Source organism: Comamonas piscis, assembly GCF_014109725.1.
Classification (GTDB): Bacteria; Pseudomonadota; Gammaproteobacteria; order Burkholderiales; family Burkholderiaceae_C; genus Comamonas; species Comamonas piscis.
Map to the genome: position 1 here is coordinate 790,576 of NZ_CP058554.1, position 56,951 is coordinate 847,526.

Annotated in this window: 50 protein-coding genes and 1 pseudogene (2 of these 51 only partly in view); 26 read left to right on the top strand and 25 right to left on the bottom strand. The window is 60.1% G+C overall.

Translation table 11 applies throughout. From position 1 onward, the window contains the following. The 3 genes from yddG to HS961_RS03650 all read right to left on the bottom strand — a co-directional run. Positions 1-844, bottom strand: partial view of an aromatic amino acid DMT transporter YddG gene (gene yddG / locus HS961_RS03640; RefSeq protein WP_182326422.1) — the 5' portion only. It extends 95 nt beyond the left edge of the window; the window shows 844 of its 939 coding nt (coding positions 1-844); it begins with the start codon at positions 842-844; its stop codon lies beyond the left edge, outside the window. Between the two features lie 167 nt (positions 845-1,011). Beyond that, positions 1,012-1,968, bottom strand: coding sequence for a 2-hydroxyacid dehydrogenase (locus HS961_RS03645; protein ID WP_182326423.1), 957 nt, complete (start codon positions 1,966-1,968; stop codon positions 1,012-1,014). Between the two features lie 50 nt (positions 1,969-2,018). Further along, a complete protein-coding gene (locus tag HS961_RS03650) occupies positions 2,019-2,864 on the bottom strand; it encodes an IclR family transcriptional regulator (RefSeq protein WP_182326424.1) in 846 nt (281 codons plus the stop codon). Positions 2,865-3,064: 200 nt separating this feature from the next. Between HS961_RS03650 and HS961_RS03655 the strand changes: the two genes are divergently transcribed. From HS961_RS03655 to HS961_RS03685, 7 genes are read left to right on the top strand one after another with little or no spacing between them, the layout of a single operon-like run. After that, positions 3,065-4,138, top strand: a complete 1,074-nt coding sequence (locus HS961_RS03655) for an ABC transporter ATP-binding protein (protein WP_182326425.1) — start codon at positions 3,065-3,067, stop codon at positions 4,136-4,138. Beyond that, positions 4,135-4,992, top strand: a complete 858-nt coding sequence (locus HS961_RS03660; protein WP_182326426.1) for an ABC transporter permease — start codon at positions 4,135-4,137, stop codon at positions 4,990-4,992. Before HS961_RS03655 ends, HS961_RS03660 begins: the two co-directional genes overlap by 4 nt. Positions 4,993-5,009: 17 nt before the next feature. After that, on the top strand, positions 5,010-5,804 hold the full coding sequence (locus tag HS961_RS03665) for an ABC transporter permease (protein ID WP_116926056.1): 795 nt from the start codon (positions 5,010-5,012) through the stop codon (positions 5,802-5,804). Between the two features lies 1 nt (position 5,805). Next, positions 5,806-6,168 (top strand): (2Fe-2S)-binding protein, encoded by a 363-nt coding sequence (locus tag HS961_RS03670; RefSeq protein ID WP_182326427.1) that lies wholly within the window; start codon positions 5,806-5,808, stop codon positions 6,166-6,168. Continuing rightward, positions 6,165-7,598, top strand: a complete 1,434-nt coding sequence (locus HS961_RS03675; RefSeq protein ID WP_182326428.1) for an NAD(P)/FAD-dependent oxidoreductase — start codon at positions 6,165-6,167, stop codon at positions 7,596-7,598. Before HS961_RS03670 ends, HS961_RS03675 begins: the two co-directional genes overlap by 4 nt. Continuing rightward, positions 7,591-8,715, top strand: a complete 1,125-nt coding sequence (locus HS961_RS03680) for an NAD(P)/FAD-dependent oxidoreductase (RefSeq protein WP_182326429.1) — start codon at positions 7,591-7,593, stop codon at positions 8,713-8,715. The genes HS961_RS03675 and HS961_RS03680 overlap by 8 nt, the downstream gene beginning before the upstream one ends. An 11-nt stretch (positions 8,716-8,726) precedes the next feature. Beyond that, the gene (locus HS961_RS03685) at positions 8,727-9,788 is read left to right on the top strand and encodes an ABC transporter substrate-binding protein (protein WP_182326430.1); all 1,062 of its coding nucleotides are present in this window, start codon (positions 8,727-8,729) and stop codon (positions 9,786-9,788) included. Between the two features lie 104 nt (positions 9,789-9,892). Here HS961_RS03685 and argC read toward each other — a convergent pair whose 3' ends face one another. After that, entirely contained in the window at positions 9,893-10,825 is a 933-nt protein-coding gene (argC, locus tag HS961_RS03690; protein WP_182326431.1) for an N-acetyl-gamma-glutamyl-phosphate reductase, read from the bottom strand. 565 nt (positions 10,826-11,390) lie between these two features. On the opposite strand from argC, the gene sucC reads away from it, so the two are divergent. From sucC to HS961_RS03730, 8 genes are all read left to right on the top strand, one after another. Then, positions 11,391-12,551 (top strand): ADP-forming succinate--CoA ligase subunit beta, encoded by a 1,161-nt coding sequence (gene sucC / locus HS961_RS03695; protein ID WP_182326432.1) that lies wholly within the window; start codon positions 11,391-11,393, stop codon positions 12,549-12,551. A gap of 16 nt (positions 12,552-12,567) precedes the next feature. Further along, a complete protein-coding gene (gene sucD / locus HS961_RS03700; protein ID WP_182326433.1) occupies positions 12,568-13,464 on the top strand; it encodes a succinate--CoA ligase subunit alpha in 897 nt (298 codons plus the stop codon). A 112-nt stretch (positions 13,465-13,576) separates the two neighbouring features. Beyond that, positions 13,577-14,260 (top strand): TerC family protein, encoded by a 684-nt coding sequence (locus HS961_RS03705; protein ID WP_182326434.1) that lies wholly within the window; start codon positions 13,577-13,579, stop codon positions 14,258-14,260. 265 nt (positions 14,261-14,525) lie between these two features. After that, entirely contained in the window at positions 14,526-15,209 is a 684-nt protein-coding gene (locus HS961_RS03710) for an FHA domain-containing protein (protein WP_182326435.1), read from the top strand. Positions 15,210-15,517: 308 nt separating this feature from the next. Beyond that, entirely contained in the window at positions 15,518-15,955 is a 438-nt protein-coding gene (locus HS961_RS03715) for a pilin (RefSeq protein ID WP_182326436.1), read from the top strand. A gap of 64 nt (positions 15,956-16,019) precedes the next feature. Then, positions 16,020-17,984 (top strand): tetratricopeptide repeat protein, encoded by a 1,965-nt coding sequence (locus HS961_RS03720; protein WP_182326437.1) that lies wholly within the window; start codon positions 16,020-16,022, stop codon positions 17,982-17,984. 16 nt (positions 17,985-18,000) lie between these two features. Beyond that, positions 18,001-18,852, top strand: a complete 852-nt coding sequence (locus tag HS961_RS03725; RefSeq protein ID WP_182326438.1) for a glycosyltransferase family 2 protein — start codon at positions 18,001-18,003, stop codon at positions 18,850-18,852. A 5-nt stretch (positions 18,853-18,857) separates the two neighbouring features. Then, complete coding sequence (locus HS961_RS03730) at positions 18,858-20,096, top strand: glycosyltransferase family 4 protein (protein ID WP_182326439.1); 1,239 nt, start codon at positions 18,858-18,860, stop codon at positions 20,094-20,096. Positions 20,097-20,112: 16 nt separating this feature from the next. On the opposite strand, the gene HS961_RS03735 is transcribed toward HS961_RS03730, so the two are convergent. The 13 genes and pseudogenes from HS961_RS03735 to moaC form a co-directional block, all read right to left on the bottom strand. After that, positions 20,113-21,264: a glycosyltransferase family 4 protein gene (locus HS961_RS03735; RefSeq protein ID WP_182326440.1), complete on the bottom strand. Its 1,152-nt coding sequence runs from the start codon at positions 21,262-21,264 to the stop codon at positions 20,113-20,115. A 9-nt stretch (positions 21,265-21,273) separates the two neighbouring features. Beyond that, positions 21,274-22,386: a UDP-galactopyranose mutase gene (glf, locus tag HS961_RS03740; RefSeq protein WP_182326441.1), complete on the bottom strand. Its 1,113-nt coding sequence runs from the start codon at positions 22,384-22,386 to the stop codon at positions 21,274-21,276. Between the two features lie 11 nt (positions 22,387-22,397). After that, positions 22,398-23,315, bottom strand: coding sequence for a glycosyltransferase (locus HS961_RS03745; RefSeq protein ID WP_182326442.1), 918 nt, complete (start codon positions 23,313-23,315; stop codon positions 22,398-22,400). Positions 23,316-23,331: 16 nt separating this feature from the next. Further along, the gene (locus HS961_RS03750) at positions 23,332-24,345 is read right to left on the bottom strand and encodes a glycosyltransferase family 2 protein (protein ID WP_182326443.1); all 1,014 of its coding nucleotides are present in this window, start codon (positions 24,343-24,345) and stop codon (positions 23,332-23,334) included. Further along, positions 24,339-25,376, bottom strand: coding sequence for a glycosyltransferase family 2 protein (locus tag HS961_RS03755; protein WP_182326444.1), 1,038 nt, complete (start codon positions 25,374-25,376; stop codon positions 24,339-24,341). Before HS961_RS03755 ends, HS961_RS03750 begins: the two co-directional genes overlap by 7 nt. After that, positions 25,339-26,781, bottom strand: a complete 1,443-nt coding sequence (locus HS961_RS03760; RefSeq protein WP_182326445.1) for a lipopolysaccharide biosynthesis protein — start codon at positions 26,779-26,781, stop codon at positions 25,339-25,341. The genes HS961_RS03755 and HS961_RS03760 overlap by 38 nt, the downstream gene beginning before the upstream one ends. Positions 26,782-26,802: 21 nt before the next feature. Then, positions 26,803-27,747 (bottom strand): phosphoribosyltransferase family protein, encoded by a 945-nt coding sequence (locus HS961_RS03765; protein ID WP_182326446.1) that lies wholly within the window; start codon positions 27,745-27,747, stop codon positions 26,803-26,805. Further along, positions 27,744-28,427: a class I SAM-dependent methyltransferase gene (locus HS961_RS03770; RefSeq protein WP_182326447.1), complete on the bottom strand. Its 684-nt coding sequence runs from the start codon at positions 28,425-28,427 to the stop codon at positions 27,744-27,746. The genes HS961_RS03765 and HS961_RS03770 overlap by 4 nt, the downstream gene beginning before the upstream one ends. 107 nt (positions 28,428-28,534) lie before the next feature. After that, positions 28,535-29,586: pseudogene (gene galE, locus HS961_RS03775) on the bottom strand (UDP-glucose 4-epimerase GalE). Positions 29,587-29,606: 20 nt separating this feature from the next. Next, entirely contained in the window at positions 29,607-30,935 is a 1,329-nt protein-coding gene (locus tag HS961_RS03780; RefSeq protein WP_182326448.1) for a nucleotide sugar dehydrogenase, read from the bottom strand. A 33-nt stretch (positions 30,936-30,968) separates the two neighbouring features. Next, the gene (gene galE, locus HS961_RS03785; RefSeq protein WP_182326449.1) at positions 30,969-32,000 is read right to left on the bottom strand and encodes a UDP-glucose 4-epimerase GalE; all 1,032 of its coding nucleotides are present in this window, start codon (positions 31,998-32,000) and stop codon (positions 30,969-30,971) included. Between the two features lie 172 nt (positions 32,001-32,172). Next, entirely contained in the window at positions 32,173-33,567 is a 1,395-nt protein-coding gene (locus tag HS961_RS03790) for a glycosyltransferase family 39 protein (RefSeq protein WP_182326450.1), read from the bottom strand. A 54-nt stretch (positions 33,568-33,621) separates the two neighbouring features. Continuing rightward, positions 33,622-34,095, bottom strand: a complete 474-nt coding sequence (gene moaC / locus HS961_RS03795; protein WP_182326451.1) for a cyclic pyranopterin monophosphate synthase MoaC — start codon at positions 34,093-34,095, stop codon at positions 33,622-33,624. Between the two features lie 150 nt (positions 34,096-34,245). On the opposite strand from moaC, the gene HS961_RS03800 reads away from it, so the two are divergent. Next, positions 34,246-35,979 carry a M48 family metalloprotease gene (locus tag HS961_RS03800; protein WP_182326452.1) on the top strand — a complete coding sequence of 578 codons (1,734 nt, stop codon included), beginning with the start codon at positions 34,246-34,248 and terminating at the stop codon, positions 35,977-35,979. Here the strand turns inward: HS961_RS03800 and HS961_RS03805 are convergent. After that, complete coding sequence (locus tag HS961_RS03805) at positions 35,947-36,303, bottom strand: phage holin family protein (RefSeq protein ID WP_182326453.1); 357 nt, start codon at positions 36,301-36,303, stop codon at positions 35,947-35,949. The two genes, HS961_RS03800 and HS961_RS03805, sit on opposite strands and share 33 nt — an antisense overlap. Before the next feature lie 79 nt (positions 36,304-36,382). Here HS961_RS03805 and HS961_RS03810 point away from each other — a divergent pair, with 79 nt between their 5' ends. Next, positions 36,383-37,141, top strand: a complete 759-nt coding sequence (locus HS961_RS03810) for a pilus assembly protein (RefSeq protein ID WP_182326454.1) — start codon at positions 36,383-36,385, stop codon at positions 37,139-37,141. A 66-nt stretch (positions 37,142-37,207) separates the two neighbouring features. Here HS961_RS03810 and HS961_RS03815 read toward each other — a convergent pair whose 3' ends face one another. Beyond that, positions 37,208-37,642 carry a hypothetical protein gene (locus HS961_RS03815; protein WP_182326455.1) on the bottom strand — a complete coding sequence of 145 codons (435 nt, stop codon included), beginning with the start codon at positions 37,640-37,642 and terminating at the stop codon, positions 37,208-37,210. Between the two features lie 67 nt (positions 37,643-37,709). Further along, complete coding sequence (locus HS961_RS03820; protein WP_182326456.1) at positions 37,710-38,453, bottom strand: TerC family protein; 744 nt, start codon at positions 38,451-38,453, stop codon at positions 37,710-37,712. Positions 38,454-38,922: 469 nt separating this feature from the next. Between HS961_RS03820 and HS961_RS03825 the strand changes: the two genes are divergently transcribed. Beyond that, on the top strand, positions 38,923-39,351 hold the full coding sequence (locus HS961_RS03825; protein WP_182326457.1) for a DUF3717 domain-containing protein: 429 nt from the start codon (positions 38,923-38,925) through the stop codon (positions 39,349-39,351). Here the strand turns inward: HS961_RS03825 and HS961_RS03830 are convergent. Both HS961_RS03830 and purB read right to left on the bottom strand, forming a co-directional pair. After that, entirely contained in the window at positions 39,335-39,895 is a 561-nt protein-coding gene (locus tag HS961_RS03830; RefSeq protein WP_182326458.1) for a YaeQ family protein, read from the bottom strand. The two genes, HS961_RS03825 and HS961_RS03830, sit on opposite strands and share 17 nt — an antisense overlap. Before the next feature lie 136 nt (positions 39,896-40,031). Next, positions 40,032-41,411 (bottom strand): adenylosuccinate lyase, encoded by a 1,380-nt coding sequence (gene purB / locus HS961_RS03835; protein WP_182326459.1) that lies wholly within the window; start codon positions 41,409-41,411, stop codon positions 40,032-40,034. 158 nt (positions 41,412-41,569) lie between these two features. On the opposite strand from purB, the gene HS961_RS03840 reads away from it, so the two are divergent. Then, a complete protein-coding gene (locus tag HS961_RS03840; RefSeq protein WP_182326460.1) occupies positions 41,570-42,193 on the top strand; it encodes a glutathione S-transferase family protein in 624 nt (207 codons plus the stop codon). Positions 42,194-42,613: 420 nt separating this feature from the next. Here the strand turns inward: HS961_RS03840 and glnE are convergent, their stop codons facing one another. Then, positions 42,614-45,349: a bifunctional [glutamate--ammonia ligase]-adenylyl-L-tyrosine phosphorylase/[glutamate--ammonia-ligase] adenylyltransferase gene (gene glnE / locus HS961_RS03845; RefSeq protein ID WP_182326461.1), complete on the bottom strand. Its 2,736-nt coding sequence runs from the start codon at positions 45,347-45,349 to the stop codon at positions 42,614-42,616. 121 nt (positions 45,350-45,470) lie between these two features. Between glnE and HS961_RS03850 the strand changes: the two genes are divergently transcribed. From HS961_RS03850 to HS961_RS03865, 4 genes are all read left to right on the top strand, one after another. Beyond that, entirely contained in the window at positions 45,471-49,619 is a 4,149-nt protein-coding gene (locus tag HS961_RS03850; protein WP_182326462.1) for a YhdP family protein, read from the top strand. A gap of 102 nt (positions 49,620-49,721) precedes the next feature. After that, complete coding sequence (locus tag HS961_RS03855) at positions 49,722-50,537, top strand: carbon-nitrogen hydrolase family protein (RefSeq protein ID WP_182326463.1); 816 nt, start codon at positions 49,722-49,724, stop codon at positions 50,535-50,537. Continuing rightward, positions 50,531-52,567 (top strand): two-component system sensor histidine kinase NtrB, encoded by a 2,037-nt coding sequence (locus HS961_RS03860; RefSeq protein ID WP_412101626.1) that lies wholly within the window; start codon positions 50,531-50,533, stop codon positions 52,565-52,567. The genes HS961_RS03855 and HS961_RS03860 overlap by 7 nt, the downstream gene beginning before the upstream one ends. A 10-nt stretch (positions 52,568-52,577) precedes the next feature. Next, positions 52,578-53,207 carry a response regulator transcription factor gene (locus HS961_RS03865; protein WP_182326464.1) on the top strand — a complete coding sequence of 210 codons (630 nt, stop codon included), beginning with the start codon at positions 52,578-52,580 and terminating at the stop codon, positions 53,205-53,207. 89 nt (positions 53,208-53,296) lie between these two features. Here HS961_RS03865 and HS961_RS03870 read toward each other — a convergent pair whose 3' ends face one another. Then, positions 53,297-53,947, bottom strand: a complete 651-nt coding sequence (locus tag HS961_RS03870) for an OmpA family protein (protein ID WP_182326465.1) — start codon at positions 53,945-53,947, stop codon at positions 53,297-53,299. Between the two features lie 213 nt (positions 53,948-54,160). Between HS961_RS03870 and HS961_RS03875 the strand changes: the two genes are divergently transcribed. After that, on the top strand, positions 54,161-55,402 hold the full coding sequence (locus HS961_RS03875; protein ID WP_412101651.1) for a murein transglycosylase A: 1,242 nt from the start codon (positions 54,161-54,163) through the stop codon (positions 55,400-55,402). 78 nt (positions 55,403-55,480) lie between these two features. Here HS961_RS03875 and HS961_RS03880 read toward each other — a convergent pair whose 3' ends face one another. Further along, positions 55,481-55,978 (bottom strand): Lrp/AsnC family transcriptional regulator, encoded by a 498-nt coding sequence (locus tag HS961_RS03880; protein ID WP_182326467.1) that lies wholly within the window; start codon positions 55,976-55,978, stop codon positions 55,481-55,483. Between the two features lie 214 nt (positions 55,979-56,192). Here HS961_RS03880 and HS961_RS03885 point away from each other — a divergent pair, with 214 nt between their 5' ends. Then, entirely contained in the window at positions 56,193-56,348 is a 156-nt protein-coding gene (locus HS961_RS03885) for a hypothetical protein (RefSeq protein ID WP_182326468.1), read from the top strand. Beyond that, positions 56,348-56,951 carry the 5' end (the start) of an indolepyruvate ferredoxin oxidoreductase family protein gene (locus HS961_RS03890; protein ID WP_182326469.1) on the top strand. It continues 2,999 nt past the right edge of the window, so the window shows 604 of its 3,603 coding nt (coding positions 1-604); its start codon is at positions 56,348-56,350; its stop codon lies beyond the right edge, outside the window. Before HS961_RS03885 ends, HS961_RS03890 begins: the two co-directional genes overlap by 1 nt.

A 56,951-nucleotide genomic window follows, 5' to 3' on the forward strand; every position in this document is an offset into this window, starting at 1 on the left:
AAAAGCTCCAGGACGGCTGCACCTGCAGCCAGAGCGTGCCCACCAGCGCGGACAGCACGGGGGTGAAGTAGGAGCCCACTGCCATCACCGTGAGGTTGCCGGCGCGCAGGCCATGGTCCCAGCAGCTGTAACCCAGGGCGGTCAAGCCGCTGAGCAAGCCCAGCTGCAGCAAGGCGGGCAGGGTAAAGCGCAGCGGTGGTTCAGAACTGAGCGCGTATTTGATCCACAGCACGGCGGCCACGGCCCACAAAAAAGCAGGCAGCGCATTCGCCCCCTGGGTGTAGCGCTTGGACACCACCGAGTAACAGGGCCAAAGGCAGGCCGCGCACAGCGCCAGCGCATAGGCCAGCGGGTTGCTTTGCACATTGGTCCAGAGGCTGGCCAGGGACAGCGCATTGTCGCCCTTGACCACCAGCACAATGCCCGCTATCGACAGCAACACCCCCGGCACCAGACCAGCGCGAAAACGCTGCAGGCCCAGCACCGTGGCCATCACCAGGGTCAGGCTGGGCCAGAGGTAGTTGATCATGCCCAGCTCCAGGGTCTGGCCCCGGTGGCTGGCCCAGCCCATCGACAGCGAAAAAGCGATCTCGTTGAGCACAAACAGCAGCCCGCAGCCCAGCAGATAGGCGGGGTGCATGGCCTTGAGCTGCGCCGCGCGTGGCAGGCCAAAGCGCCAGGTCACCAGGAAGGCGCTGAGCGAGAACACGCAGGCGGCCCCGCCTATCGCCCCCAGGTGCTCCGCAACACTGCGGAACAGGCTCACCAATGCGGACCAGCAGAGCACGGCAGAAAGCCCAATCAGCGTGGCACGCTGGCTGGGCACAAGAGGAGGGGTGGACATGGGAGGACGGGGGATGCAGACGAGGGCGGCTCGCATCCTAGCGGCTATTGGTCAGCCTTGATGGGCCTAAGGGCTTGGCAGGGCAAAACACTCGGATATGGCGCCAATTACAGCCTTGCTGCGGCCCGGCTTTCAACGGCCTGGCCGGCCCTATTTACCCGGGTTGATCAGTAGCCGCGCACCCGGTCAAAGCAGTTGTCCAGCGCCTGCCCGGCCTGCCACTGCGCCATCGACAAGGCCACCTGGCGCGCCTTGGCGCGTCGGCTGGCGCTGGCGGCGATGTGGGGGGTGAGGATGACGCGCGGATGGGTCCACAGCGGCGAATCGGCCGGCAGGGGCTCGGGCTCGGTGACATCCAGCAGCGCGCCGCCCACCTGGCCGCTGTCCAGCGCGGTGACCAGGTCAGCGCTGTTCAGCTGGGTGCCCCGGCCGGCATTGACCAGCTGGGCGCCCGCAGGCAGCTGGGCAAACAGTTCGGCATTCAGAATGCCGCGCGTCGATGGCGTATCGGGCAGCAGGCAGATGAGCACCTGGCTGCTGCGCAAAAACTCTGACAGCTCAGCCTGGCCGCAGTAGCTGGTGACGTCTTCGATCTGCTTGCGCGTTTGGGACCAGCCTTGCACCGGGTAGCCCACTGCGCGCAGCATGTGCGCCGCAGCGGCCCCCAGGGTGCCCAGGCCCAAAATGCCCACACGCAGCTCGCTGGCCACATAGGGCGGGTTGAACTCGATCCACTGCTGCTGGCGGTGCTGGGCCAGTGCGCGCGGCATGTTCTTCTGCAGCATCAAGGTGGCCATCAGGCAGAACTCGGCCATGCGTTGCTGGGTTTCGCCGGTGACCATGCGCACGATGGGCAGGTCTGGCGGCAGCTGGCTGTCGGCCAGGATATGGTCCACGCCAGCGGCGGAGCTGAAGATGGCCTTGAGCTGCGCAAAGCGCGCCAGCCCGCCGGTATCGGGTTCCCAGACCATCGCAAAGTCCACCAGGCTGCTATCTGCCGGCGGCGTGTTCCAGTCATGCACGACGACATGGGGCGCAAATTCGGCAAACAGTGCCGTCCATTCCGGGATCGCAGCGCTGCCGCCGCTTTTGATGATGAGGTGCAAGGGGGTGCTGGAGGCCATGGCGTGGGAGGCGTTGAAGTGCAAAAAGGCGGAAGAGAGCCGGACCGGGCTTACATCGAGCGGCTGCGGTCGCCAGTGGATATCGCATGCATCGGGTGGCGCAAGGTCGGGTCAAAGGGGTTGATCTGCGCGCTCAGCGCCTTGGCCTCGCGCAGCAGCATGTCGCGCACGATGGGCAGGCGCTCGTCGCTCAGGCGCGCCGTGTGCGTGCCGATCGACAGCGCGGCTACCACCTGGCCGCCCCGGTCAAACACCGGCACGGCCAGGCCAGCCATGCCTTCGAGCAAGCCGGAGTTCTTGGCGGTATAGCCCTGGCGGTGGGCCTTGTCGATCTCGGTGCGCATGTACACCTCGTCATAGACGTTGTAGTGCTGCATGCGCGGCAGGTTAAAGCGCAGCACCTCCTCGCGCTCGGCCTCGGGCAGGTTGGCCAGAATCACCAGCGAGCCCTGGCCCACGCCCAGCGCAATGCGCCCGCCGATATCGCCGGTAAAGGTGCGGATCGGGAACTGGCCCTCAATGCGGTCCAGGCAGACCGCATCAAAGCCGGAGCGCACCATCAGGATCACCGTGTCATTGAGGCTGGCGCTCAGCCGTAGCAGCACCGGGCGCGCGAGGCTGCGCAAGTCGCTCACCGCGCCGGCCTGGGCGGCCAGCGAGAACAGATCCAGGCTCAGCCGGTAGAGCTTGTGTGCCTGGTCCTGCTCAACCATGCCTTCCTGGATGAGGCCCTGTAGCAAGCGGTGCGTGGTCGCCTGGGTCAGGCCAATCTCCTTGGCCAGGTGGGTCACCCGCACGCCCTCGGTCTGGTGCGCTGCCAGCGCCCGCATCACCAAAAAGCTGCGGTGCAGGGTGCCGCGCTGGTGGCTGTTGTCCTCAGAGGTGTCGGTGCTCATGGTTTTCCGGAATAAACATTCGATGATTTTGATTTTTATTCCATTTAACGGAATAAATCAAATTTATCTTCCATTATCAGTGTTTACACCGTGTATGGATTCAAACCACATTCCGAAAATAGGCAAATAGTTGCAAATGTCGTTCATCCGTTCGATAGGGCTGACGGGCCCGGCAACCCTGTGCTATCGAGGTGATTTCCATGAGTTTTCTGCGTCTCCACAACGTCTCCAAACAGTACGGCCCTAACCGGGTGGTCAGCCAGTTCAACCTGGAAGTGCAAAAGGGCGAGTTCGTCTCGCTGCTGGGCCCCTCGGGCTGCGGCAAGACCACGAGCCTGCAGATGATTGCTGGCTTTGTGGATGTGACCGAAGGCCGCATCGAGCTGGACGGCAAGGACATCACCCATGCCAAGGCCAATGCGCGTGGCCTGGGCATCGTGTTCCAGACCTATGCGCTGTTCCCGCACATGACGGTGCGCGAGAACGTGGAGTTCGGCCTGGAGATGCGCAAGGTGGCGCAGCCAGAACGCAGCGAACGCGCCAGCGAGGCATTGGCCCTGGTGCACCTGGGCCCCTATGCCGACCGCTACCCGCGTGAACTGTCGGGCGGCCAGCGCCAGCGCGTGGCCCTGGCCCGGGCGCTGGTCATCAAGCCGCCGGTACTGCTGCTCGATGAGCCGCTGTCCAACCTGGATGCCAAGCTGCGCGAAGAGATGCAGTTCGAGCTGCGCGAGATCCAGCGCAAGGTGGGCACGACCACCATCATGGTGACCCATGACCAGAGCGAAGCCATGTCGATCAGCGACCGGGTGGTGGTGATGGAGGCCGGCCGTATCACCCAGGTGGACACGCCGCACACGGTGTACGAGCACCCGCACAACGCCTTTATCTCCACCTTTGTCGGCAAGGCCAACCTGCTGCAGGCCACCGTGCATGCCCAGGGCGACCAGTGGCTGGCGCATGTGGGCGATGTGCAGATGGCGGTACAGGATGTGCCGGCCGCAGCGGCCAGCCACGGCACCCGTTTGCTGCTGGGCCTGCGCCCCGAGAAAATCCAGCTGTCGGCCACATCGGCCGGCCGCACCCAGGGCACCGTGCGCGAGCGCTTCTTCCTGGGCAACCTCTGGCTCTACACGGTGGAATGCCCGCTGGGCAGCATCACCGTGACGGCGGCCAACGACGGCGATGCGCCCCACCAGGTGGGCAGCCAGGTGGGTATCGACTGGTCCGACCGCAATGTGCGCCTGATCGCCGGTGACGGGGTGGCCGCATGAGCGAACGCCGCACCTGGGCCCCCTGGGCCATGAGCGCCCCGTCGCTGCTGCTGTTTGCGGTAATGCTGGCGGTGCCGCTGCTGCTGACGACCATCCTGTCCTTCAACGTCTACAACGTGGACAGCGGCCCGGTCGCTGGCAGCTTCACCTTGGAGCACTACGTACACATCGTCACCGACAGCTATTACTACGAGATCTTCTGGCGCACCTTGTGGATCTCGGGCCTGGTCACCCTGATCTGCATCGCCATCGGCGCGCCCGAGGCCTATATTTTGAGCAAGATGCGCGCGCCCTGGCGCTCGATCTTCTTGCTGATCATCCTGGCGCCGCTGCTGATTTCGGTGGTGGTGCGGGCCTTTGGCTGGAGCATGCTGCTGGGCCCCGAAGGCCTGATCAACGACATCTTCCGCCTGGTAGGCATTGGCCCGGTCAAGCTGCTCTATAACGAGACGGCCATCGTCATTGCGCTGGTGCATGTGATGCTGCCCTTTATGGTGATCCCCGTCTGGACCTCGCTGCAAAAGCTCGATCCTTCGGTCGAGAGCGCCTCGCTGTCGCTGGGTGCCTCGCACTTCACCACCTTGCGCCGCGTGGTGTTTCCCCAAGTGCTGCCCGGCATTCTCTCGGGCAGCCTGATCGTCTTTGGCCTGGCCGCCAGCTCGTTTGCGATTCCCGGCCTGCTGGGCGGGCGCCGGGTCAAGATGGTCGCCACCCTGATCTATGACGAGTACCTGCACGAGCTGAACTGGCCGCTGGGCGCTGCCATCGCCTTTGTGCTGCTGGCCGCCAATCTGGTGATCATGCTGGGCTGGAACCGCATGGTTGAAGGCCGCTACAAGAAGACCCTGGGCTGAGAGGCGAGGTAACTGACATGCAAAAAAACGGACCCATTGCCCTGATCTTCAACGCGCTGGTCATCATCTTCATGCTGGCGCCGTTGGTCATCGTCTGCCTGGTGGCCTTCACCCCCGCCGAGACCTTGACCTTGCCGACCACCAGCTTCTCGCTGCGCTGGTTTGAGCAGGTGCTGCACCATGCCGACTTTGTCCAGTCGTTCTGGAACAGCCTGGGCCTGGCGGTGGCGGCGGCCTCCATCTCGACTGCGCTGGCCGTGCCCGCTGCCATTGCGCTGGTGCGCTATGAGATCCCCGGCCGTGGCGCGCTGCAGGCACTGTTCCTGTCGCCGCTGATCATTCCCCACCTGGTGCTGGGTGTGGCCATGCTGCGCATGTTCTCGCTGGTGGGCGGCCAGGGCAGCTTTGGCTGGCTGATCTTTGCCCATGCGCTGGTGGTGATGCCCTACACCATGCGCCTAGTGATGGCCGCGCTGATCGGCTTTGACCGCAGCGCCGAGCAGGCCGCCTACTCGCTGGGCGCCAGCAATGCCAAGGTGTTCCAACGCATCACCTTGCCGATGATCCTGCCCGGTATCACCGGCGGCTGGCTGCTGGCCTTTATCAACAGCTTTGACGAGCTGACCATGTCGATCTTTGTGGTCTCGCCCAGCACGGTGACCTTGCCGGTGCGCATGTACATGTATGCCACCGAGTCGCTGGACCCGATGATGGCGGCGGTATCGGCGCTGATCGTGTTCATCACCCTGGGGCTGATGCTTTTGCTCGACAAGGTCTATGGCCTGGACCGCATCCTCATCGGCAAGCACTGACATGGCACACGCAAGCCCCCTTTTGCCGGCCGGCCAGTTGCAGCGCCTCAAGGAGCAGGGCCGCCCGCCGCTGCAGTTTGTGCTCAACGGCGAGCCGGCCCAGGCGCTGCAGGGCGACACGGTGCTGACCGCTGTGCTGACCCAATCGGCCCAGCTGCGCAGCCATGAGTTTGCCCATAGCCCCCGCGCCGGCTTTTGCATGATGGGCGCCTGCCAGGACTGCTGGGTCACCCTGGGCGGCGAGCAGGCCGGCCGCAAGCTGCGCGCCTGCTCCACCTTGCTGCAGGCGGGCATGCAGATCTGCACCACGGCAGAGGCGGTGGCTGCTGTCAACGCCAAGAATGCCACCCAGGTGCAACCATGATTGGCAGCGATTTCTACCTGGACGACCCCCGGCCGGCAGACGGACCGCCCGTCATCGTGGGTGCCGGGCCTGCCGGCATCCGTGCCGCGCAAACCCTGTTGGCCCATGGCCTGCGCCCGGTCGTCATTGACGAGGCGCCCAAGGCAGGTGGCCAGATCTACCGCCGCCAGCCCGACGGCTTTGGCCGCACGCCCAAAGACCTGTATGGCTTTGAGGCCGGCCGCGCCAGCGACCTGCACCAGACCTTTGACCGTCTGCGCCCGCAGCTGGACTACCGGCCCGACACCCTCGTCTGGAACGCCCAGGGCCACAGCCTGGATCTGCTGCACACGGCGCAGCGCACGGCAGACAGCCTGCGCTGGCGCGATCTGATCGTCGCCACCGGTGCCACCGACCGGGTGCTGCCTGTGCCGGGCTGGACCCTGCCAGGCGTCTACACCCTGGGCGGCGCCCAGGTGGCCCTCAAGTACCAGGGCTGTGCGATAGGCGACGCCGTGGTGTTTGCCGGCACCGGCCCCTTGCTCTACCTGGTGGCCTACCAATATGCCAAGGCCGGCGGCCGGGTGCTGGCGGTGCTGGACACGGCACCGGCCGTACAGCGCTACAAGGCCGCGCCAGCGATGCTGGCCCAGCCGACCGTGGCCGCCAAGGGTGTGTATTTTTTGAGCTGGCTGATGTTCCACGATGTGCCGGTACACCACGGCGTGCAGCTGCTGCGTGCTGAAGGTGCCGACCGGGTGCAGGCTATGGTGTGGAAGGATGCGCAGGGCGCCGAGCAACGCACCAACTGCAGCGCCATCGGCCTGGGTTATGCGCTGCGGCCCGAGACGCAGCTGGCCGACCTGCTGGGTTGCGAGTTTGCTTTTGCCCCCTTGCACCGCTGCTATGTGCCGCAGATCGATGCCGACCGGCGCAGCAGCGTGCCCGGCGTCTATTTGGCGGGCGATGGCGCCGGCATCATGGGGGCCGATGCGGCCGAGATATCGGGCGAGCTGGCGGCGCTGGCTTTGCTGCAGGACCGGGGCATCAAGACCGATGCAGCGCGCCAGGCTAAGCTGCGCCAGCAGCTGGACAAGACGCAGCAGTTCCGCCAGGCGCTGGAGGTGGCGTTTCCCTTTCCTGACGATTGGGCGGCGCGTGCCCCGGATGAGTTGGTGGTCTGCCGCTGCGAAAACATCACGGCCGGCGAGCTGCGCAGCACTGCTGCAAGCCAGCCGCAGGGCGATATCAACCGCATTAAGGCGCTGTGCCGGGTCGGCATGGGCCGCTGCCAGGGCCGCATGTGTGGTGTGGCGGCGACTGAGATCCTGGCCGATACCTTGCAGGTGCCAGTGGCGCAGATAGGCCGCATCCGGGGCCAGGCGCCGATCAAGCCCCTGCCGCTGGACATGACGGTGGTCAGCGCGGACCAGGAGGCCTCCCATGGTTAAGCAACTGGGCACCGAGGTGGTGGTGATTGGCGGCGGCATCATGGGTGCCAGCACGGCGCTGTTTTTGCGCCAACGCGGCATCCAGGTGGTGGTGCTGGAGCGCGATCTCTGCGGCTCCCGCTCCAGCGGCGTCAACTTTGGCGGTGTTCGCCGCCAGGGCCGCTCCTTGGCGATGCTGCCGCTGTCGCAGCGCGCCCACCAGCACTGGGGGCGGCTGACCGCGCTGATCGGTACCGAGGCCGAGTACGAGCGCTCAGGTCACTTCAAGATTGCCCGCTCTGAGGCGGACATGGACTCCCTTGTGCGCTATGCCGAGAAGACACGCGACTGCGGGCTGGATCTGCAGCTGCTCGATGGCGCAGCGCTGCACAAGCGCTTTCCGATAGGCGGTGCCCAGGTGGTGGGCGGCTCCTTCTGCCCGGATGATGGCCAGGCCAACCCGCGTCTGCTGTCGCCGGCCTTTGCCACGGCGGCTGCGCGGGCCGGTGCCCAGGTGTTTGAGCACACGCCGGTGCTGGAAGTGGCACACAATGGCCAGCGCTTTGTGGTGCGCACCCCTGATATGGAGATCCGCGCGAATGTGGTGGTCAACGCCGCAGGCGCCTGGGCCGGCCAGTTTGCCGAGCAGTGCGGCGAGCCGGTGCCCATGCGCATACGGCCGCCGGCCATGGGTGTGACGGAGCCCTTGCCCTTCTTTTTGCACTGGAGCCTGGGCGTGGAGGGTGGCAGCATCTACTGCCGCCAGGTGCGCCGGGGCAATGTGGTGTTTGGCGGCGGGCCTGGCCTGGTGCTGGACGACACCCGCGCCCGCAACCGCCACACCACTGTCTGGGCGCAGCTGCCGCAGCTGGTGGAGCTGCTGCCCCAATTGAAGAACGCCCAGCTGATCCGCACCTGGAGCGGCAACGAAGGCGCTTTGCCCGACCACGAACCCATCATCAGCGAAAGCAGCCGCCAGGCTGGCCTCTACCATGCCTTTGGTTTTGCCGGCGGGGGCTTTCAGCTGGGGCCCGGCGTGGGCGATGTGATGGCCGAGCTGATTGCGCAGGGCCGCAGCAGCACGCCGATTGATGCTTTCCGTATAGACCGATTTAGCGACCCCGCATGTTCAACCTGAAAGGAATCCACATGTCTTCTTGGACGACGACCCTCAAAACCCCTGTGCGCGCCATCGCCTTGATGGCCTCTGTGGTGGCTGCGGCCAGCGCGGTGCAGGCACAGACCAAAACCATCTACATCGGCATGAATGGCGGCAACATGGAGCGCACGTACTCGCAGTTCGTGTTCCCCGCGTTCGAGAAGGCCAACAACGTCAAGGTGGTCGTGGTGCCTGGCACCTCGACCGACATCCTGGCCAAGGCCCAGGCCTCCAAGGACAAGGCCCAGATGCAGGTCATGACTCTGGATGACGGCGTCATGTACCGCGCCATCAGCATGGGCCTGTGCGAAAAGCTCAAGCCCGCTGCCGGCTACAGCGAGATCCCGGACATCGCCAAGATCAAGGACAGCGCGATTGGCTTGTCGATGGGCCTGACCGGCCTGGCCTACAACACCAAGATGTTTGCCGACAAGGGCTGGGCAGCGCCCACCTCTTGGAACGACCTGGCCGACCCCAAGCTCAAGGGCAAAGTGGTCGTGCAATCGATGCCGGCATCGTCCTTTGGCCTGCATGCCTTCCTGATGTTCAACCGCTTGAAGGGCGGCAACGAGAAGAATGTGGACCCGGCCTTCAAGGCCTGGCCGACCACGATTGGCCCGAATGTGATCGAGTACATCCCCAACTCGTCCAAGGTGGTGGAGATGATGCAGGCCGGTGATGCCGCCATCTTCCCCTACACCCTGACGCAGGCCGAGCTGATGAAGTCCAAGGGCATCCCGATGGAATATGTGGCGCCCAAGGAAGGCGCCGTGGTGCTGATGACCGCCATGTGCGTGCTCAACAACAACGCGGAATCCGAGCTGGCGCAAAAGCTGGTCGAGTACCTGGTGAGCCCGGAAGCCCAGGCCTTGGCGATGGAAAACGGCAGCTACAACCCCGTCAACCCCAAGACCAAGCTGCAAGGCAAGCCGGCTGAAGAGCAGAACAAGATGAACGCCATCTTGAAGAATGCGGTGGCCGTGGACTGGGATGTGGTCAATGCCGACCGCCCCGAGTGGAACAAGCGCTGGAACCGCACGGTAGAGCGCTGATCGGCGGCAGGTGCTTGGCAGCATAGCGCCCAGCACTTGGTCATCGCCCAGACAGAGAAAAGCCGCCCCATGGGGCGGCTTTGTCGTGCTGGCGCAGTGGTGGTTTACAGACCCAGCATCAGCTTGAGGTTCTGCACCGCAGCGCCGCTGGCGCCCTTGCCCAGGTTGTCCAGGCGGGCGATGACGACGGCCTGGCGCAGCTGCTCGTTGCCGAACACGCGGATTTCCAGCTTGTTGGTGCCGGTCAGGGTGTCGGCGGCCAGCTTGTTGTCGTCGGTGGGGGGCAGCACCTGCACCCACTGCTCGTCCTGGTTGGTCTTGGCATAGTGGGCGGCAAGGACGTTGTGCAGGTCGCTGAGCAGCGGCTTGCCGGGGAGGTCATCCAGGTGCAGCGGCAGTTGCACCAGCATGCCCTGGGCAAAATTGCCGACCGCAGGGATGAACACCGGGCGACGTGTGAGGCCGGTGTACTTCAGGATTTCGGGGATGTGCTTGTGCGTCAGGCCCAGTGCATAGGCCTCATAAGGCGCGGCACCGCCGGCCTCGTAGGCTTCCATCATCTGGCGGCCGCCACCGGAGTAGCCGGATACCGAAGGCAGTGCCAGCGCGGCATCGGCAGGGACCAAGCCGGCATCGATCAGCGGGCGCAGAATGGCAATGGCACCGGTGGCATAGCAGCCGGGGTTGGAGACGCGCTTGGCCGCTTGCACGGCGCTTTTCTGGCCGGCGCTCAGCTCGGGGAAGCCATAGACCCATTGGTCGTTGACACGGTGGGCGGTGGAGGCATCGATGATCTTGATGCTGCGGCCGGTTTCCTGCTCAATGGCATCGACCATGGCCGTGGTGTCCTTGGCGGCATCGTCGTGCAGGCAGAGGATGACCAGGTCCACCTCGGCGATCAGCGCGCGCTTGGCAGCAGGGTCCTTGCGCAGCTCAGGCGCAATGCTTACCAACTCCACGCCGGGCATATCCACCAGGCGTTCGCGGATCTGCAAACCGGTGGTGCCTGCTTCGCCGTCGATAAACACTTTTGCCATTGCCATCACTCCTGCTGTGCGGTGGCCCCTGCGTGGGCAGTGGGCGCTTGGGTTCGGGAAAGTGCTTATTGTTATACAAAGATGAGCTTGCTGTGCAGGCGAGCGGAAAATTTGCCCCAGGGCGCCGGATGGGGGCCGGCCGGATGCGATGGAGCTGCCACTTTGAGGGCCGGCATGGCGCGGCGCAGTGCCCAAGCGCAGTGCTCACTAGCGCAAAAATGTGTCAGAACCGGGGCGGCTGTGCCAAAAATCCTGCACTGCTCAGGTATTTATCGACATCTTTTGCGCGGGCGTCCGACAGCCCCAAAACACCTTGGCTGACAGGGATGGCGGATGGAGATCGCTGTCTGACTTGACTAGTTAGCTATACAAATAATAGCTATATGCATTCCGAAGTCCCGCAAACCCCGGACGCCGGTTGGGCCTCCTGCAGGCGCAGCCTCCCATGGCGCAGTGCAGCATGGTAAATTCGCGGACTGCCAGGCCTTCTGCCTTGTTTGCGAATTCTTTGTTCTGCGCGCTCGGCCGCCGGGTTTTTTCCCATTTTGTTTTACTGAGAGACATCATGAAAATTCATGAATACCAAGGCAAGGAAATCTTGCGTCAGTTCGGCGTGCCCGTTCCGCGCGGTATCCCCGCTTTCACTGTGCAAGAAGCAGTGGAAGCAGCACAGAAGCTGGGCGGCCCCGTGTGGGTGGTGAAGGCACAGATTCACGCAGGCGGCCGCGGCAAGGGCGGTGGCGTGAAGGTTGCCAAGACCATCGACGATGTGAAGGCCCTGTCCGAGCAAATCCTGGGCATGCAGCTGATCACCCACCAAACCGGCCCAGAAGGCCAGAAGGTGCGTCGCCTGTACATCGAAGACGGTGCTGACATCCAGCAGGAGTACTACCTGTCTGCCGTGACCGACCGTGGCACGCAGAAGGTGGCCTTCATCGCTTCGAGCGAAGGCGGCATGGACATCGAGGAAGTGGCACACAGCACCCCCGAGAAGATCATCACCGTTCTGGTCGACCCGATTGTTGGCTTCACGCAAGCCAATGGCGACGAGCTGGCCAAGGGCATCGGCATGCCTGCTGATTCGGTGGCACAGTTCATCGACATCTGCCAAAAGCTGTACAAGTGCTACATGGACACGGATGCATCGCTGGTTGAAATCAACCCGCTCAACCGTGACTCCAAGGGCAACGTGATTGCACTGGACGCCAAGTTCAACTTCGACCCCAACGCGCTGTTCCGTCACCCAGAACTGGTGGCCTTCCGCGATCTGGACGAAGAAGATCCAGCCGAAGTGGAAGCTTCCAAGTTCGACCTGGCCTACATCAGCCTGGACGGCAACATCGGCTGCCTGGTGAACGGCGCTGGCCTGGCCATGGCCACCATGGACACCATCAAGCTGTTTGGCGGCGAGCCAGCCAACTTCCTGGACGTGGGCGGCGGTGCTACCCCTGAGAAGGTCACCGAAGCCTTCAAGATCATGCTCAAGAACCCCAAGGTCAAGGGCATTCTGGTCAACATCTTCGGCGGCATCATGAAGTGCGACACCATCGCTACCGGCGTGATCACCGCTTGCAAGGCGGTGAACCTGAGCGTGCCACTGGTGGTCCGCATGAAGGGCACCAACGAAGAGCTGGGCAAAAAGATGCTGGCCGAATCGGGCCTGCCCATCATCTCGGCCGACACCATGGCCGAAGCCGCCACCAAGATCGTTGCCGCAGTGAAGTAAGCCCTGGAGAACACACATGTCTATCTATATCAATAAAGACACCAAAGTCATTACCCAAGGCATCACGGGCAAGACCGGCCAGTTCCACACTGAAAAGTGCCAGGAATACGCGAACGGCAAGAACTGCTTCGTCGCGGGCGTGAACCCCAAGAAGGCTGGCGAAAAGATTTTCGACATCCCAATCTACGGTTCGGTCAAGGACGCTGCCAAGGACACCGGTGCCACCGTGTCCGTGATCTATGTGCCACCCGCAGGCGCTGCTGCAGCCATCTGGGAAGCAGTGGAAGCCGATCTGGACCTGGCCATCTGCATCACCGAAGGCATCCCAGTGCGCGACATGCTGGAAGTGCGCAACAAGATGAAGGCCAAGGAAGCGGCTGGCGGCAAGAAGACCTTGCTGCTGGGCCCTAACTGCCCAGGTCTGATCACCCCCGGCGAAATCAAGATCGGCATCATGCCCGGTCACATCCACAAGCCAGGCCGCATTGGTGTGGTGAGCCGTTCCGGCACCCTGACCTATGAAGCCGTGGCACAGCTGACCGAACTGGGCATTGGCCAGTCGTCGGCCGTCGGTATCGGTGGTGACCCCATCAACGGTCTGAAGCACATCGATGTGATGCGCGCCTTCAACGACGATCCTGACACCGATGCCGTGATCATGATCGGCGAAATCGGCGGCCCGGACGAAGCGGAAGCCGCTCTCTGGTGCAAGGCCAACATGAAGAAGCCTGTCGTGGGCTTCATCGCTGGTGTGACGGCTCCTCCCGGCAAGCGCATGGGCCACGCCGGTGCGCTGATCTCCGGCGGCGCCGACACGGCAGATGCCAAGCTGGCCATCATGGAAGAGTGCGGTTTCACCATCACCCGCAACCCATCCGAAATGGGCCGCCTGCTGCAAGCGCTGCTGAAGTAAGCAAAATTACGCATGCCAGGGGCGGCATGCCCCGCTAAACTGCGTACTCCACTAAAAAGAAGACGCCAGATCGTACAGGTCTGGCGTCTTTATTCATAACTACGGAGCAACTATGGATTACGTCAATCATCCCGACTTTTGGATCGGGCTGGTGAAGATCATCTGGATCAACATCATTCTCTCGGGCGACAACGCCGTTGTCATTGCGCTCGCAGCGCGCTCCCTGCCCCCTGAACAACAAAGAAAAGCCATCATGTTCGGCTCCGGCGCCGCCGTGGTACTGCGCATCTTGCTGACCGTGGTGGCTGCCAAGCTGCTGGAGCTGTCCTTCCTGCAAATCGTGGGCGGCTGCCTGCTGCTGTGGATTGGCCTGCAGTTGCTGACCAGCCATGACGAAGAAGAAGGCGCGGGCAAGGGCACTGGGACGATGATGGCCGCCATCCGCACCATCCTGATCGCCGACCTGGTGATGAGCCTGGATAACGTGATCGCCGTGGCCGCTGCCGCTGGCGGCAATATGCTGCTGCTGATTCTGGGCCTGGCCATCTCGATCCCGCTGGTGGTCTTTGGCTCCACCTTGATGATCAAGCTGATGGAACGCTTTCCGGTCATCATCATCCTGGGTGCCGGCCTGATCGGCTGGGTAGGTGGCGAGACCATCATGAACGACAGGCTGCTGCACGGCTTGGTGGAAGCCAACCCTGCGCTGCACTACCTGGCGGCTGCCGCGGGCGCAGCGCTGGTCGTAGGCCTGGGCCTGTGGTTGCAAAAACGCAATACAGCGTCGGCACATTGATAGAGATTGGCTTTATCGCCGCAGCAAAAGCGCCTTCGGGCGCTTTTTGCATTTTTCGGATCATGAGTGGAGCATCGCTGACCCAGGCACATGCTTGCAGCAAGCTGTTGTTTTAGCTCAAAAATACTATGTATATGGAAAAACAAGGGTTAACCCCTAACCAAAGTCCGGGAGCACACCACACATCGTGATCGTTTGTTAACAGCGTATCAAAACTACCATTTATGTAGTCTATTTGCCTATAATCCAGGCGAGGTTTATCAATATGCCAAGACTCATAGTTTCGTTAGATGGTGTGGTGGTGCAGGACTACGTGCTGACAGAGTCCCGGGCCACCCTTGGGCGCCGTTCCACCAACGACATCGTGCTGACCGACATGGCGGTCAGCGGCGAGCATGTCGCGTTCACCTATGAGAAGAAGATTGGCATTGTCGTCGTTGAAGACCTGGGCAGCACCAACGGCACCCGCGTCAACGGCCTGAAAGTGCGCCGCCAGGTGCTGCAAAGCGGCGACCTGCTGGATATCGGCAAGTGCCGCATCCGCTTTCTGATGAACTCCCTCGTGCCTGAGAGCCACTATATGCATGCCAGCGAAGCCGGCAGCCTCACCGCCAAGGCATCCCACATTCTGTACGGTGAGGAAGATACCCCCACCGTCCCCGCAGACTTCCCCCTCGTTGAAGAGCAGCCCTACACCCCCAGCGCCTATCTGCGCGCCGTCAGCGGCGCCAACGAAGACATCCTGCTGTCCAAAGTTGTCACCACCGTCGGCCGCCCTGGCATCGCCGTCGCTGCGCTGACCAAGCGCGGCAAGGGCTACATCGCCACCAAGGTGGATGGGTCTGCGGATGTGGTGCTGAACGGCCAAGCGCTGAATGGGGTGGGGCTGTCGATGCACAAGGGAGATCGGATTGAGCTCGCGGGGATGGCTTATGAGTTTTGGGGGTAGAGGTTAGGGCAGCGCTTGACCTCAGCGATGCAGAGACGGCGGCACCTTGGGGTGCCGTTTCCTCTTGTGCATGCTGTTTGTCGGCTCACAATGTTCGATACGGATGGGGTGACAAAAATGGCAGAAATCTCGGCAGAGTGACATTTATGAACGTCTTCCACAATAAGTTAACAAAACGCCGCAATTTTGTCAGCGCAGGCCGCGTCCTGCAGGCGCTCAGAAGTTGGCACAGCACTTGCTGTCTACACCACACGCCAAGTCAGTTCGACAAGGCTACCTAATCACTGGTTACATAGAGAGGATTCAACATGCTGCGTACTATGCAAAAGGGTTTCACCCTGATCGAACTGATGATCGTTGTGGCGATTATCGGTATTCTGGCTGCTATCGCTCTGCCTGCTTACCAAGACTACACGGCTCGTTCGCAGATGTCGGAAGCCATGACCCTGGCCAGCGGTGCAAAGGGAGCGGTCACGGAAACCTTCTCCAACAACGGCGTTTGGCCATCGAGCAACGTCTCTGCTGGCTTGGCTGCTGCTGCTGATATCAAAGGTAAGTATGTTGACAACGTGAATGCTGCTGGTGGTCATATCATTGCAACGATGAAGTCTAGCGGCGTTGCTGCTGGTATCTCCGGCGCTACTCTGACTCTGAGCCCTATCACTCACTCTGGCTCGATCGAGTGGAAGTGCAAGAAGGACGGCTCCAAGGATGCCAAGTTCTATCCAGCTTCTTGCCGTGGCTAATAGCTAATTTAGCTAGCATCAACTACCCGCTTTATGCGGGTAGTTTCATTTTGGGAAGGTGTTAATGTATAAGCTGATTTGCTGGAAGCCTGCTCTCGTCTTGGCTGTGTTGTTTGTAGTGTGCCTAGGCGTGTATTGGCCGGGACTGGCAGGTGGATTTATTTTTGATGACTTTCCTAACTTGTCTCCCTTGGGAGCTTTTGGTGGGGTGAAGGATTTTGAAACCTTCAAGAGTTTTGTGTTGGATGGTTTTGCCGGTCCACTGGGTAGACCTATTTCTCTCGCGAGCTTCGTACTGGATGGAACCAATTGGCCGACGGATCCGTATCCATTCAAGCGAACCAATCTTCTGATCCATCTATTTTCGGGGTTCGCCCTTTTTTGCGCCAGTCTCAATCTGTTGAAATTCTATGGCGCAAAATCTAAAGCTGCGATTTGGGTTGCAGTCTTGAATACCGCCTTCTGGCTACTGCACCCTTATATGGTTTCGTCCACGCTGTATGTAGTGCAGCGCATGGCTCAACTGGCTGCATTGTTTGTTTTTGCTGGTTTGGCGGGGTATTTGCAGGGGCGGTTGCTTCTTGGTCGCAAACCGCTGGCAGCTTATATGTGGATGTCAGGCTCGGTGGGACTAGGTACTTTGTTGGCAGCATTTAGCAAGGAAAATGGCATTCTATTGCCTCTTTTTGTCCTAGTCATTGAGTTCTGTCGACCGAAGCAAGCATTGGTTGATGGGCAGGCGCCAGTGTCTTCTGTGAAGCCAGATTGGCGCTGGCGTGCTATTTTTGTTTGGCTGCCTATTGCTGCCATCTTTTGGCAATTGGCTAAAGAGGTTAACTTTTCTCCAAATGTTTGGCCTACGCGTCCATTCAGTCAGGTACAACGTTTGTTGACCGAGCCCCGAATTATTTGGGAATACTTATATCACCTCTATATACCAAGGATCGAAGGACGCGGACTCTTTCAGGATGCTTTCACGATATCAAAAGATATATTTAGTCCTTGGATCACATTGCCAAGTATTTTGGGTGTAATTGGCCTTCTGATATTTGGATTCTGGGCGAAAAATAGAGGTTTGTTGGGCGCCTATACGGCATTAGCGATTTTCTTTTTCTTTAGTGCGCATTTGGTTGAATCCACTGTTGTTGGTTTGGAACTTTACTTCGAACACCGTAATTATGCAGCTGCTGCTTTTTTGTTTCTTCCAATTGCCGTCGGCATTGTATATATCATAGAGAGGCGTAGTCAATTTATTGGTGTGAGCACTGCTTCATTTTTGATTTTGATGTTATGCGGCTTGACTTGGCAAAGAAGCATGCTCTGGGCGGACACGGAAGGTCTGCAGACCTATTGGGCTGTGTCGTCACCTAACTCCGCAAGAGCGCAGAATCATCTGGCAGGCCAATTGATAAATCAAGGTCGGGGTGAGGAGGCTGCTGAGTTCTTGCAAAAAGCTAGTGCCAGATTGCCTGATAGTTCCTTGCTAACCATGCAATTTTTTATCACCAAAATCCAACTGGGAACTGTGACGGACGCAGATTTCAGTCATGCCTTTGAATCGTTGCCCAAACAGCAATTTGATGCACAAGCATTGGTCGGCTTGCGCAAGCTGGTTGAGATGCTCACCGCGCAGCAAGGTGAGGAGCATCACAAAGAACAAGCTCTGGCTTTGCTTGACGAGATGCGAACATTGCCTCAGTACAAGAATATCTCTGTATTCCAGCGCATGGAGCCATACTTACGTGGTCTTTTGCTGTTGAGCCTTGGACAGCCTAATGAGGCATCGGCGCAGATGAGCCAAGTGATGAAGGTGTACAGAGAGACAGATGCTGCGTTGTCCGTGGTTGCGGATGTGGCGCGTGCAGGCTACTATCAAAGCGCACTAGATCTACTAGCGCAGGCGAAAGAAGTTTTCGCCCAGCAACCCGACAAAACCCTCAAACGCTCCCGTTCCGTTTACGATCAAGAATTTGTTCGCATGGAAGGCTTGCTGCGCGAGGGGATCGGTAAAGAAAAAAGTGTTGAATAATAGAATGAAGGTGGGAATGAAAATCAGTATTGTGCTTCCGGCCAAGAATGAAGAGCAAGCGGTAGGCCAAACCATTCAGCGTATTATTAATTTATTTCCGAATGCGGAAGTCATTGTCGTCAATGATGGGTCCACTGATCAGACTGCTGCCGCTGCCGAGGCCGCAGGAGCAAAAATTGTGCACCACCCCTACAGTAAAGGCAACGGTGCGGCAATTAAGAGTGGTGCTAGAGCTGCAAGCGGTGAATGTATTGTATTTATGGATGCTGACGGGCAACATGATCCGGCAGATATCCCACGTTTGCTTAAAAAAATAGCGGAGGGAAACGATATGGTGGTGGGGGCGCGTCAAAAGGGTTCCCAAGCGAGTATAGGGCGAGGATTAGCAAATGGGCTTTATAACCGTTTGGCCAGTTGGATGACAGGTCATAAAGTTGAAGACTTGACTTCCGGGTTTCGCGCTGCCCGAGCTGAGAAATTCCGTGAATATTTATACTTGCTGCCAAACGGATTTTCCTACCCTACTACCAGCACAATGGCATTTTTTCGTGCTGGGTACTCTGTGGCTTATGTCCCAATTCATGCTGCTAAAAGAATCGGGCAAAGCCATGTGAAAATTCTGAAAGACGGTACCAGGTTTTTGTTGATTATTTTCAAAATCGGAACATTATTTTCTCCTTTAAAAATATTCGCACCAATTGCACTGTCTTTATTTTTATTGGCCTCTGGATGGTATGGTTGGACTTGGTATCATTCAGCGCGTTTTACCAATATGAGTGCGTTGCTCTACACTGGCTCGGTAGTGGTTTTTCTGATGGGCCTGATTTCGGAGCAAATTACGGCATTGATGTACCAAGGTCGTAAGTGATAGTGATGCCAGACGGTAAAAAGCCCGTCGTACTGATATTAGCTTCGACTTTCCCCCGATGGCAGGGTGATCCAGAACCAGGTTTTATTCTGGAGCTTGCCAAGCGCTTATGTAGTAGCTGGCATGTGGTGGTGGTATGCCCGCATGCTGCGGGGGCAAAAGAAAGCGACGTGATAGAAGGTGTAGAGGTTATTCGCTATCGCTATGCGCCAGAGCGCTGGGAAACCTTGGTGAACAACGGCGGCATTGTTACGAATCTGCGTAACAGCAAATGGAAATACCTGCTGGTTCCAAGCTTCGTCTGGTGTCAGGCTTGGAGCGCTTGGCGCACAACTCGTCGCCTTCATGTGGATGTAGTCCATGCGCACTGGCTCATTCCCCAAGGTTTATTGGCTGCATTGCTGAAGGTGACGAGCGGTAGAAAGGTACCGTATGTCGTCACTTCGCATGGAGCGGATCTGTTTGCGTTGCAAGGAGGCTTGCTGAACGGGCTGAAGAAAATGGTGCTTCAACAGTCCCACTCGGCAACCGTGGTGAGCTCGGCCATGCTCGACCGCGTGGTTCAGATGGGCATCTCTCCAAAAAAGCTGGATGTGATCCCTATGGGCGTGGACATGGTGGATCGCTTTGTGCCTGCGGTAAATAGTCAGCGGAGCGCTTCCGAACTCTTATTCGTTGGAAGATTGGTTGAGAAAAAAGGCCTGAGCCATCTGCTGGATGCAATGCCGGAGTTAATCAAAGCAAAACCGGATACGACTTTATCCATTGCTGGGTTCGGCCCAGATGAGGTGCGGCTCAAAGCCCAGGTTTCTGCGCTAGGCTTAAACAACAAGGTGCATTTTCTTGGTGCGTTACCTCAAGACGCATTGCCCCAGCTTTACCAACGTGCGGCATTGTTTGTTGCCCCCTTTGTGCAGGCTACATCCGGAGACCAAGAAGGGCTACCAGTTGCGCTGATGGAGGCCATTGGTTGCGGGTGCCCTGCCATCGCTGGCAATGTCGCTGGCTTGGCTGATATATTTGGCAGTTACGCTCACCAATGTGTTGTGGATCCCAGGGATACGGCAGCGCTGGTAGCTGCAATTCTGGCGGCACTCTACCACCCTGAGGCGGCGCAGCTCCAAGCAAACCAGATGCGAGCATATCTGATCGACCACCTCAATTGGGATGCTGTGGCTGCACGGTATTCTGCGGTATTGAAAAATGCGACTGCTTCGCAACTCGCCGGAGGTACCTCTGCTTAAGACCGGACCTGCAGGATTAAGGGGCTTGACGCAGATGGTCCATCCCTGATTGCGTGTTTCGACCCTGCGGAGCAGGGAGGTGCTGCTCCATGTCTTTGATCAACTCGGTCCAATCCTGGATCGGTAGCTGAGGGCGGTTTCCCAGGGTAAGCTGCACCAATACTGCCCGCGCCAGGTCTTCTGCATTGCCCGGCTTGAAGAGCAAGTCTGGATAACTGGAAAACAGGCCTCCAGTGGCTCCGACATTGGATGCCACCACCGGCAGCTCGCAAGCCAGCATCTCATAGGCTTTTTGCGGAAAGCAGTGCCTGCCAAAGGGGGTATCCAGGACAGAAATAACACCGACATCCAGCGCATTGAACAAAGTCGCAACCTGCGCATGTGAGAGCATTCCGAGGTAGTGGACGCGGTCTCCTTGCGGTGGTGGAAGTTGAGCCTCAGTCGGTCCGGCGAGGACCAGATGCACGTCTGGTCGCTTCGCGGCAATGTGTGGCCAAGCCTCAAATAGGGGTTCAATGCCTTTTTCTCGGTAGAGTCCTCCAGCCGTTCCTATTAGCTTGGCGTCCTCTGGTAGACCCAAGGCTTCTCTGCATGCTTTCTTGCTTTGCGCATGAAAAACGGCCAAGTCCACGCTGCTGGGCATCGCAAGAACCATCCCCTTTGGCTTGCAATCTGTTAGAACATGCTGGCGTAGCACTTCGCTCGTGGCCGTCACCAAATCCGCCTGCCGTATGCCCCAGCGTAATGCCTGCACAAATCCTGGAATGCGAGCCTGAACAAACCCTTCGAAGTTGTCGTAGAGGTCTGCAACGTAGGGGCATTGGAGCTTGCGCGCTAGCCAGGCCCCCAGGGCTATATGCGGAATATCTGACGCCGCAATGATGATATCTGGCTTGAATGCGCGTAGCGAGTCCAACACCTGCTTTGCATAATTGACTCGTATTAACAGCCCTTTACCGCGCAAAGCCTGTGAGCGCCAATGCAATTCCCCTGGCTTGGCCTCATGGGCCCACTCGCCGTCCTCTCTGCCTTGATAGTCCCAACAGAGCCCTAGCACTTGGTGTCCAAGAAGGGCCAGCTGTCGGGGTATTTCATACAAGCGGGCATACCGGTCAAGAACCACATCCTTGCTCATATAGCGGCGTTTACATAGGAAGGCGATGCGCATAGATGATTTTCAAGAAGAGGGACGGAGGCGCTCGATCAGTTTTTTTGCAGCCGATAACGCTGCGCCTACCACTTGGTCCATGTTGTAGTAGCGATACTCAGCGAGACGACCGACAAAAGTCACTCCCGCTTCTTTCTCTGCCAGTTCTCGATACCGCTTGAAAAGTGCTTCATTGGTATCGCTAGGAATAGGATAGTAGGGATCACCTTCGGCTTCGGGATACTCCCGCACAATGGACGTTCCCGTGTGCTCTTGGCCCGTCAGGTGCTTGAACTCCGTGATGCGCGTGTAGGCATGGTCATTTGGGTAATTTACAGTGCCTACCTGTTGGAATTGCTGCACATCAGCCAGGTGCTCGTGCTTAAAGCGTAAGGAACGATAGGGCAGTGGGCCATAGCAGTGCTTGAAGTACGCATCAATAGGCCCGGTATAGACAATGTGATCGTAGAGCTCCAGGTCTGTCAACTCCGAAAAATCAACACCCAACTTAACCTGAATGTTGGGATGGTTGAGCATTCGCTCAAACATCTTGGTATAGCCCTCTGCAGGCATGACCTGGTATGTATCCGTGAAATAGCGGTCATCGGTGTTGGTGCGAACAGGGATACGCGCCGCTACACCTGCCTTGAGCTCTGAGGGATCCATGCCCCATTGCTTACGGGTGTAGTTGAGAAAGAATTTTTCGTACAGGTCACGCCCTACGCTGTTGAGCACTACATCCTCACTCGTTTGAACGGGGTCACGAGGTTCGCGATGCTTTTCGAAGAACTCTGCAGCGCCAGTCTCGTCCAAATCCAGCCCATACAGCTGGTTCAGTGTGTCTCGATTGATCGGGAACGGGTACTCTTTTCCGTCGACAACCCCTCGCACGCGATGCTCGTAGGGGCGCCATTCGGTAAAGCGCGACAGATACTGCCACACACGTTCGCTGTTGGTGTGGAAGATGTGCGGGCCGTAGCGATGCACCAGCACTCCGTGGGCGTTCAGTTCATCGAAGGCATTGCCGGCGATATGCGGGCGCTTGTCGATGATGTGGACGCGGTGGCCGGCGTTGGCCAGCTCGCGGGCGATGGTACTGCCGGCGAAGCCGGCGCCCGTGATGAGGACGGTAGAAAAAGTCATATGTTTATCCATCAACCAATGCGCCAGAATGTGTGGCGCTTCCCTTTGATACCTAGAAAACCGTCGATGAACCCCGCAAAGAAAGCATGGGCTTGGGCCAGTTTGTGAGGCTCTTTCAACAATGCGGCAAACAGGCGCACGAAGGAGCCAGGAATGGTTTGAGTAAATAGCCTAACTCCGTAATGCGTGCGCGCAATAAGAAGGCGGTTACGGGTGTCGTAGTAGCGCTTCCACGGCGGCAATGCGAGGCATGTCAAGGTTCGGCCCAGAATCTCGACTTTGTAGGGCCGAGACTTAGGGTGCTTGATCCGGCTCTTGCCAGCGATGATGATGTCCGCTCCCGCTTTCTGCGCTCGCACGCAATATTCCACGTCATCGGCGGCGATGAAGTAGTCCGTATCGGGCAGGCCGATGCGTTCTACCAGCTTGCGATGGATCAGGAAACCCAGGAAGGGCAGGGACTGCACAGTTGCCCGAGCGGGGACGTCTTCTGCCTTTTCCACCTCGCCCAAAGGAGGGGAGAGCACCGTGGTCAGCCAGGAAGTGTCCGCTCCGTTCACCGCCAGGGAGCCGTAGACTTGCATGGGGTCATTCGCCACCTGCATCAACTCCTCCAGCGCCGTGGGGTGTGGCTCGGCATCGTCGTCCATCATCCAGACCCACTCAGCGCCTTTGTCTATGGCGTACTTCAAGCCTGCTGCAAAGCCGCCTGCGCCGCCGGTGTTCTCGGGCAATGCCAGCAGCTCAACGCTGGAACGCCCCAGCCAGCCTTCGCTTGCCAGCATGTCGCGTGTTCCATCGGTGGAGGCGTTGTCCACGATCAGCAATTGGCTTCCTTGATGCGTCTGTACTGCGTGTGCAGCCAACGCCTGCCGCAGCAACGGCTTGCGGTTGAAGGTCACGACGACCGTTGAAATGATATGGTTCATGGGAAAGACATTCTTGTTACAGCGTGCGCCTATAGTCGCGCCCAAACAGAGCGCCTCGTGCCAGGCTCAGACTCAGTGAGACCAACCGTTTGGGCAGCAGCAGCCACATCAGCGCGCGAGGATCGAGAGCGTGGAGGACAGGATACCGATAGACCGGGGCATCAGGGCGTGCTTCAGTATCTAGCCGCATGGCTTGGGTGGCAATGTTGGTCCAGTACCTTGGGCGGAAAGGAAAAGCACGGTGCGACACGGCCCACAGCGCCTCGGCAACGACAGTCGCGAGCTCATCGCTCCAGCGTCCCTGTGCTTGGAGTATTAAACATGCATCAAGCAACTCCTTCGCGGTGACCTCGTGCACGACCCCTGACGGCTTGTCCAGCGACTGACGATGCCCGGCATGCTGATACCACGCGCCGACACTGGCATCCATGCGTTTCCATCGTCGCGGCGCAGCGGTTGCGTAGCGAATCAGCCAGACAATGTCTTCGGATTGCCTTACACCTACCGGCCAGCGCAAATTTCCGATCGAATTGCGCCTATAGACATGTGTGAAAGGAAGCTGCAGCCGCTTTCTGGACAATGCGGCGATTTCGGGGGAATCGGTTTCGGGCTGCGGCAACTCGCCCAGCGATTTATCATGCTGATCCGTCAACGTCGCGCCAGCTGAACAAAAATCCAAGTCTTGCAGAAGCATGTGTGCGTACTGGGCGCTGGCCGCCTCCGGAAAAAGGTAGTCGTCATCATCCAGGAAGCGGACCAATTCACCGCGCGCCAGCTTGATGCCAAGGTTCCGAGCAACGTTCTGGTCTGGCGTTGGGGAATATTCAAAGCGCACGCGCGGGTCGGCGGCATATTCATTGCGGACCGTTGGCCAGGAATCATCTGCGCCATTGGGCACCACAATGACTTCTGTGGCCAAGGCGTGTTTGCCATACAAACAGCTATTGATGGCGCGCTTCAACAGCGTAGGCCTGCCCACAGTTGGGATGATGACGCTAACAGCTATTGGATGCTCGACGGCGGTTACCATTGCTGCGCCAATCCTGACTTGATCGCCCTTTCTCGCCGTCGGATGCGGATGAATCTATGTGGAGTCATGAGCCACTCCAGAACGATAGGGTTTAATTGATTAAATGGAAATTTGCTGTACAAATGATCTGCTGGTTTGCTGTTGGGGGCAATATCATGCACCTGATGGATGATGCTGGTCCAATATATAGGGGCCAAAGGGAAGGCATTGTGAATGCATTGCCAAATGCCTTCTGCAGCCGCAAGGCGCCGTTCTTCTGTCAGTGCTCCGCGAGACTCCAATCCGGCTACGGTGTTTAGCAGGATTTCGACGGGTATCTCATTATGACCTTGGTGCCCCGTTATTTTTGTTGAAATCCTCTCGGAGTCATGCTGAACCCAGGCTCCTGTTTGAAGATCGCATCGGTGCAGTGAGAGATCGAAATCTCTGGCAAGAGAAAGAGCCCATGCCGTGTCCTGTCCGACTCCTCGCGAAATATCCCATCGCTGATTGGTGATTTTATCGCGCCGATATAGCATGGCGCAGTTATGCGTAATGCGCGAAGGCCTTAGCATTGACGCGACATAATCTGTGCTGACTGCAGAGTGCCATTGGCGGAATATCTCGCCCTTTGCATCCACCAAATCTATGCCTCCTTGTGAGGCATCGAAATTTGCTTGATCGAGTTCCAGGCACTGCGTGCGGGCGTTCGGAAACAGGTAATCGTCATCGTCAAGAAAGCGTACATATTTCCCGCTGCTGATGGTCAGACCATGATTCCTGGCGGCGTTTGCATGCGCTTCCTCGATTGGTTGCCAATGCACCCTAGGCTCATGCGCATACGCTTGGGTGATCGTTTTCCATGACTCATCCTTACCATTGGGAACCACAATCACCTCCACATCGCCATCTGGCGCGGCCTGTAAGGCGCTGTCGATGGCGCACGGCAGGAACTGCGGGCGCTTGTGGGTGGGAATGACAACGGATAGAAGCGGCGTTGATGAATGCATTGGTTTAACGTTTTTTCTTGAGCCTGACGCTAGGTAGTACATGCAGAAAACTCTTGACAGATTTCCAGAGAAAGATCCGAGTTCCTGCCAAGAAGAAGATACTGCCTAGAGCAATTATCGAAAGCAAATGACTGACAGCGGACGACTGCGTTGGGGTTGCAAACCATGATGCGCAAGCGAATGCTGCTATAGAGATGGCCGCAGGAGGGACAATGGCGGCAAGTGCGCTGCCTAGCCTGCCATCCAAAGATTTCATGACTGTAGCCAGCACCGGGAACAGCCAAATCACATTTGCCAAACAGTAGCTGGCAGCGATGCCTTCTATGCCCCAGGGGATGCCGACGATGAAAGACGCCGTCAGAAACGGCGCACCCACAAGCCCCAGCGTTCGCAAAGTGCTCGACTTGCCGCGGGAAAGCAAGACGGAACCACTTGTACTGACTACCGATTGCAGAAAGCCGACCGGCGCAAGCCACTGGATCACATCCGACGAGCGTGCCCATGCGCTTCCGAGCAGCAATTCGATCAGCGGCTCTCTCGTGGCCCATATGGCGGCCATCAAAGGTGCGGTGATTAAAGCGATTCCTCGCAAGGTGGACACATAATGCGCAGCTAGCGTAGTGACTTCATCCTGATTGCGGCTGTAGGCAGGCAACAATGCTCTATTGACAGCAAAGGTGAAGTTCTGTAATGGGAAAAGAAGGATGCGATAGGCAATGTTGTACAGCCCCAGGTCTTGTTGGCTGAATATGCGCCCGATGATGATGGTATCGGAGTTCCTGTGAATGTAATTGACGATGTTGAAGAGAAATAGGTTGCCGCTGAATGGAATCAGTTCACGGAGCCCGTTCATGGAGGGCCTGCCAGGTCGCCATCGGCTGGCTCGCCACAGCATGATGGCTTGAGCCGATGCCGTGGCAAGCGACTGGAAAACGAGGGCGAAGACACCTGCGCCTTTGACGGCAAGTGAGATGGCGACAGCGAGGCCGAAGACCGACGAGATCGTGGTATACAGCGTCAACTCACGAAACTTGGACTCCCTCTCCAGAAGAGCTGCGTGGGCGGCGACTAGGGTGGTCAGCGGAAACGACGCGGACAGCGCCAAAAGCACAGGTGCTGCGCGCTCGTTTCCCAGCCATTCGGCAAGAGCTGGGGAGGTTGCCGCAAGTAAGCCTGCAAGCAGGAACCCGATTGCCACGTTGAACCAGAAGACAGCGTTTATATGGCGGTTCTCCAGATCTCGGCGCTGTATCAGCGCCGACGCTGTTCCCATGTCCGTGAAGAGTTGCAAAAAAGCCGTGACGACGCTGGCGAGCGCAAGCAAGCCAAATTCTGCAGGTGCGATCAGCCGTGCCAGGGTGGCGATGCCGATGAACTGCACAGCGATCTGCACCGCCCGCCCTGTCAGGAGCCATCGAAGCGATGATCCGATTGTTACTTCAGCCATGATGCAGGGTCGGATCCAAAGCTAGCCACCAGCAGCCAGCCGACGCAGGAAACGAAGGCTCTTGGCTGTCCATCTCCGAGAAGCCTGCTTTGCATAGGGCAATGTCAAACCGGGCGAAAACAACTCCTGTGTGGAGATGCACAGTGCTTGCTTGCCGGCGAGTCTCGCAATCTCCGCTGCCTGTCCTCGTTCACTTTCGATGAATAGCCCCATGTCGTCGTGCTGGGCATAGATGCGGGCCTTGAAGGGCGCATGCGCACGGGCTTTTCGCCGCGCTTGGGCATCCGGCAAGTCCAGCATATCCAAGGCGCCATACTCGACGTTGTGTCGTGCCAGCCAGCGCTCGGTCTGGGTGCGGTATTTCTCGAGCCGACTCGTTACGATTCGCCCCACCCTGTATGTTGGAACGAGCAAGGGGGCGGCATTGTCGAGAAAACCAAGGTAATTGGGGCCGTCGTCGTTTTCCTCAGCAGTCGGATCCACGCACATGACGCCGTCCAAATCCACGCAGCAGTTGGCTAGGTAGTCGCGGTGCATTAGGTTCCACTCGAACAACCTCGGCAATGGGACGACTTCCATATACACGTCAATGCCGGGGCAGTCAGGGCCGATGAATACGGCGCATGTTGTGATCCGGCCCGTATAGCCCAATGAACGGATGGATTCGAGCGCTTCGCGCATAGAGGCGCCGCTAACGGCGCTGTCGTCAACCAGCAGGATATGCGCTGCATCGCGCGGGTTGGTGATGCAGGCTTGACGTGCCCGCCGGGTGCTGCCAGTCAGCAGCGGCGTGTTGCTGAGAAATGCGTCGAGCCCAGTGCACTTCAGGTTGGCATGTAGGGCAATCAAGCTCGCGGCGAGCATACCGCTGCGCGGAATTCCGACGACGAGATCGGCGTCTGTTGGAACAATGTACAAACCGGCCCGGATGGCGCGCGCCATGTCGCTGGCAGAGCGATAGTTCACGGCTTGACTCCACGCATGCCTAGGTTAATCCAGCCGTGGTCGTAGCCACGAACCTCAGACGTTGTCATGATTTCCAGATTGACTAGACCAGACTGTGCAAGGAGCTTCTTGAGGCGCCGTTCAGAGAGTAAAGACAAATGCCAGTTTGGATGATCCTTCTTTCCTGTGCCATCGCCATATGAGTAGATGCGACCATTGGCCCATGTACAAGCATCGTGGTCATCATTGAACTTGTACCAGCCATCCTGCTGGATTAGACCCTGCTCCCCTTCCTCGGCTAGCACAAAAGTGCGAGCAATTTTCAAACCGTCAGGAATCCATATCTCCAGTTTTCCTCCTGACTTCAGGGCTCTCACCCAATGGTTGAGCGTTGCTTGCGTTTGATACCAAGGAACGTGCTCCAAGACATGACTAGCATATATGAGATCAAAAGTCTCTGACTGGAAAGGAAGGTGCCTTGAGGCATCCCAAACGTAGTCCACCTCCACTCCCGCCACGACGTTGAGAGACTCGAACCCCTCCAGTCGTTTTGGCCCAGGGCCGATCTCCAGCATCCTGTGGCTTTTCCCCTTGTTTTTGCGGATATTCCATGGGGTCAGGAAGTGACGATGAAAAAGCGAAAAGGCAGGGAGAGCCAATGGATAGATAGGGCGGAGTAACCGCTTGACTTCTTCACGCATAAGAGCCTTTTCTTATAGCCACTGCTTGGCGATGGTTGTATGGCTTGTAGTGTTCATAATCCTTGATGTGTATGTTTGGCTTGATGACGCGTTTTGCAGGTATGCGGTTAAAACGTTTTTTGCTCATACTCCATACCCCATACCCCATACCCCTGAGGGTTGGCCGATTGCCAGCGCCAAGTATCGGCGCACATTTGGTGCAGGCTGCGCTGGGCGCGCCAGTGCAGCAGGGCTTGGGCGCGGCTAAGGTCGCCGGGGCGGCGGGCGGTGATTTGGTACGGTATGGGGTGGCCGCAGGCGGCTTCAAAGGCGCGCACAACTTCCAGCACCGAAAGGCCTTGGCCGGTGCCCAGGTTCAGCGTCAGCAGTTCGCCTGCGTTGTGCTGGGCCAGGTAATGCAGAGTGGCGGCATGGCCTTCGGCCAAGTCCATTACGTGTAGGTAGTCGCGTACGCCGGTGCCGTCGGGCGTGGGGTAGTCGTCGCCAAATATTTGCAACATGGGTCGTGCGCCGCAGGCAACTTGGCTGATATAGGGCATGAGGTTATTGGGCGTGTCGCGCGGGTTTTCGCCTATCAAGCAGCTTTCGTGTGCGCCCACGGGGTTGAAGTAGCGCAGCCGGGCAATACGCCATTGTGGCTGGGCAGCATACAAGTCGGCTAAGTAGCGCTCTACCATGTATTTGCTAGCGGTGTAGGGGCTGAATGTGTTGTCGGTGGGGGCCTCTTCAGTTAATGGCAGATTGCCCGGGGTAGGGGCACCATAGACGGTAGCGGCGGATGAGAACACCAGCGTATATACGCCAGCGCGCTGCTTGCCCTCAACAAGGCTGAACGTGCCACCAACGTTGGTGGCGTAGTAACGCATGGGTTGCACCACCGACTCGCGTACGGCCTTAAGGCTGGCAAAGTGGATGACGGTATCAATTTTTTTGTGCCAAGTTCTGTCGCAAATGCCTTGCTCAGCGCGATAGGGTCACGTACGTCACCAGCAATCAGGCGTATGCTGCGGCCCGCGATATGCTCAAAGCGGTGTAGTGCTTTAGGCGAGTTGTTGCAAAAGTTGTCGAGAACGCTAACTTGAATGCCGCTTTGCAGCAGGTGCAGACAGGTGTGCGAGCCAATATAGCCTGCGGCACCAGTCACGAGAATGTGTTGCATGGACTTGCATTCTGTGTCCATTACGCTGTCACCACATTCTTGCCTGCTGTAATTCGCCCGCGCGTATCAACGATCAGTCGCCCATGCGCTTGCAGCAGCGCGTAGTCGAAGTTGTCGTGATCGGTGGCTAGCACGATGCAGTCGAAGCTGGCAACGCTGGCGGCATCCAGCGCCAGCGATAGCAGGTCAAACACGTAGTCGCGCTTTTGCGGGAAGACGGGTACATGCGGGTCGCTGTAGGCGATGCGCGCGCCTTTGGCTTGCAGCAGATCCATGATTTCGATGGCGGGTGATTCGCGCGTGTCGTCGATGTTTTTTTTGTAGGCTAAACCCAGCACTAGGATGCGGCTGCCCTTTACGGCCTTGCCGTGGTCGTTGAGGGCGTCGGCTACTTTGCCGACGACCCAGTGCGGCATGTGGTGGTTGATCTCGCCGGCAAGCTCAATAAACCGTGTATTGACTCCATACTCTCTGGCCTTCCAGGTCAGATAGAACGGATCGATAGGGATGCAGTGACCGCCTAAACCTGGACCTGGCTTGTAAGGCACAAAACCGAAAGGCTTGGTGGCGGCTGCATCGATTACTTCGTGGATATTGATGCCCATCTTGTCAGCCACAATCTTCATCTCGTTGACCAAGCCAATGTTCACACTGCGATGGATGTTCTCGAGCAACTTGGTCATTTCTGCTGCCTTGGTGCTGCTGACCGGGACCATGGTCTGGATGGCCAGCTCATACAAGGCTTGGCCCAGTTTCAGGCAGGACGCGGTCATACCGCCAATGACCTTTGGTATATCTTTGGTCCCATAGTGGGGGTTGCCAGGGTCTTCGCGCTCTGGGGAAAACACCAGGGCGCAGTTGCGGCCGGGGACCAGGCCACGGGTTTGCAAGCGGGGTGCAAGTATCTCTTCTGTGGTTCCTGGCCAGGTGGTGCTCTCCAGGCTCATCAACTGGCCTTCCTGCATATAAGGAAGCGCCGCTTCTACCGTATTGACGATGAAGCTCAAGTCAGGCTCACGCTGGGCGTTCAGCGGTGTGGGGACGCAGATGATCAACGCATCCAGTTCCTGGGTTCGGCTGAAATCGGCCGTGGCCTCAAAGCCCTGTGACTGGGCGGCCTGCACCAGCGCTGGTGTCAAGCGCTCAATGTAGCTTTGGCCTTGGTTGAGCAATTGCACCTTGTTCAGATCAATGTCAAAGCCGATCACTTTGATGCCTACTTCGGCAAAGCGCAGGGCCAGCGGCAGCCCTACATAGCCAAGGCCAAAAATACCAACAGTGGCCTGGCCTGAGGCAATGCGCTGCCCCAGCCGCGTCAATGGATTGGTGGTGTTATCGATGGTGGTCATGGTGAGATAGCGAAAAATTACGGTGAGCAGCGGCTATGTGTCGTAGCCCTGGGGGTTGTGTGTTTGCCAGTGCCAGCTGTCGTGGCACATCTGCGAAAGACTGCGTGTTGCTTGCCAATTCAGGAGCTGGTTGGCAAGTGTGGCGTCAGCGCACAGCACTGGCACATCGCCTGGGCGGCGGGCAACAACTTGGAATGGAATGGGGCGACCGCAGGCAGCACTGAAGGTATTGATCACATCCAACACTGAGGCACCTTGGCCGGTGCCAAGGTTCAAGGTGAGCAGCGTACCTTGCGGTTGTTTGCCCAAATATTCAAGGGTAGCGCCGTGCCCCTCTGCCAGGTCCATGACATGGATATAGTCGCGTACGCCAGTGCCATCTGGGGTGGCGTAGTCGTTGCCATAGACCGAGACTTTCTCGCGCATGCCCAAGGCGACCTGGCTGATATAGGGAACGAGGTTGTTGGGGATGCCACGCGGATTCTCGCCAATCCGTCCGCTGTGATGCGCACCAACAGGGTTGAAATAGCGCAAGCACGCTATGCGCCAATGGGGTTGCGCCAGCTGCAGATCTGCCAGGCAGCGTTCAACCATCCATTTGCTGGTGGCATAGGGGCTGAGCGTGAAGCCGCAAGGCGCGGTCTCGCGCAATGGAAGATCCTCGGAGGAAGGATCGCCATACACGGTGGCCGTGGATGAAAAAATCAAGGTGCTGACTGAGGCGCGATCCATGGCCTGTATCACGGACAGCGAGCCGGCGACGTTGTTGTCGTAGTAGCGGGTGGGCTCTGCGACCGATTCGCCAACCGCCTTGAGTCCTGCGAAATGGATTACAGCATCAATGGCCTGGCCGCGTTGGAAAACCTGGTCGAGCAGTGCTGCGTCGCGGACATCGCCTTGCACAGCATGCAGGCTGCGTCCGCTGAGCGCCTGCACCCGGTTCAGCGCCTCGGGCGAGCTGTTGCAAAAGTTGTCGATGACGGTGACATCCATTCCGCTTTGCAGCAGATGCAAACAAGTATGCGAGCCAATGTAGCCCGCTCCTCCAGTCACAAGCACATGCATGAGGTGCCCTCTCTTTGTTCATTCTTATCGTCCGCACATTTTCAGGATGCGCGGCGTAGTTTTGAAAACGAGAACAAAATATGAAGCATAGCCTGAATTGCTGCATATCGAATGATGTGAAATGTTAATTATTTTCGATGCAAGATATGGAATATATCGTATGAATGGGTTGCTATTTCTGCACGATGCCTGCCTCCAGCGAGGTGGCGGATTGGCTCTTTATTTTCTCAGTCAGTTGGTATAGAAATACAAAGGCCAGAATAAAAACCAATGCAAGAATGGGTGTGTTATATCTGGCGATAGGGAAACCTACACTGTGAATGCCGATGAAATAGATGAATACAAATGCCAAGAGTACGCTTGTAGCATTGATGACATTGGATTGCTTGCAGAATTTGAGTAATAAATAAAGACTGGCCAAGATAGCCAATGCTACCCATATCCAGTGTGTATGCCGCATCAACACATAACTGAAGATGAAGAATTTAGAGCTGAGGTAGGGGCTCTGCAAAGCAGGGTATATGAAGAAGCCTTGGTCCGCAGAGGCATCTGACCAAGACAAAAACTCAACGGGTTTGCCCAGCAAGTACCACTGCAGGTACTGTGCGGGTTGATCCACAACACGCTCCCAAATGCCAGACAAGGCACTGCTGACCGATGATGAAAGTTCCTGAATCTTGGGGTCGAACCGGTAGGGATAGCCCAAAGTCGCCGGATCGGCGTTGTACATCATGCCTGGGTAATGGCCATGTACCAGCGTATTGATGGTGAGTGTCGGGTCAGAGGTGATGCCCAGGGTGATGAGATTTCTTAGCATCCAGAGGGCACTGGGCAAGATGAATGCGCATGCGATGGCCGCATAGTGCTGCCACTGCAGTTGCCGCCTAGAAGCCAGCGCCACATACAGCAAGAGCACTGGTAGAAAGTACTGCGTAGTGGGTCTGACCAGGGTGGCGATGCCAAATAAGAAGCCGGCAACAATCAAGGTGCTGCTGCTGCGGTCTTCACTTTTATAGCGGGTGCAAACGTAGACGGCGAGTAATAAGAGAAAGCCGAAAAGGCTTTCAGACAATATATAGGTTTCTACGTTAACTAGCTGGGGTGATATGGCTGTCAGAAAGGTGGGTGCAAGCGACCAGGCCCCTGGAAGGATTTTGCGTGCAATGCCAAACACCAAGAACAGCGAAAGTATTCCTAAAGCGGCCTGAGCCAGGTTTATCTGAAGAATTCCTTTGAGCGAGGGAGATTTTTCAACAAATGCCAGAAGAAATAGCGGGTAGCCTGGTGAGCGCACGGCGTCGGCAGAAGGCGTGTATTCCGGATTGTTGGACCGTGTCCAGAACTCATGGGAATACACACCATTAAAGCGCAGGTTGTATGCGTAGCTGTAGTACTGACCTGCGTCGGCCCTCAAGGGGGCATCAACCACGGAGTTTGTCGCCGTATGGATTCTGAGAAATGCGCCAAGCAGCACGATCAGCACCAGGCAAAAGTTAACAGCCGACTTTCTGTTTTGCAGCATTCGAAATTCAGTGGTGGAAGGGGTGAGGTGTCCAAGCACTTGCACCGTGCTGGTTGTGGAAGCGATCGACGATGAACAGTGATGATGAGCTGTCTGCCGTTACGCAATATATGTGCCCGACTTGCCCCCTTGCTTCTCCAGCAACCGAACACCACCGATGACCATCGCTTTGTCCACCGCCTTGCACATGTCATAAATCGTCAGCAGCGCGATCTGTGTCGCGGTGAGCGCTTCCATCTCGACGCCGGTCGGGCCTACGGTCTCGGTGCGGGTGTGGCAGCGGACGGCCTGCTGCGCTACAACTATCTCGAACTCCACTGACACTTTCGTCAACGCAATCGGGTGGCACAGCGGTATCAGCTCACTGGTCTTCTTCGCCGCCATGATGCCGGCAATGCGTGCAATACCCAGCACATCGCCTTTTTTCGCGGTGCCGGCGGCAATGATGTCCAAGGTGGTCGGCTGCATCGTGATGACACCCTCCGCGATCGCGATGCGATGGGTGTTAGGCTTGGCGCCTACATCGACCATATGGGCCTGGCCCTGGGCGTCGAAATGGGTGAGTTCAGTCATGGTGCTTTCCGTGTTCAATACGTCACAAGCGGCAATACAGGGTGCAACTTGTGCAGTGGTGCTTCATCATACGTGTTGGGGTGAAGGCTTGATGGCAAGGAGCTGCTCTGGCCACCCTCTGGCTTGATTCAGTGCCGCACGGAATTTTGAATGAATACATGGTTTTTTAAACGCACAGCTTGTGCCTTGCTCGCGGCCCAAATGGCGGCAGTGGCCGCCCTGGCCCCCCTGCAGGCGCGGGCCGATACCAGCCTGCCGGCAATGGGCGAGGGCGCCGAGATGACCACCAGCGAGGAGCGGCGCCTGGGCGATGACATTGCGCGCGAGATCTACCGCGATCCGCAGTTTCTGGATGACGCGATTCTGTATGAGTACGTCAACGGCATCTGGCAGGAGCTGATGCTGGCAGCGCGCCAGCGTGGCACCTTGACGTCTGAACTGCAGGAACGTTTTGCCTGGCAGGTGATGCTGATCCAGGATGCGACCGTGAATGCGTTCGCGCTGCCTGGCGGTTTTATGGGTGTGCAGACCGGTCTGGTGGGCGTGGTGGGTAGCCGTGATGAGCTGGCCTCGGTGCTGGCCCATGAAATGAGCCACATCACCCAGCGCCATATTGCACGCATGCTGGCCCGCCAGTCGCGCATGACGCCGGTGATGATTGCCGGCATGATTTTGGGCGCCTTGGCCGCGAGCAAGAACCCGGCTGCGGCCCAGGCGCTGATGGTGGGCAGTTCGGCTGCGGCCATCCAATCACAGCTGAACTTCTCACGCGATATGGAGCGCGAGGCGGACCGCACCGGCATGAGCCTGATGCCGCCTGCCGGCTACTCGCAAGCGGGTTTTGTCAGCATGTTTGAAAAGCTGCAGCAAGCCAACCGCATGAATGACAACGGCAGCTGGCCCTACTTGCGCACCCACCCGCTGACGACCGAGCGCATTGCCGACATGCAGTCGCGCTTGCCCGCCGGTGCTGCACGCAAACCGCAGGACACGGGCATGGTGGCGCAGATGATGTCGGCCCGGGCGCGCATGCTGTCCAAGCCTGAGCCCCAGGTGCTGCACCAATGGGTGCAACTGACCACGGCGGCCGATTTTGCCAATCGCTCATTGGACCAGCGGGCAGGTGTCTGGTATCTGGCAGCCATGTCCCAAAACCAGCTGGGGCGCCATTCGGAAGCGCTGGCGGCGTTGGACCAGTTGGATGCCACCGTGCAAGCCCACCCCGATGCGATGCGCCAGGCGCAGCTGCTGCGTGCCGATGTCGCATTGCGCAACCGGCAGCCGCAAGATGCGCTGGCCGCATTGGCCAAGATCCAGCCACTCAAGCCCCCAGCCAGCAAGGCGGGCAGCACCTCGGTAACGGTCAGCAATGCAATGACCGGCTTGGTCAACGAAGCGGTGATCACACAGGGCTCAGACAAGTCGCTGAGCATCCAGGACAGCAGCCGCGATGTGCTTCTGCCGGAGGTCAAGGCCGTGGTGGGCGATGATACGGGCCAAAGCCCTGAGCGACCAGAACTGGTGCTGGCGGCGCAGGCCTTGGCACAGTTGCCGGCCTCTGGTTTGACCGCTTATGGGGATGTGCTGCGCCAGACCAGCAGCCGGCTGCAGACCTTGGTGCTGCAGTGGCCCAAGGATGTGGGCGCCTGGTTGGCGCTGTCGTGGGTGCTGCGGCAGCAGAACCAGCCGCTGCGCTCCATCCGCGCCGAGGCTGAGAGCCGCGCCGCGCAGTATGACTACGCCGCTGCGGTGGATCGCCTGCGCGCCGGTCAAGACATGGCGCGCAACAGCCAGAACCGCAACGACTACTACGAGGCTTCCATCATCGACACCCGCTTGCGCGAGATGCAATCACTTGCCAAGGAGCAGGCGGCCCGTAAGTGATTCGATGACCAGGCTGATGACGGAGTAGAGCAGCGAGCCGATCAGCGCAGCCCAGAAGCCGTGCACCACAAAGCCGCTGCCTGCAATGCCGGACGCTGCCCAGAACATCAGCGCGTTGATCACAAAGATGAAAAGGCCCAGGGTCAAGATGGTGACCGGAAGTGTCAGCACGACCAGCACTGGTCGCACGATGGCATTGCACAGCCCAATCAGCAGCGCCGCAATCAGCGCCGCGCCAAAGCTGCGGATTTCTACGCCACTGTAGAGGTAGGCGACACAGAGCAGGGCGACTGCGGAGAGCAGCCATTTGAGGATGAGTTTCATGGGTGGAGCTTACTGCATAATTTCACGCAGGTCATGTGCGGGAGGTGGCTGCGCATGAACCCATAAGAAGGGTAATGGAATGAGGGAAAAATTCAAAGCGGCCGGCATTCATTTTTTGCTGGGCCTGGTGCTTCTCAGTGCCGTGTTCTGCCTGATCTACTTTGTCTGGTATCCAGCGCCTTTCTACCAGTTGTCAGGCGGCCAAGAGCTGATGGAATTGATTTTTGGAGTGGACCTGATTCTGGGCCCCTTGCTGACATGGGTGGTCTTCAACAAGAAAAAGCCGCTGCGCACCAACCTTTTGGATGTTGCTGTGATTGCCTGTGTGCAGTTGGCGGCTCTGGGCTATGGCATCTATACCGTGATGCAGGCACGCCCGGTATTTGTGGGCTATGAGTACTACCGATTTCGCGTGGTGCATGCCAATGAGCCCGATCCGCAGGAGATGCGCAAGGCCAGTGCGGTGATTCCCCATGGTTTGCCGATGTGGGGACCCAAGATGCTGGGACTGCGCAAGTCAGCAAATAATGAGGAGCAAACCAATTCAGCACTGCTAGCGATTGGCGGTATCTCCGAAGCTGCGCAAGCAAATCTTTGGGTGCCGTATAAGAACGTGGAACCTGAGGTGTTGGCACATGCCAAGCCCGTGCAGCGGCTGATTGACCGATTCCCGGGTCAGTCCGAAAAAATCCGACAGCTTTTGGTCAAGCACCAGCTGGAGTTGAACAATACGGTCTATGTACCGCTCATTGTGAAGGACGCCTTCTGGACCGTGCTACTGGACAAGAACCAGTTGGACAAGCCCTATTACATCGATATCGATTCGTTCGAGGACTGAAAAAACAAAGCAGCCCGAAGGCTGCCAGTGGAATGGCCGCCACCGAGGTGGCGGTACATGCGACGCTTAATCCAGCGCGAGCGTAAAACAAACGCCCAAAATCCCCAACAACGACCCAGCCAGCTTGGCGGGGCGTGGCACAAAGTCGGCCGATGGCGGCTCCGAGATGGCCTTGGGGCGGCGCCAGTCGAGGACTTCTGCCTGGGGGTACTCGGCGTGCAACTGGGCGGTCATTTGCTGAACGCTGACTTCCGAGATGTGGGTCGAGACGCGGGCGCGCTGCAGTTGGGTGCTTTGCGGGATCAGGCCCTCAAACAGGTTTTTGGCCCACTTGTTGCGCCACTTTTCGAGGGTGCTGCGATTGCCCCAGCGGCTGGCCCTGCGGGTGATTTTGGGGGCGCAAGCCACCAGCACCCAGTGCTCGTCGTTGATGGTTGCGCACTCGTTCAAGCGCTGCAGGGCAAAGGCGGCATCATCTACAAAGACTATTTTTACGTTCATCCAAGTGGCCTAAGTGGGGCTGGCAGCGTGGGGCTGCCAGCGGTGGTGATAGAGGGCGGGTATGGGCTTAGTGTACGTTGGCCGCTGGGAGTTCCTTGGCTTTTTTGCTGGCCAGCCATTTACCGACAGCCAGTACAAACAGTGCGCCAGCAGCAGCGGCTGCGTAGTGCAAGGTCTTGCCTTGGTCGATCTTGAACATCCAGGTCCACTTGTCGGGGTTGGCAAACACGGGGTCGGAGACCAGCATGCCACCTGCGATCCAGCCCAGCAGCATGCCGCCGGCGGTAATGACCATCGGGAAACGCTCCATCAGCTTGATGACCAGCTGGCTACCCCAGACGATGATCGGGATCGAGATCAGCAGGCCCAGGATGATGAGCAGCATGTGGTGTTCTTCACCGGCGTTCTGGGCGGCACCGGCAATGGCGATGACGTTGTCCACGCTCATCACCAGGTCGGCCACGATGATGGTCTTGATGGCGGCAAACAGGCGGTCGCTGCCTTGGATGTTGCCGTGTTCTTCGTCTTCAGGCACCAACAGTTTGACGCCGATCCAGAACAGCAAGATGGCGCCGACAAACTTCAGGAAGGGCAGGGCCAGCAGGAACATCGCGAAAGCGATCAGGATGACGCGCAACACAATCGCGCCGGCGGTACCGAAGAGAATGCCTTTGCGGCGCAGGTCGGGGGGCAGTTTGCGGCAAGCCAGCGCAATCACCACCGCATTGTCCCCGCCGAGCAGGATGTCGATGATGATGATTTGGCCCAGTGCGATCCAGAAGGGCGCGTGCGTCAGAAAATCCAAGTCCATGTAAGCACCTAATTTTTAAAAGGCAGCCCATGCACCATGCACAGGCCATCCGGTGGGGTGTCGTTACAAGTCAGGGAGGCGACGTGGTTCAGCGTTGGCGCTAGAAAATAGCCAACAGCCGGGCAGTAGCTTCGAAAGACCTGTGGTGCGGCACCATGGTTTTCGAAGGTCTTGCTCAGATCATGTGGGCCATGAACCTAACGCGCCGGAAGCTGTGAGGCTTCGTACTGACGACGCATTACATGTCGCTGCGCTTGCCGCTGGCAACGCAACAACGGGAGCTACTCCCCTTCGTCAGCGCGTATTGGAACACAAACGGAGCCATTTGCGCTGACAAAGACCGGTCCAGCGCACAGAGTATTCCCTGATGTTTGTGCTTACCCACACCTGTGGATAACAAGCTGTGAACAAGTGAGGGCGGTGGTGCACTTGGTGGCCAACCGGGCCCGCTCTATCATGCATGCTTGCCATGCAGTTCATCCACCTGACCGATCTGGAAGCCGCCATCAACCACTGGCGCAAGCTTGCGCCCAGTGGCCCCGGTGCCGCGCTGTCGCCGGAAGCCAGTGCTTTGGCCGAGGTCTATGCGCAACTGGTCTACGCGCGCAGGGATGAGGTCGATGCCCAGGAGATGGGCGAACTAGCCATGCAAGCCTGGCTCGCCTGGTGGGAGACCACGCCGGACACCCCCTGCATCGCCATTTGCTCCACCAGCCAGGGCGATGCGGTCTGCAAGGGCTGCGGTCGCAGTTTTGAGGAGGTGCAGCACTGGCTGGCATTTACCCCCGTGCAAAAGCGGGCGGTATGGCGGCGCATCACGCTGCAGGGCACGGCCTGGCGCTTTAACCGCTATGCGGAGCGCGCAGGCTCCGCGGGTGGTATCACTTCCAGCGAATAGGCTCTACAAACACGGTGCCCTTGTCGCTGGACAAGGTCAGCTGCCCTTCCTGGATGGTGGCCTGCAGTTGCATGCTGCGCTCGGCCAAGTCGGCCAGGGCTTGCGACACCTCGGATGGAATGCGGAACACTTCGAGCTTGGCCTGGCGGGCCAGCTTGCCTTCCAGGCCCTTCCACCAGATCTCGGCGGCATGGTTGAAGCAGTAGACCAGCATGTGGTCCGACTTGTTGCAGGCCTTGGTGATGGGCTTTTCTTCGGGCTGGCCCACTTCGATCCAGACGCGCTTGGCGCCGGTGAAATCGGTCAGGTGCACATCGGGGTTGTCCGGGTCGGACAGGCCGGCGCCAAAGCCCAGGGTGCCGTCGCCGTTGCACAGGTCCTGCAGCTGGTGGGCATTCAAGGCCAGCGCGACCAGGCGCACCATCATGCGCTCGTCGGTTTCGCTGGGGTGGCGCGCCAAGGTCAGGTTGTGGTCGGCGTAGTAGTTGTGGTCGATATCGGCAATCGACAAGTTGGCTTTGTAGATGGTGGATTTGATAGCCATGGGGCAGTGTCTGGTGACGAAGCCTTGGCTTCGGGGGTGAATCCGGCGCGCCAGGCAGACACGATGCGGTCTGCCGGGCGGTGAGAGGTAAAAGCAAGAGGCCAGGTCAGTGCCTGGCCTCCGGGAGCGCAGCCGCTTAAACGCGCTTTGCCAGCTCGGTGGCCTTGCCGATGTAGCTGGCCGGGGTCATGGCCAGCAGGCGGTCCTTGTCAGCCTGCGGGATCTCCAGGCTGTTGATCAGCTGGTGCAGGTCTTCGGCGCGCACCGTCTTGCCACGGGTCACTTCCTTGAGCTTCTCGTAAGCGCCTTGCACTCCATAGCGGCGCATGACGGTCTGGATCGGCTCGGCCAGCACTTCCCAGGCATTGTCCAGGTCGTCGGCCAGGCGCTCTTCGTTCAGCTCCAGCTTGTTCAGGCCGGTCATCAGCGAGGTGTAGGCCAGGGCGGCATAGCCGGTGGCCACGCCGATATTGCGCAGCACGGTGGAGTCGGTCAGGTCACGCTGCCAGCGGCTGACAGGCAGCTTCTCCGACAGATGGCGCAGCAGTGCATTGGCCAGGCCCAGGTTGCCTTCGGCGTTTTCAAAGTCGATCGGGTTGACCTTGTGCGGCATCGTGGACGAGCCGATCTCGCCAGCCTTCAGGCGCTGCTTGAAGTAGCCCACCGAGACATAGCCCCAGATGTCGCGCGACAGGTCGATCAGGATGGTGTTGGCGCGGGCGATGCCGTCGAACAGCTCAGCCATGTAGTCATGCGGCTCGATCTGGATGGAGTAGGGCTGGAACGTCAGGCCCAAGCCCTGGGGCTCGTGCTTTTCCACCACGTTCTTGCTGAAGCTTTCCCAGTCAAAGTCTGGCCAGGCCGACAGGTGGGCGTTGTAGTTGCCCACGGCGCCGTTCATCTTGGCGAGCAGCTTGACATTGGCAATGCGGTCCATCGCACCTTGCAGGCGTACCACCACATTGGCCAGTTCCTTGCCCACCGTGGTGGGGCTGGCGGTCTGGCCGTGGGTGCGGCTGAGCATGGGCACAGCGGCGTACTGGTGCGCCATCTCGCGCAGTTTGAGCACCACGCGGTCGAGGCCCGGCAAGATCACCTGGTCGCGGCCAGCGCGGATCTGCAGCGCATGGCTGGTGTTGTTGATGTCTTCGCTGGTGCAGGCAAAGTGCACAAACTCAGCGGCCTTGAGCAGCTCTGGGCGCGCCTCGAACTTGCTCTTGATCCAGTATTCCACCGCCTTCACGTCGTGGTTGGTGGTCTTTTCGATGTCCTTGATCGCCTGGGCATCGGCCTCGCTGAAGTGGTTCACCAGGCCGTGCAGGTAACTGCGTGCACCTTCGGACAGCGGCGCGAACTCGGCAAAGCCGGCATCGGACAGCGCGATGAACCAGGTGATCTCCACCTGTACACGGCGATGCATGTAGCCGAATTCGCTCATGATCGGGCGCAGGGTGGCGAGTTTGGAGGCGTAACGGCCATCCAGCGGAGAAAGGGCGGTAAGGGAAGACAGGCTCATGGGCCGCTATTGTAGGAGCGGGCCGTTTGCCGCATCGGCAGTCTGGCATTGCCTATTTACAATCAAGGGGCTGCACATGCCCCGCAAGGCCCCCCATGCCCACCGCAGGCAGGAGGGCCCTGCAGGCCGAATCGCCCCACCTGCCTGAGCCTGAAGCTATGAAATTGCTAGGAAGCCTGACCAGTCCCTATGTGCGCAAGGTGCGCGTGGTGCTGGCCGAGAAAAAACTCGATTACCGCTTGGAGACCCTGGATGTCTGGGGCGATAGGGTCACGATTGCCGCGGTCAACCCGCTGGGCAAGGTGCCTTGCCTGGTGCTGGATGACGGCTCGGCGCTGGTGGATTCGCGGGTGATCGTCGAGTACCTGGACACCTTGTCGCCCGTCGGCAAGCTGATTCCCAGCCTGGGCCGCGAGCGCGCCGAGGTGCGCAGCTGGGAGGCCCTGGCCGATGGCGTGCTGGATGCCGCTGTGCTGGCGCGCATGGAGCATGCCTTTGCCGGGCGTTCTGATGCACAGCGCAGTCCCGCCTGGGTGGAGCGCCAGCTGGGCAAGGTGTGGGCAGGGCTGGAGGCTATGAGCCATGGTCTGGGCCAGAAAAACTACTTTGCCGGCGCCGGTGTGCATATCAGCCTGGCCGATATAGCGGTGGGCTGTTGCCTGGCCTGGCTGCGGTTTCGCTTTCCCGAGCTGGACTGGGCCACACGCTACCCCAACTTGGCACAGCTGCTGGAGCGGCTGGAAGCCCGGCCCAGCTTTGCAGCAACACAGCCCCAGCTCTGAAGGGCACAAAAAAAGGCCCAGTCGCGTGGACTGGGCCTGGGCATAAAAAAAGTTGCGAAGCGTCCCGAAGTGAATGATAGAGAGGGAGGGAGGAGAAGCACTCCAGGCTTGCAGTCAGACCGAATTGGGCCTGAAAGACTTCGCAACATTAAAAAGGGTCTGTAAAAACTGCGCGGATCGCTTTCACATGGTTCAAAGAGTGCAAGAGGCGGTTTTAAGTTTCCGCATGCCACCCTAAATGTATTGTAAACAAATAAATAATTTGTTTCATTCCGTTATCATTCGTCGAATTAATCGATTTGCTTGACACGATAGTACATCGTTTTTGATGCCCTTGCGCGTAAGTGAATGCTAGCGACCGATGGTGGCACAGTATAAACCCTTATGAATTCCCGAGTTCCATCGGCGCATCTACATGGCTTATGCGGTCTGCAACACCGTTTTCCACAGCGCACGCACCGTCTGCTGCTCCTCCAGCAAAGCTGTTTCTGGCACCTGGGTAGGTGCCTCGTTCAGCCGGGCCAAATGTTGCACACGGCGCAATGCGCGGTAGGCATTTGCGGTCGTCTCACCCATGCCTTCAGGCAGCAAGCCCGCACTTTCGGCACGGCGCAGCAAGCTGATGTTCCCCAAGTTGGGACGCAATTCGGGATTGCAAGCCGAATGCAGCAAGACCAGGTACTGCACGACAAATTCCACATCCATCATCCCGCCGACGCTGTGTTTAACATCGAAGAGGCCTGCAGGCACCTTGTGGGCGCTGCGCACCCGCTCGCGCATGGTGGCGATCTCGCTGCCCAGTGCTGCGGCATCGCGCGGCGCAGTGATCACAGCCTCGCGCACCGCGTCAAAACGGGCCGCCAGCGCAGGGCTGCCCAGCACAAAGCGCGAGCGTGTCATCGCCTGGTGCTCCCAGGTCCAGGCGGTGTTGCTGCCGCGCTGCTGCTGGTAGTTGGCATAAGAGTCAAAGCTGGTCACCAGCAGGCCGGAGTTGCCGTTGGGGCGCAAGGCGGTGTCGATCTCGAACAGATCGCCTTCGCCGGTCTTCACGGTCAGCCAGCTGATGAGCTTGCGCACAAAGGCCGAATAGACCTCGGGCGCACGCTCGTCCTCATCATCAAACACAAAGACGATATCCAGATCGCTGCCGTAGCCGAGCTCTTTGCCGCCCAGCTTGCCGTAGCCGATGATGCCGAACTGCGGCTCTTCCCGGTGGATGTTTTTCAGCCTGCCCCAGCACCAGCGGGTGGTGATGCGCAGGATCGCATCGGCCAGCGCTGACAGGTCATCGGCCACCTGCTCAACGGTGATTTGCTGCTCGATATCGCGCGCCAGGGTGCGGAAGGTTTCGGCATGGTGGGCGCGGCGCAGCAGGTTCAGCAGGTTCTCGTCATCGTCTTCTGCGGTGGATTGCAAAGCGGCCCGGCGCCGCTCGAGGTCGGCTTCAAACTCCTGCGGGTTGAAGCGCTCATGCATCAGCGCGTCGCTGGCCAGCTCATCGATGACACCGGGGTGCTGCAGCATGTAGCGGGCCGGCCATTTGGCGGCGCCCAGCATGTGCATCAGCTTTTCATGCACGGCCGGGCGCTCCTGCAGCATCGCCAGGTAGCTTTCGCGGCGCAGCAGGGATTCCATCCAATCGGCCAGGCGCACGGCGGCGATTTCGCTGACCTGGCCCTGGCCCAGCCACTGGGCTGTGCGCTGCAGCAGCAAGACCAGGCGGCTGCGGCCCGCATCGCTCAGGTAGCTGTAGCGGGGGTTGCGCTGCCACTGCAGCACGCGCTCGCGCACCGCCTCGGGCAGCTTGGGCAGTACGGTCTCCAGCTCAGGGACGCTGGCAGCCGCGCCCTTGGCACCGCCGCACTGGCCGCCCTTGCAGGCCTCGCTTCCGCCCAGCAGCTTGTCAAACTCCTGCGCCACCAGTTCGCGGTGCGCATCGAGCTGGTGCAAAAAGCGGCACTCGTCGTCATAGCCCAGGGTCCGCGCCATCCACAGCAGGTCGTCGTCGCGTGTGGGCAGCACATGGGTTTGCTGGTCGTCCAGGTACTGGATTCGGTGCTCGACCTTGCGCAGAAAAATATAGGCATCGGCGAGGGCCTGCGCCGTCTCGGGCGCCATCAGGTTGGCGCGCTCCAGGCGGGGCAGGGCCTCGAGGGTGGCACGGCAGCGCAGCTCAGGGAACTGGCCGCCCCGCACCACTTGCAGCAGCTGCACGATGAACTCAATCTCGCGGATGCCGCCGCGCGAGAGCTTGACGTCATTGGCGCGCTCGGGGTGGCCGGCGCTGCGCTTGGCCGCATGCTCGCGGATCTGGCGGTGCAGGCTGCGCAGCGAATCGAAGACCGCGTAATCCAGGTAGCGGCGGAACACAAAGGGCAGCACCGCGCTGCGCAGCGCCTGCACATTGGGGCTGCGGGTATCGGCCAGCGGTGCCACGATGCGGCTTTTGAGCCAGGCAAAGCGCTCCCATTCACGGCCATGGGTTTGCAGATAGTCTTCCAGCGCGGCGACCGAGATGGCGGCCGGGCCGGAGTTGCCATTGGGCCGCAGCATCAGATCGACGCGGAACACAAAGCCGTGCTCGGTGGTTTCGCCAATCAGCTGGTAGATCAGCTTGATTGCGCGGATGAAATACTCATGGTTGCTGAGCTTGCCTCGGCCATCGGGTTGGCCCAGGGTTTCGCCTTCTTGCTCATAGATATAGATCAGATCGATATCACTGGAGACATTCAGCTCGCGCGCGCCCAGCTTGCCCATGCCGATGATCCACAGCTGCACCGGGTTGCCATCGGCATCACGCGGGGCGCCATGGCGGCTGTCGAGCTCGGCCCGGGCGGCAGTGCAGGCGGCGTCCAGGGTCAGCTCGGCCAGCTCGGTCACGCCCTGGGTGATGGTGGCCAGATCGGCCTGCAGGTCGCAGTCGAGCTGCACCAGCCGCTCCATGACCAGCTGGCGAAGAATGCGCAGCGCAGCGCCCAGTGCATAACCCTGTGCCAGCAGCGCGGCCAAGGTGGGGGCCATGGTGGCATGGGTGGGTGGGCCGCTGGGCAAGAGGTCCAGCAAACCCTCGTAGCGGCGGTGCAGGCGCTGGACGAAGCGGGAGTGTTCAGAAAGAGGCAGGCTGGCCTGCGGGGGCGTGATATCCGTGTGTGCCATAGCGCTTTATCGACAATGTCCTGCGGCCGAACTGTTCAAATGCTCACATATGCAACGCGAGCGAGGGACTTGCCGCGGGTCATAATTTCGCTTCCCCCTTACTGATTGGACTCGATTGACTGTGCGCGCGCCCCGATTGCTCAAGCTCGCTGCCAAGCTGATGCAATGGTCCATGGGCTTATTGCTGGGCTTGGTGCTGCTGCTGGCTGTGGCCGTGGCGGCGCTGCATTGGTGGATTGTGCCGCGTATCGATGACTTTCGCCCGCAAGTGGAATCTCGCTTATCAGAGGCGCTGGGCCTGCCGGTCCACATCGACCGTTTGCAGGCCGATGGCAACAACAGCCTGGTGCCCACCATTGCGGTAAAGGGGCTGCGCATCGAGCAGCCAGATGGGTCCACAGGGTTTACCCTGGATGCGATCCAGGTGGCCCTGTCCGTACCTTCGCTGCTGCGGCTACGGGCCGAGCAGATCGTCATCAACGCTCCGCAACTGACCGTGCAGCGCGCCGCCGACGGCAGTGTGCGCATCGCCGGTGTATTGGTGGAAAGCGCCAAGGGCGAGGACAGCGGCAGCGCCGGCGACTGGCTGTTCCGCCAGCGCGAGGTACTGATCCAAGGCGGCAGCATCATCTGGGATGACCAACTGCGCGGCCTCCCGCCCGTCAGCTTCAGCGATGTGCATCTGCTGCTGCGCAACCCTGGTCTGCGCCATGAATGGCAACTGCGCGTGCGCCCGCCCGAAGACTGGGGCGATGCGTTGGAATTGCGTGGCCGCATGCACCAGCCGCTGTGGGCGCTGCACGATGGTAGCTGGAAGCACTGGAGTGGCCAGCTTTACCTGGAAGCGCTCCAGCTGAATGCCTCCGCGATGGCGCCGTATCTGCCGCCAGCGGTGGGCCTGCAGCAAGGCCAGGGCTCGGCCCGCCTCTGGCTGGATGTGACGCGTGGCAAGCTCAGCAACGGGACGGCCGATGTGGCCTTGCGCGATGTGGGCGTGCGCCGGCAGGCCACGGCTGGCAGCGATGACAAAACGGCGCAGGGCACGGTGCTGCTGCTGCGATCGGTGCAGGGCCGCATCGGCGGCGCGGCCGACGACAGCGGCTTTCGCGTGCTGACCGAGAACCTGGCGGTGGAATCGGCCAACGGCGAGCGTTGGCCGGGTGGCAGCGCCCGCATCAACCATGTCTATGCCCAGGGCAAGCAGCCCAGCGAGACCGAGGCCAGCGCCCAATCGCTTGATATTGCCTCGCTGGCCCAGCTGGCGCGGCTGCTGCCCATCCCCGACAACGCCCGCCAGTGGCTGCAAAGCAATCGGCCTGCCGGCCTGATCCGCAGTGCATCCGCCCATTGGCGCGGCGATATGGATACCTTGCAGGACTGGCAGGTCAAGGCCGATGTGGGCCAGTTCGCCTTTGGCATACCGGCGGCTGCACCGCGCGCCAATGCCGCGCGCGACAGCCATGGCGGCCTGGTACTGGCCGCCGGCCAGCCGCATGTGGGCCTGCGCGGGTTGGATCTGGCCATTGATGCGCGTGCTGGCGGAGGCCAGGCCAAGCTCAGCTTTGCCGATGGCGCGCTCTACCTTCCTTCGGTGTTTGAGGAGCCCATGCTGCCCATCACCTCGGCCAACACCCAGCTGCAGTGGACGGTGCAGGGCGAGCATATCCAGATGCAGTCCGATCGCCTGGAGTTTGCCAATGCGCATGCGGCCGGCCATGCGCGCTGGTCCTGGCAGACGGCCGACCCGCAGAAGACGGGTTCCCAATCGCGTTTCCCCGGTATCTTGCAGCTCAAGGGTGTGCTGGACCGGGCCGATGGCACCCAGGTGCACCGCTATTTGCCGCTGCATATTCCGCCCGATGCGCGGCACTATGTGCGCGATGCGGTGCTCGCCGGCCAGGCCAGCAATGTGCAGTTCGAGATCAATGGCGACCTCTGGGAAGTGCCGTTCCCGGATTCGCGCCATGGTCTGTTTCGCATCGTCGCGCCGGTGCGTGATGTGCGCTATGCCTATGTGCCCAACTCCCACCTGCACCCTGGTGAAAAGCCCTGGCCGGAGCTCAACCGCCTCTCGGGCGAGCTGGTGTTTGAAGGCAATGGCATGCAGGTCAACAAGGCCAAGGGCATCCTGGACGGCAATGCGCGCATCGTCGTCGACCAGACCAGCGCCAAGATTCCCGACTTCCATGACACGCGGGTGCTGGTCGATGCGCAGGCCAACGGGCCGCTGGCCGATATGCTGGCCACCGTGCGCGGCAGCGCGATCGATGCGCTGACCCAGCAGGCCTTGGCGCAGACCCAGGCCGAGGGCGATGCTCAATTGCAGCTCAAGCTGGACTTGCCGGTGCATGACATGGTTCAGTCCAAAGTGGAGGGTAAGGTGCAACTGCCGGGCAACCGCATCCAATTCCATGATGACTCACCGGTGGTGGAGAAGGTCACCGGCGCAGTGCAGTTTTCCGAGCACGGCTTTGCACTGCAGGATCTGCAAGGCCAGGCGCTGGGCGGCGCGGTCCAGTTCTCGGGCGGCATGGATGTCAGCGGCATGCCTGTTGGCGCCGACCATGGCCCCCGGCTCAAGGTGCGTGCCAATGGCGTGGCCTCGGCCGAAGGCCTGCTGCGCGCCAAGGAGCTGGGCCCGGTGGTGCAGCTGGCGCAGTTGGCACAAGGCCAGGCCGCCTACCAGCTGGAGATCAGCCTGGCGCAAGGGGTGCCTTTGGTAGAGGTGCGCAGTGATCTGGCCGGCATGGCCCTGGCGCTGCCGCCGCCGTTGAAGAAGGCGGCCGACGAGGTCTGGCCCACCCACTTTGCCAGTACCGTGCCGGATGCCCCGCGCGCGGCGCTGGTGCGGCAGAACATGCAGCTGGATGTGGGCGGCCGCCTGCAAATGCGCTATGTGCGTGACATCAGCAACGATGACGCGGTGCCCGACAAGGTAGTCAGCGGCGTGCTGCGCCTGGGTGCTGGCGCGCTGACCTTGCCGGCCAAGGGCGTGATTGCCGAGGTGCAGTTGCCGCAGGTGGATGTGCAGGAATGGCAGGCGCTGGGCCAGCGCTTGAAGGGCATGGCGCCTGCCCGGGTGCCCTTGGCCGAGGGTGCGGTGGCTGCATCGCAGGAGGACGACCCCTATGCGGCGTTTTTACCGGACCACTGGGATATCCGCCTGGACACGGTGCAGGTGCGCGGCATGGACATCCACAACCTGCACCTGAGCGGCTCGCGCACGGGCGCACGCTGGCGCAGCCAGGTCAGCTCCAGCCTGCTCGATGGCCAACTAGAGTACGAGCAAGAGGCCAAGGGCCCCGGCACCATCCGCGCGCGGCTGAGCCAGCTGCGCGTGGGCCAGGAGGGGGCGGACAGCAAACCTGGCTTCAGCCATGACGATGCGCCCGGGCAAGAGCCGGGCCAATTGCCGGCGCTGGATGTGGTGGTGGAGGATCTGCGCTGGCGCCAGCATTCGGTAGGCCGGCTCGAGGTACAGGCAGTCAACCAGCGCCAGGCGGACAAGTCCTGGTGGCAGCTGAAGAACATGGTGCTCTCGAACGACGCCGCCAGCTTCCAGGCCAGCGGCGACTGGGGCGCCCAGCGCAGCAGCGGTGGCGGGCGCCGTACCGAGCTGGAGATGCGACTGGATTTGAAGGACACGGGCGCTCTGCTGGGCCGCTTGGGCATGGCCGGCGTGGTGCGCCAGGGCAAGGGCGCGGTGCAGGGCAGCATCGGTTGGACGGGCAGCCCCGTCAGCCCCGACTACGCCAGCATGGACGGAAAATTGCATGTCGATGTCGGCCAGGGCCAATTTCTGAAGGTGGAGCCCGGTGCCGCCAAGCTGCTCGGCGTGCTCAATCTGCAGGCCTTGCCGCGCCGCCTGACCCTGGATTTCAAGGATGTATTCAGCGCCGGTTTTGGTTTTGACTTTGTGCGCGGCGATGTGCTGGTGAGTGATGGCGTGGCCTCGACCACCAACTTGCAGATGAAGGGCGTGACCGCCGCCGTGCTGCTCGAAGGCCGCGCCAATCTGCGCGATGAGACCCAGGACCTGCACGTGGTCGTCATCCCCGAGCTGAACACCACGACCATGGCCTTGGTGACCACGGCCATCAATCCGGTGATCGGCATCGGCACCTTCCTGGCGCAGGCCTTGTTCAAAGGACCGTTGACCCAGGCGGTGACGCAGGAATTCGAAGTCAGCGGCTCCTGGTCGGAACCCGAGGTCAAGCGCCTCAACCGCCGGCAAGAGGCCGACCCCAGCGCCGTCGGCACGCCGCATTGAGCGCCCAGCCACGGCGCTGAGTCGCCTCCGATATCCGCAAGCGCCAGTTCCGGGCCTGGGCTTGCGGATAATAGCCGCTAGTTTCTCTTGCAGGATGCATCGATGAAAGTAGCCGCACTCCAAATGGTGACCAGCACGCAATGGGCGCACAACCGCGCCCAGGCCTGGCAACTGCTGCAGCAGGCGGCGGCTGCGGGTGCCGAGATGGCGGTGCTTCCCGAGTACTTTTGCCTGATGGGCCAGCGCGATACCGACAAGCTGGCGCTGGCCGAGCCGTTTGGCGATGGCCCCATGCAGCAGTTTTTGGCCGACAGCGCCCGCAGTCTGGGTATCTGGATCGTCGGCGGCACCCTGCCTTTGCAAGGGCCGGATGCCGAGCATGTGTACAACAGCAGCTGCGTCTACAACCCCCAGGGCGACTGCGTGGCGCGCTACGACAAGATCCACCTGTTCTGCTATGCCAATGAGCGCGAGTCCTATGACGAGCACCGGGTCATCGCACCCGGGAACACCGCAGTGCAGTTTGACTTGCCCAGCCGCGATGGCCAAAGCTGGCGCATCGGCCTGAGCACCTGCTACGACCTGCGCTTTCCCGAGCTGTACCGGCTGCATGCGCAGGCGGGCGCACAGCTGATGCTGGTGCCCAGCGCCTTTACCTACACCACCGGCCAGGCCCATTGGGCGCTGCTGCTGCGCGCGCGGGCGGTGGAGAACCTGGCCTATGTGCTGGCCGCTGCCCAAGGCGGCGTGCATGAGAACGGCCGCCGCACCTGGGGCCACAGCATGGCCATCAACCCCTGGGGCGAGGTGATGGCGCTGCAGGCCAGCGAGCCCGGCGTGGTGCTGGCCGATCTGGACTGGGCTGCACTGCAGCAGTGGCGCCAGCAGCTGCCGGCTCTCCAGCACCGCGTATGCTGATGGCGCATTGGGCGCAGTCGCTAGCGCAGCGCTGGCACCAAAGCTGGCGGCGCTGGTCGCTGTGGTCGGCGCTGGTGCTGCTGGTGGCGGGCACCCTGGTCACCCAGGTCTGGCTGGCGGGGCGCTATGAGATCTCCGAAGTGCAGCAGCGGCTGGACCGCGAGGCCCAGGATGCCGTCAGCGACATCCGCAGCCTGTTCAACGACAACGTCAACCGCCTGCGCAGCATGCCGCGCTATGACAGCGATGTCATGGCCTGGCAGTCGGCGGCAGCCGGCATCTTGCGCAACCAGCGTGACCTGGCCCATATCGAGTGGCGCAATCCACAGCTGCAGATCGAGACCAGCGAGGAGTCGCCGTATTTGAACCTGCAGTGGTCGGCCATCGACCGCACGGGCATGAACACCGAGAGCCATACCGCCTGCCTGCGGGCCCGCAACACGGGCGCTGCTTCGTATGCGGGCAGCTATTTTCTGTCGCAGGGCAATGGCACGGGGCTGGAGCTGCTGGAGCTGTGCGTGCCGGTGATCACCGGTGATAAGTTGCATGGCTTTGCGGTGGCCACCTACATCCTGCAGAACGTGCTGTCGGACCTGGTCAGCGAGAGCCTGCGCCGCAACCATGAGCTGTCCTTCACCGAGACCGATGGCACGCGCCTGGCGATCGTGAGTACACCCAGGCGCGGCACGCGGGTGTTCACGTCCAACCAGCTGCTCGATCTGCCGGGCGTGGCGCTGATGCTGCGGGTGGACAGCTGGCATGCGGCGCCCAATGTGTTCCCCAATGTGCTCACGGCCCTGGTCACCGGCATGTCGATCGCGCTGATCACCGTGCTGGTGGTGCTGGTGCGCGACAACCGCCGCCGCTTGAAGGCCGAGCGTGATCTGGGTGATGCGCTGGCCTTTCGCAAGGCGATGGAGGACTCGCTGGTGACGGGGCTGCGCGCGCGCGACCTGCACGGCAAGGTGACCTATGTGAACCCGGCGTTTTGCGAGATGGTGGGGTTCTCGGCCGAGGAGATTCTGGACCCGAGCAAGGCTACGCCCTACTGGCCCCCGGAGTTGGCGCCGGAATACGCACGCCGCCAGCAGATCCGCCTGTCCGGCCACTTGCCGCCGCCGCGTGAGGGCTATGAGTCCACCTTCATGCACAAAGATGGGCGGCGTTTTCCGGTGCTGATTTTCGAGGCTCCGCTGATCAATGCCGCCGGCATGCACACCGGCTGGATGAGTGCCTTTGTCGACATGAGCGAACAGCGCCGGGTCGAGGAGCTGTCGCGCGCCTCGCAGGAGCGCCTGCAGGCCACCGCGCGCCTGGCGACCGTGGGCGAGATGGCGTCGCTGCTCAGCCACGAGCTCAACCAACCGCTGGCCGCCATCTCCAGCTATGCCACCGGCATCATGAACCTGCTGCCCGATGGCGCGCCGCCCGATGAGGTGCAGGAGCACCTGCCCGATGTGCGCATGGCCGTGCAGCGCATGGCCTTCCAGGCCGAGCGGGCCGGCAAGGTCATCAAGAGCGTGCATGGCTTTGTGCGCCGCCGCGACCAGTCGCGCGAGTTTGTGCAAGCCTCCGAATTGATGGATGCGGTATTGCCGCTGGTGCGGCTGCAGGCGCGTAAACTCTATGTCGATGTGGCCACCGAGCTGGCGCCCGGTTTGCCGGCCGTCTTTTGCGACCGGACCATGGTCGAGCAGGTGCTGCTCAACCTCAGCCGCAACGGCATGCAGGCCATGGACTATGGCGGCACGCACCCGCGGGTGCTGCAGATGCTGGTGCGGCTGGCGCCCAGCGACGACGGCCGTGATTGGGTGGAGTTTGTGGTGGCCGATGTGGGCGAGGGCATCACCGAAGAGGTGGCCGCCCGCCTCTACACCCCCTTCTTCACTACCAAGGACGAGGGCATGGGCCTGGGCCTGAGCCTCTGCCGCACCGTGGTGGAGCAGCATGGCAGCCATCTGCGCTACCTGCCCCACCAGCCGCGCGGGACCGTTTTCAGTTTTACCCTGCCAACCTGGCGCAACGATTGAAAGTTCAGAGATGCAGCCGCTAGTGAATGCGACCGTGTATATCGTCGATGATGATGCCGAGGTGCGGGATGCGCTGGCCTGGATGCTGCGCTCGCGCCGTCTGCTGAGCGAAGGCTTTGCATCGGCCGAGGCCTTTGAAGCCATGCTGCGCAGCCGACCGCCCCAGGTGGATCCGGCCTGCGCGCTCTTGGATGTGCGCATGCCCGGCATGAGCGGCCTGGCGCTCTTTGATCGTTTGGTCGAGATGGAGGTGATCGCTGCCTTGCCGGTGATCTTCTTGACCGGCCACGCCGATGTGCCGACGGCCGTGGCCACGGTCAAGCGCGGGGCCTTTGATTTTTGCGAAAAGCCGTTTTCCGACAACGCGCTGGTCGACCGCATCGAACATGCGCTGCAGGCATCAAGCGCCTACCTGGACACCCTGCGCTCGCAGCAAGGCGTGCGCGAGCGCGTGGCCGAGCTGACGGACCGGGAGCAGGCCGTCATGCGCCTGGTGATCGATGGCCTGCCCAATAAATTGATTGCCGATGGGCTGAGCATCAGCGTGCGCACGGTGGAAGTGCACCGCGCCCGAGTGTTTGACAAGATGCAGGTCAAATCGGCAGTGGAACTGGCCAACCTGCTGCGCGATCTGGCTTAAATATCGCAGCACACACCAAAGCACGCAGCATCAGAGACAAAAAAGGCGCCCGTTGAACGGACGCCCTTGTGCATGGAGACCAGCGGGTTTTAACGGCCTGGCTGCACTTCACCCACAAAGATTTCGACGCGGCGGTTGTGTGCGCGGCCAGCAGATGTGTCGTTGGTGGCGACTGGCTGGCGCGAACCCATGCCCTGTACCTGGATACGCGCGCCGTTCACGCCGCGCTGGGTCAGGTAGTTGCGTGCGCTTTCTGCACGGGCGAGGGACAGCGGATCGTTGATGCCGTCGTTGCCGGTGCTGTCGGTGTGGCCGATGATGCGAACCTGGGCGTTTTGGTTGCTGCGCAGGCCTTCGGCAAAGCGGTCTAGGATGGGTGCGAAGTTGCCCTGGATGTCCGAGCGGTTGGTCTGGAACGAGATGTCGCTGGGGATATCGAGCTTGAGTTGGTTGTCAGGCGTCTGGGTTACGACAACGCCGGTGCCCTGGGTCGCCTGCTCCATCTCCTGCTTTTGCTTTTGCATGTGCTGCGACCAGATATAGGTGCCCAGCGCGCCGATACCAGCACCAATCACCGCGCCCGAGCCGGCATGGCCGCCAGCAATCGCGCCGACCGCAGCGCCGCCCAGTGCGCCTACGCCAGCGCCCGTGGCGGTTTGGCGTTGGGTGTCGGACATGTTGGCGCAACCGCTCAGAATGGCCAGGCTGGCAACGGCAGAGACTAGAATTTGTTTACGCATGCTTGAACTCCTCTGATGCATGTGCCTTCCCGGAAAAGTGGGCAGGCCGTGAATGCAAATTGTGGGCAGTAGAACGCCCAATTGCCAGAGACAAAGTTCAAAAATGGTAAAAATGACGGCAATGAGCGGCCATGTCCTACGATTTGCGCAAGCTAGTCGCGAGGGGGCTGCTCATCTTTGCTTACGATTTCTCCTTTTTTGCGACCGGCAAACATCGTCCACCAGACGATCGCCACCAGTATGACCAACGCCAATAGCGCTTCCAACAATATCAGTCCCATCGGTGCCCGCTCCTTACGTATGCTGTCGATGGCTGCGATTGTAGGAATTCTGGCAGCCTGCTCCACCCAAGTCCCTTTGGATGAGCCGTCCTCTCCAACGACGCGCCCACCGGTGTCGGGCAGCATCGAGGTGCTGCCACCCGATGCCAACGAGCCGCTGCCTCCGGCGATCCAGCAAGCCAAGAGCCGCTGGGTGCCTGTGCACTGGTCATCGGTGCCCGGTCTGGAGCAGGACAACCTGGCCGACGCCTGGAACGCCTGGATCAAAAGCTGCGGCCGCCCACCCGCGCCCTTTGCGCAGTTCTGCTCCGAGGTGCGGCGCATGAGCCTGGCCTCCACCGAAGAGCAGCGCGCCTGGATGGTGTCGCGCTTCCAGCCCTACCGCGTGGAATCGCTCGATGGCAATCCCGATGGCATGCTGACCAGCTATTTCGAGCCCATGCTGGAGGGCACGCGCCTGCCGGGCAATGGCTATTCGATACCGCTGTACAAATCACCCGCCAGCCTGGGCACGCGCAAGCCCTGGTTCAGCCGCCAGCAGATCGAGACTTCGCCCCAGGTGCAGGCCGAGCTGCAGGACAAGGTGATTGCCTGGGTCAACGATCCTGTCGATGCGATGGTGTTGCATATCCAAGGCTCGGGCCGTGTGCGCATCACGGAGCCCGATGGCTCGGTGCGCCTGATCCGCGTGGCCTATGCCGCCACCAATGACCACCCCTACAAGAGCATTGGCCGTTGGCTGCTGGACCAGGGCTTGGTGCGCGATGCCACCTGGCCGGGCATCAAGGCCTGGATTGCCGCCAACCCGAGCCGCGTCAACGAGTTGCTCTGGAGCAACCCGCGCTATGTCTTCTTCAAGGAAGAGCCGCTGTCGCCGCTGGATGCCGAGTTTGGCCCCAATGGCGCCCAGGGCGTGCCGCTGACCCCTGGCCGCTCGATTGCGGTGGACCGGGCCAGCATCCCCTACGGCACCCCCGTGTGGATGTCGTCCACTGGGCCGACCGTGCAGCTCAACCGCCTAGTGATGGCGCAGGATACGGGCAGTGCCATTTTGGGTGCCGTGCGCGCTGACTACTTTGCCGGTTGGGGCCATGAGGCGGGCGATTTTGCCGGCCGGGTCAAGCAGCCGCTGCGCTTGTGGGTGCTGTGGCCCCGGGGTGTGGCCAAGCGCTGATCAGCCAGGTTTCTGCCAAAGAGAAAGGCCAGCCGCGAGGCTGGCCTTTTGCATGGGGCGGCTCTATCGCGCAACGCGTTAGCGCAAGGGCGAGCCCTTGGGGTTGGCCGTCATCGGCAGCGGCAGGGCGCTGCTGGACTTGACCTCGCCCAGCGAAAACGTGGTGTGTACATCTTTCACATTCGGCAGGCGCAACAGCACATTGCGGATAAAGCTGGAGAAGCTCTCCAAATCCTTGGCCACCACCTGCAGCTCAAAGGTGCCGGCGCCACTGATGTAGTGGCAAGAGGTGACCTCGGGCAGCAGGCGGATCGACTCTTCCATGCGCAAGGTGATGTCGGCGGTGTTCTGCGCGGCATCGACGCGGACAAAGGCCAGCACGCCCAGGCCGAGCTTGTGGCGGTCCAGGATGGCGTGGTAGCCGGTGATGTAGCCGGCCTCTTCCAGCGCGCGCACCCGGCGCCAGCAGGGCGCGGCCGACAGCCCCACGCGCTGGGCCAGGTCGGCATTCGTCAAACGGGCGTTTTGTTGAAGCTCGTAGAGGATGGCCCAGTCGAATTTGTCAATTTGGTTCATTTATCGCCATTATTGAGCAATATTCTTTCAAATACTAGGTAAAGCCCGGCAAGGAAAAGAATACTTTATTCTCGCTGCCCGTCATACACTGCATCGATGAAGGACTGGGTGTTTTGCCCAGGCCGCTGGACTTGGTTCCAGACTCTTATAAACGCCCCACAATCCCGGACCTGCCACAAGCGGCTACCGGGTGCTCTCCCCAGGAGACAAGACGATGAATGCCTCACTCCCCGAGTCCGTCCGCAAAGCGCTGGAGACGGTCACGCTTGATGACAACCTGCAACGCAGGTTGCAACACAAATATGCAGCGGGCGGCGCAGCCGCACGTGGCGTATTTGGCGATGAGCTTGTTTGCCAAGGAGGTGTGTGATGAACGCTTCATTGCCCGAGTCGGTTCGCAAAGCGCTGGAAACCGTCACGCTCGACGACAAATACGCACTGGCCCATGGCCGTGCCTTCATGAGCGGGGTGCAAGCCCTTGTTCGCCTGCCGATGCTGCAGCGCCAGCGTGATGCGCTGGAGGGCCTCAACACCGCAGGCTTCATCAGCGGCTACCGCGGCTCGCCACTGGGCGGCTACGACCAGGCGCTGTGGGCTGCCAAAAAGCATCTCAAAGAAAACAACATCGAGTTCCAGCCCGGCGTGAATGAAGAGCTTGGCGCCACCGCAGTCTGGGGCACGCAGCAGCTCGACCTGTACCCGCAGAGCAAAAAGTTCGACGGTGTCTTTGGCATCTGGTACGGCAAGGGCCCGGGCGTTGACCGCAGCGTGGACGTGTTCAAGCACGCCAACATGGCAGGCACCGCCAAGCATGGCGGCGTGATCGCGTTGGCGGGTGATGACCACATCAGCAAGTCCTCGACCGCGGCGCACCAGAGCGACCACATCTTCAAGGCCGTCGGCTCGCCGGTGTTCTTTCCCTCCAGCGTGCAGGACATCCTGGACATGGGCCTGCATGCCTTTGCACTGAGCC

Excerpts from the sequence above, each read along its gene's own strand:
- HS961_RS03680 (WP_182326429.1), top strand. The coding sequence starts at position 7,591 with ATGGTTAAGCAACTGGGCACCGAGGTGGTGGTGATTGGCGGCGGCATC.
- sucD (WP_182326433.1), top strand. The coding sequence starts at position 12,568 with ATGTCTATCTATATCAATAAAGACACCAAAGTCATTACCCAAGGCATC.
- HS961_RS03860 (WP_412101626.1), top strand. The coding sequence starts at position 50,531 with ATGCTGATGGCGCATTGGGCGCAGTCGCTAGCGCAGCGCTGGCACCAA.
- HS961_RS03735 (WP_182326440.1), bottom strand. The coding sequence starts at position 21,264 with ATGCGCATCGCCTTCCTATGTAAACGCCGCTATATGAGCAAGGATGTG.
- HS961_RS03710 (WP_182326435.1), top strand. The coding sequence starts at position 14,526 with ATGCCAAGACTCATAGTTTCGTTAGATGGTGTGGTGGTGCAGGACTAC.
- HS961_RS03840 (WP_182326460.1), top strand. The coding sequence starts at position 41,570 with ATGAAATTGCTAGGAAGCCTGACCAGTCCCTATGTGCGCAAGGTGCGC.
- HS961_RS03725 (WP_182326438.1), top strand. The coding sequence starts at position 18,001 with ATGAAAATCAGTATTGTGCTTCCGGCCAAGAATGAAGAGCAAGCGGTA.
- HS961_RS03675 (WP_182326428.1), top strand. The coding sequence starts at position 6,165 with ATGATTGGCAGCGATTTCTACCTGGACGACCCCCGGCCGGCAGACGGA.
- argC (WP_182326431.1), bottom strand. The coding sequence starts at position 10,825 with ATGGCAAAAGTGTTTATCGACGGCGAAGCAGGCACCACCGGTTTGCAG.
- HS961_RS03660 (WP_182326426.1), top strand. The coding sequence starts at position 4,135 with ATGAGCGAACGCCGCACCTGGGCCCCCTGGGCCATGAGCGCCCCGTCG.
- HS961_RS03865 (WP_182326464.1), top strand. The coding sequence starts at position 52,578 with ATGCAGCCGCTAGTGAATGCGACCGTGTATATCGTCGATGATGATGCC.
- HS961_RS03745 (WP_182326442.1), bottom strand. The coding sequence starts at position 23,315 with ATGAACCATATCATTTCAACGGTCGTCGTGACCTTCAACCGCAAGCCG.
- HS961_RS03880 (WP_182326467.1), bottom strand. The coding sequence starts at position 55,978 with ATGAACCAAATTGACAAATTCGACTGGGCCATCCTCTACGAGCTTCAA.
- HS961_RS03805 (WP_182326453.1), bottom strand. The coding sequence starts at position 36,303 with ATGAAACTCATCCTCAAATGGCTGCTCTCCGCAGTCGCCCTGCTCTGT.
- HS961_RS03870 (WP_182326465.1), bottom strand. The coding sequence starts at position 53,947 with ATGCGTAAACAAATTCTAGTCTCTGCCGTTGCCAGCCTGGCCATTCTG.
- HS961_RS03885 (WP_182326468.1), top strand. The coding sequence starts at position 56,193 with ATGAATGCCTCACTCCCCGAGTCCGTCCGCAAAGCGCTGGAGACGGTC.
- HS961_RS03650 (WP_182326424.1), bottom strand. The coding sequence starts at position 2,864 with ATGAGCACCGACACCTCTGAGGACAACAGCCACCAGCGCGGCACCCTG.
- galE (WP_182326449.1), bottom strand. The coding sequence starts at position 32,000 with ATGCATGTGCTTGTGACTGGAGGAGCGGGCTACATTGGCTCGCATACT.
- HS961_RS03685 (WP_182326430.1), top strand. The coding sequence starts at position 8,727 with ATGTCTTCTTGGACGACGACCCTCAAAACCCCTGTGCGCGCCATCGCC.
- HS961_RS03750 (WP_182326443.1), bottom strand. The coding sequence starts at position 24,345 with ATGGTAACCGCCGTCGAGCATCCAATAGCTGTTAGCGTCATCATCCCA.
- moaC (WP_182326451.1), bottom strand. The coding sequence starts at position 34,095 with ATGACTGAACTCACCCATTTCGACGCCCAGGGCCAGGCCCATATGGTC.
- HS961_RS03730 (WP_182326439.1), top strand. The coding sequence starts at position 18,858 with ATGCCAGACGGTAAAAAGCCCGTCGTACTGATATTAGCTTCGACTTTC.
- glf (WP_182326441.1), bottom strand. The coding sequence starts at position 22,386 with ATGACTTTTTCTACCGTCCTCATCACGGGCGCCGGCTTCGCCGGCAGT.
- HS961_RS03720 (WP_182326437.1), top strand. The coding sequence starts at position 16,020 with ATGTATAAGCTGATTTGCTGGAAGCCTGCTCTCGTCTTGGCTGTGTTG.
- sucC (WP_182326432.1), top strand. The coding sequence starts at position 11,391 with ATGAAAATTCATGAATACCAAGGCAAGGAAATCTTGCGTCAGTTCGGC.
- HS961_RS03830 (WP_182326458.1), bottom strand. The coding sequence starts at position 39,895 with ATGGCTATCAAATCCACCATCTACAAAGCCAACTTGTCGATTGCCGAT.
- HS961_RS03670 (WP_182326427.1), top strand. The coding sequence starts at position 5,806 with ATGGCACACGCAAGCCCCCTTTTGCCGGCCGGCCAGTTGCAGCGCCTC.
- HS961_RS03665 (WP_116926056.1), top strand. The coding sequence starts at position 5,010 with ATGCAAAAAAACGGACCCATTGCCCTGATCTTCAACGCGCTGGTCATC.
- HS961_RS03655 (WP_182326425.1), top strand. The coding sequence starts at position 3,065 with ATGAGTTTTCTGCGTCTCCACAACGTCTCCAAACAGTACGGCCCTAAC.
- HS961_RS03800 (WP_182326452.1), top strand. The coding sequence starts at position 34,246 with ATGAATACATGGTTTTTTAAACGCACAGCTTGTGCCTTGCTCGCGGCC.
- HS961_RS03770 (WP_182326447.1), bottom strand. The coding sequence starts at position 28,427 with ATGCGTGAAGAAGTCAAGCGGTTACTCCGCCCTATCTATCCATTGGCT.
- glnE (WP_182326461.1), bottom strand. The coding sequence starts at position 45,349 with ATGGCACACACGGATATCACGCCCCCGCAGGCCAGCCTGCCTCTTTCT.
- HS961_RS03855 (WP_182326463.1), top strand. The coding sequence starts at position 49,722 with ATGAAAGTAGCCGCACTCCAAATGGTGACCAGCACGCAATGGGCGCAC.
- HS961_RS03810 (WP_182326454.1), top strand. The coding sequence starts at position 36,383 with ATGAGGGAAAAATTCAAAGCGGCCGGCATTCATTTTTTGCTGGGCCTG.
- HS961_RS03825 (WP_182326457.1), top strand. The coding sequence starts at position 38,923 with ATGCAGTTCATCCACCTGACCGATCTGGAAGCCGCCATCAACCACTGG.
- HS961_RS03715 (WP_182326436.1), top strand. The coding sequence starts at position 15,518 with ATGCTGCGTACTATGCAAAAGGGTTTCACCCTGATCGAACTGATGATC.
- HS961_RS03755 (WP_182326444.1), bottom strand. The coding sequence starts at position 25,376 with ATGTACTACCTAGCGTCAGGCTCAAGAAAAAACGTTAAACCAATGCAT.
- HS961_RS03705 (WP_182326434.1), top strand. The coding sequence starts at position 13,577 with ATGGATTACGTCAATCATCCCGACTTTTGGATCGGGCTGGTGAAGATC.
- purB (WP_182326459.1), bottom strand. The coding sequence starts at position 41,411 with ATGAGCCTGTCTTCCCTTACCGCCCTTTCTCCGCTGGATGGCCGTTAC.
- HS961_RS03815 (WP_182326455.1), bottom strand. The coding sequence starts at position 37,642 with ATGAACGTAAAAATAGTCTTTGTAGATGATGCCGCCTTTGCCCTGCAG.
- HS961_RS03760 (WP_182326445.1), bottom strand. The coding sequence starts at position 26,781 with ATGGCTGAAGTAACAATCGGATCATCGCTTCGATGGCTCCTGACAGGG.
- HS961_RS03820 (WP_182326456.1), bottom strand. The coding sequence starts at position 38,453 with ATGGACTTGGATTTTCTGACGCACGCGCCCTTCTGGATCGCACTGGGC.
- HS961_RS03780 (WP_182326448.1), bottom strand. The coding sequence starts at position 30,935 with ATGACCACCATCGATAACACCACCAATCCATTGACGCGGCTGGGGCAG.
- HS961_RS03645 (WP_182326423.1), bottom strand. The coding sequence starts at position 1,968 with ATGGCCTCCAGCACCCCCTTGCACCTCATCATCAAAAGCGGCGGCAGC.